This window comes from Clostridioides sp. ES-S-0001-03, assembly GCF_020676075.1.
GTDB lineage: Bacteria > Bacillota > Clostridia > Peptostreptococcales > Peptostreptococcaceae > Clostridioides.
Genome location: NZ_JACVWJ010000012.1, coordinates 1 through 57,671 on the forward strand (window position 1 = coordinate 1; position 57,671 = coordinate 57,671).

The following is a 57,671-nucleotide window of genomic DNA, read 5'->3' on the forward strand; positions in this document are numbered from 1 at the left end:
CTGGAGGTCGTGAGTTCGACTCTCATTATCCACCCCAACTAATATGGTCTATTAGCTCAGTCGGTAGAGCACCTGACTTTTAATCAGGGTGTCCCGCGTTCGAGTCGCGGATAGATCACCAAAAAGGTGGCGACATAGCCAAGTGGTAAGGCAGTGGACTGCAACTCCTTGATCCCCAGTTCGAATCTGGGTGTCGCCTCCAATAAAATGCGCTCATAGCTCAACTGGATAGAGTGTCTGACTACGAATCAGAAGGTTAGGGGTTCGAGTCCCTTTGGGCGCACCATATAAACATCAAGGGATTATAGCTCAGCTGGGAGAGCACCTGCCTTACAAGCAGGGGGTCACAGGTTCGAGCCCTGTTAATCCCACCAGTGCAAACCTCTAGTAATTTTACTAGAGGTTTTATTTTTGATTAAAAAAGATTTATATTTAGGAGGTAAAAAGTTTGTATATAATTATAGGAAATGAAATAGTTGATAGTGAAGAACTTAAAATAATAATAGATAAGAATAGTAAATTCAAAGTTGAAAAGGATTTGAGTAAAAGCACAAAAAGAGAGGACGTAATAGCTTATCAGTTAAGTATAAATATGGATTATTTAGATACTATTATAAGTGAGCAAGATGAATATATGACTTTATCTGATGAGGAAAAATTTGATGAATATATGACTTTATCTGATGAACTTGCACTAGGTTTAGAAGAACTTATGCCAAAGTACACAATAATAAATGCTAGAGCATATAAATTAGATGAGGTAGAAGGAGTAGTAAAAATAATACTAGTTATAGCATATGCAGATTTAGGTCATCTAAAACTTTCTGATGTAATAAAACGTTTGTTAAGACAGATAGATTAAGATATGAACTATATTGAGAAAAGTATGTGAAATATTACGTAAAGATGAAAATAATTATGTAAACAGAGAAAAAAATATTATAAAATAAGGTCAATTGTAGAAATTTTCACACAAATTTGTCTGAAATCCCATAAAAAACCCCTTAATTTTAGTGAGGTAAATTGAGTTTATACAGTCTAAAAATTATATATATTTATAAATTTATCTTATTAATTAAGGAACTTGCTTAAACATCTTCAAAAATAAAGTATTTTAGTCTATAATCTTTAATATTACACAAACAATAAAGGAGAAGAATAGAGTATGCTTAAAAAGTTTAATAAAATACTAGTAGCTAATAGAGGCGAAATAGCTATAAGAATATTTAGAGCCTGTTCAGAATTGGGGATAAAAAGTGTTGGTATATATAGTAAAGAAGATAAATATGGATTATTTAGAACAAAAGCAGATGAATCATATTTAATAGGGGAAGGCAAAGGTCCAATAGATGCATACTTAGATATGGATGGAATAATAGACTTAGCAAAGAGAAAAAAAGTTGACGCTATACATCCAGGATATGGTTTTCTAGCAGAAAATGCAGAATTTGCTCGTAAATGTGAAGAAAATGGAATTACTTTTATAGGTCCATCATCTAAAGTAATGAATATGATGGGCGATAAGATAAATTCTAAAAAGATTGCAAAAGAAGTTAATGTTCAAACTATACCAGGGGTGGAAAAAGCAATAAGAAGTACTGAAGAAGCAAAAGAAGTTGCAAATAAAATAGGTTATCCTGTTATGATAAAAGCATCTAATGGTGGTGGCGGTAGAGGTATGAGAATCGTACATCATGAAAAAGATTTAGAGCTTGAATATGAAACTGCTTGTAGTGAATCAAGAAAAGCTTTTGGTGAAGATATTATATTCATAGAAAAATATATAGCTGACCCAAAACATATAGAAGTTCAAATATTAGGGGATAACTATGGAAATATAGTTCATTTATACGAAAGAGATTGTTCTGTTCAAAGAAGACATCAAAAGATAATAGAATATGCACCAGCATTTTCATTAGATGAAAAAGTAAGAAAAGAAATATGTGATGATGCAGTCAAGTTATCAAAATATGTAGGCTATTCTAATGCAGGGACACTAGAATTCTTAGTAGATGCAAATGGTGGTCATTATTTTATAGAAATGAATACAAGAGTACAAGTTGAGCATACTGTAACAGAAATGGTTACAGGAATAGATATAGTTCAAAGTCAAATATTAATAGCTCAAGGATACAGCCTAGATAGTGAAGAAATAAATATAAAATCACAAGATGATGTTGAAATAAGAGGGTATTCTATCCAATGTAGAATAACTACAGAAGACCCTAAAAATAGATTTATGCCAGACACAGGTAAAATTCAAGTTTATAGAACTGGTTCAGGATTTGGTATAAGACTAGATGGTGGAAATGGATTTACAGGAGCAAACATAAGTCCTCACTATGATAGTTTACTGGTTAAGACAATATCTTGGGATAGAACATTCCAAGGAGCAATAAACAAAACTATAAGATCTATAAAAGAACTTAGAGTTAGAGGTGTTAAGACTAATGTAGGATTCTTAGTTAATGTCTTAAATAATCCTATATTCTCAAATGGTAAATGTAGTACTAAATTTATAGATGAAAATCCAGATTTATTTGAAATAACAGAAAGTAAAGATAGAGGAACAAAATTACTTCAATTTATAGGTGATGTAATTGTAAATGATAACGCTTGTCAAGAAAAACCATTATTTGATGCGTTACATGAACCAAGAATGAATAAAGATGGTTCAAAGGCAGAAGGAAGTAAGATACTTTTTGATAAGTTAGGTAAATCTGCATATATAGAAAAAATAAAAAATGATAAAAGACTATTATTAACAGATACAACAATGAGAGATGCACATCAATCATTATTGGCAACAAGATTAAGAACATATGATTTATTAAAAGCTGCTAAACCAACAGAAAAATATCAAAAAGATTTATTCTCACTTGAAATGTGGGGTGGAGCTACTTATGATGTTGCATATAGATTCTTAAAAGAGTCACCTTGGCGTAGATTACAAAAACTAAGAGAAGAAATACCAAGTATAATGTTCCAAATGTTGCTTAGAGCATCAAATGGAGTTGGATATAAAAACTATCCAGATAATGTAATAGAAGAATTTACAAAAGAGTCTGCTAAACAAGGAATAGATGTATTTAGAATATTTGACTCATTAAACTGGGTTGAAAATATGAAACCATCTATTAATACAGCTCTAGAAACTGGAAAAATAGTTGAAGCAACTATGTGTTATACAGGTGATATATTAGATAAGACTAAAACTAAATATGACTTAGAATATTATATTAAGATGGCAAAAGAGTTAGAAAGTTTAGGAGCAGACATAATAGCAATAAAAGATATGTCAGGACTTCTTAAACCATATTCTGCTTATACATTAGTTAAAGAACTAAAGAAAAATGTAAAAGCACCAATACATTTACACACTCATGATACAAGTGGAAATGGTGTGGCAACTTGTTTGATGGCATCAGAAGCTGGTGTAGATATAATTGATGCTGCATTAGAATCTATGGCAGGACTTACAAGTCAACCATCACTTAATGCAATAGTAGAAGCTCTTAAAAATACAGAAAGAGATACAGGTATAGATTTATTTGGATATGATGAGTTAGGAAAATACTATAAAGATTTAAGAAAAGTCTATAATAAATTTGAAAGTGACTTAACTAACTCTTGTGCAGAAATATACAATTTTGAAATACCAGGAGGTCAATATACAAACTTAAAACCTCAAGCTGATAGTTTAGGATTAGTTAATAGATTTGATGAAGTTAAAGAAAAATATAAAGAAGCTAATGAAGTTGTAGGAGATATAATAAAAGTAACACCATCTTCAAAAGTTGTAGGAGATTTAGCTATCTTTATGACTAAAAATAAATTAGATAAAAACAATATAATAGAAGAAGGTAAGAACTTATCATTCCCAGATTCTGTTGTAGACTACTGTAAAGGTATGATTGGTCAACCAGAAGGTGGAGTCCCAAAAGATTTACAAGAAGTAGTTTTAAAAGGCGAAGAAGCTATTACAGTAAGACCTGGTTCACTATTACCAGCAGAAGATTTTGATGACATAGCAAAATATCTAAATGAAAAATATGATATAAATGCAAATATAAGAAATGTTATAAGTTATGCTTTATATCCAAAAGTTTATGAAGACTATATTAAACATTTACAACATTATAATGATATATCTAAACTTGAAAGTGATGTATTCTTCTATGGATTAAATAAAAATGAAGAATGTGAAGTAGAAATAGAAGAAGGTAAAGTATTAACAATAAGATTAGTTGAAATTGGTGAAGTTAAAGAAGATGGATTTAGAACTATAGGCTTTGAATTAAATGGAATGGTTAGAGAAGTGGAAATAAAAGATAGAAACTTCTCTGGAAAAGTTACTAATGTTGAGAAAGCTGATATGAATGATCCACTTCAAATCGGAGCAAGTATACCAGGAAAAGTTATAAAAATAATGGTTAAAGAAGAAGATGAAGTAAAAGCAAATCAACCATTAATAGTTATAGAAGCAATGAAAATGGAAACTATAATAGTTGCTAAAACTGATGGAGTAATTAAATCAATTAAAGTAAAAGAAGATGATATGGTTGAAGATAAACAACTATTAATGATAATGAAATAATTGAATTGAAACAACTTATAAAACACTCTAAAATATTTTTATTAAATATTTAGAGTGTTTTTATTTGTTTAAATTAAATATTTGTTAAAAAAAAGAGGAAAATTATATCCCTATGTAGAAATAAAGCTAGTAAGGAAAATGTTATCTAAAAATTCTAAAAATAATAAACATTTTCTAGACTATTTCTTAGGAAATAACAGCTAAGAGAAAATACATAAATTTAAAAGGTGGGTGCTTATATGAAGGTTTATGATAGTAATATGTTGAGAAATGTAGCAGTATTAGGACATAGCGGATGTGGTAAAACAAATCTAATCGAAACTATAGCTTACACAGCAAACACTAATAAGATACCTAAATTAACTGACAAGGTAAATATGACTTATAGTATGGGATTAATACCTATAGAATATAATGACTATAAGTTTAACTTATTGGATACACCAGGATATTTTGACTTTAGCGGAGACGTTGTATCATCTCTTAGAGCAAGTGATGCAGCAATAATAGTAATAGATGCAACAGCACCTATTCAAGTTGGTACAGAGAAATCATTAGAACTAACTGAGAGTATTCCTAAGATAATGTTTATAAATAAAATAGATAATGAAAAAGCAAGATATAAAGATGCAATAGCAATGTTAAGAGAAAAATACAATAATAAGATAGTTCCAATGATAAGTCCTATATACAAAGATAAAAACTTTGTCAAGTTACATAATGTATTTGAAAATATAGATGATTTAGAAGGTGAATTTAAAGAACAAGCTATGAGTGTAAAAGAAGCTTTAATGGAACTTATAGCAGAAACAGATGACCAAATATTAGATAAGTATTTTAATGGAGAAGAGTTAACTACAGAAGAAATCCAAAAAGGTATTGTTATAGGTATACAAAGAGGAGATATTATACCTGTAATATGTGGTTCAACTATAAATAATATAGGAACAAAAGAAATATTAGATACAATATCAAATTATCTAGAACCTATATTTACAGAAGAGAGTAAGCCATTTAAAGGATTAGTATTTAAAACTATGGTTGACCCATTTGTAGGAAAAATGTCATATATAAAAATTACTCAAGGTGCAATTTCTAAAGATAAAGAAGTTTTTAATATAAACAAAAACATAAAAGAAAAAATAGCTAACATATATACATTGAGAAATAGTGAGTTAGTTGAAATAGACAAAGCTAAGGCTGGTGATGTAGTAGTTGTAACTAAAGTTAATTCTCTAAAGACAGGAGATACTATATCTGTAGATAAAGATGCAGAAGCTTTAGATAAGATAGACTTCCCTAAACCACAAATATATTATGCTGTTAATCCTAAGAATAAGGGTGATGAAGAAAAGGTAGCTGCTGTATTAAACAAACTTGTAGAGGAAGACCCTACATTACATTGGTATAGAAATACAGAGACAAAACAAGCTCTTTTAGGAGGACAAGGGGAGCTTCATATAAAAACAATTAAAAATAAAATGAAAGATAAGTTCGGGGTAGATGTTGAATTAAATGACCTTAAAGTTCCTTATAGAGAAACTATAAAGGAAACAGCTGATGTACAAGGTAAGCATAAGAAACAATCAGGTGGCCATGGTCAATATGGAGATGTAAAGATAAGATTTGAAAGATGTGAATCTGATTTTGAATTTACAGAAGAAATATTTGGTGGGTCTGTACCAAAACAATATATACCAGCAGTAGAAAAAGGTTTAAAAGATTCTATGCAAAAAGGAGTATTGGCTGGTTTCCCTGTTACAAATATAAAGGCTACACTTTATGATGGTTCATACCATGATGTAGACTCTTCTGAAATGGCTTTTAAGATGGCAGCAAGTGCAGCATTTAAAAAAGGTATGGAGGAAGCTCATCCAATATTATTAGAGCCTATTATGAAACTTAAGATAACTGTTCCAGAAGAATATATGGGAGATGTTATGGGAGATATAAACAAGAGAAGAGGTAAAATATTTGGTATGGAGCCAGATAATAAAGGAAAACAAATAATATTTGCAGAGGCTCCACAAGCAGAAACATTTAAATATGCAATAGATTTAAGAGCAATGACACAAGGTAGAGGGTATTTTGAAATGGAATTAGAAAGATATGGAGAGGTTCCATCACAATTTGCAGAAAAAATAATTGGACTAGCTACTGCAAAGTAATAAAGAAGATAGAACATTAAATAATTAATATCCATCTATTATGTAAAATAATTTTGTAATTAAAACTAGGTATATACTTATTTTAAAGAAGTGTATATCTAGTTTTTATGTGTTTTTATAAAAAACAAGAAAAAACCAAATTAAAGTAATAAAAAATGTGAAGAATAAAAGATACTTTCTTAAACTGTTTTAATAAAAGAAAGTATCTTTTTATATTATTATTTTTAGAAATGTTTAATAATAATGATATGAAGGTATATTTACAAATACAAGGTATAGATACATTAAAAATCAATTAATAACCAATAATTTTAAGACTTAATTGTTATAAATGTAAGAAGTAGAAGATTATACTTAACAAAAGATGGACACCTCATTTAAATTATTATGAAAAAAATAAATTTACACAATTTAGGGCTTTAAAAATTTAAATAATAGGTGTAAAATAGTAGTCAAAGAAAGTCAAAATAAAAAGGTGTGTGGTGATATAAATGGCAACTATGACAGATATAATTGAAAAATTTATTAAAGATTTGATGGAAGAGGATAATAGTATACAGATTCAAAGAAATGAACTAGCAAACTTGTTTAGTTGTGCACCATCACAAATAAATTATGTTTTAACAACAAGGTTTACCATAGATAAAGGTTATTATATAGAAAGCAAAAAAGGTGGCGGAGGATATGTTCAGATAGAAAAAATACGAAGAAGCAAAGATGGACATATTAGAGAAATACTAAACGAAAGAATAGGAAGCCAAATATCCTATAAGAAAGCAAAAGAGTTGGTGGAAAGTTTGAGAGAATCAGACTTAATTAGTGAAAGAGAATTAAAACTAATATTATATGCAATAGATGATAAATCATTATGTATGCCAGTATATGAATTAAAAGAGAAGGTAAGGTCTAATGTTTTAAAGAATATAATAATAGGAGTATTTAGTATAGAGGAGTGATAATTTATGCTATGTCAAAAATGCAATAAAAATAAAGCATCTGTATATTATAATAAAATAGTCAATGGAGAAAAGACAGAAATGTATCTGTGTAGTGAATGTGCTAAAGAAAATACAGAGATGAATTTTAATTTAGATATGCCTTTTTCAATGATGGATATATTTTCTAACCTAGGATTTCAACCTAAAAAAGAGCTTGAAGAAAAGTTAGTTTGCCAAAAATGTAATATGACATATAGTGAATTTAAGAATAATGGAAGATTTGGATGCAGTGAATGTTACAATGCATTTAGTAGTCAAGTAAATCCAATGCTTCAAAATATACATGGTCATATAGAACATATAGGTAAGGCACCTAAAAAATCTTTTTATAAAATAAGTGTAGAAAATGAGATTAGAGAATTAAAAGAAGATTTGGATAGAGCTATAAAAAATGAAGAGTATGAATTAGCTGCTCAATTTAGAGATAAGATTAAGTATTTGAAAGGCTCTATTGACTAAGATTGGAGTGATATTATGAAAGAGAATATAGTCATGAAATCAAGAGTTAGGCTGGCTAGGAACTTGAGCAATTATCCTTTTCCAAATAGGTTAGATAAAGAGTGTGCTATGGAAATAATAGAAAAGGTAAAAAATGCATTTATGAATTCTAGTTTAGAACATAAAGAAGAGTTTGATTTCTATAAGATTGAAGATTTAGATCAATCTAAAAAGATGCTCATGGTTGAAGAGCATATGATAAGTCCAGACTTAGCAGAAAATGATAAAAGTGCTGTTATAGTAAAAAAAGATAAAACTGTAAGTATAATGATAAATGAAGAAGACCATATAAGAATACAAACTATGTGTGATGATTTAAATTTAGAAAATGCTTATAACATAGCAAATGAGATAGATGATTTATTAGAATCAAATTTAGAGTATGCATTTAGCACAAAGTTGGGTTATCTAACATCTTGCCCAACTAACACGGGAACTGGAATGAGAGCTTCTGTAATGATGCACTTGCCTGCATTGAGTCAATTAGGCTATATGGATGAACTTTATAAGATTTCATCACAAATAGGTATAGCAATAAGAGGTATATATGGAGAGCGAACAGAAGCATTGGGAAATATATACCAAATATCTAATCAGCTTACGCTTGGAAGAACAGAGTCTAATATTATAGAGAATGTAAGTGGTCTTACAAAGGATGCAATTTCAAAAGAAGTGAAAGCCAGAGAAATATTACAAAAAAGATTGGGTATAAAATTAGAAGATAAAATATTTAGGTCAATAGGAACACTTGAAAATTCAAGGGTAATGAGTAGTTCAGAGGCAATGAGCCATCTATCAAATATAAAAATGGGAATAGAAATGAACTATATAAAAAAACTAGATTTAAAAGCTATAGAACAACTTATGATAGGTATACAACCAGCACATCAGTCAATAATGTATAAGAGTGATGATGTTGAAAATAGAGATATAAATAGAGCAACATACATTAGAGAAACTTTGGAAAAATTAAGAGGAGGGATAAATTATGAACTTCAATAGATTTACACAAAGAGCTAAAAAAGCAATTGATTTAGCGTTTGAGTCTGCTAAAAACTTAGGGCATAATATTGTTGGAAGCGAGCATATACTTTTAGGGCTTTTAAAAGAAGAAGAAGGAATAGCCGCCAAAGTTCTAAGTAAAGTTGGATTTACAGAGGCTTATTTAGAAGGCAAAATAATTGATATGGAAGGTAAGGGCGAAGGAATTCCAGAAGACATAGTATTAAGCCCAAGAAGTAAACAAATATTGGAACTATCAGGAATGTTTGCAAATAAATTAAAAACAAATTATATAGGAACTGAGCATATATTATTAGCTATTATTCAAGAAGGAGAAGGAATAGCTAATAAAGTTTTGAACTATGCAGGTGTAAATGACAGAACTCTAGCCCAATTAACAATTGATATGATGGGTATGAGTGATAATAATCAATATAAATCAGAAAATAGTTACACGGGCAACCAAAATCAAACAGAGTCCAAGATTCTCGATAAATATGGAAGAAATCTTACACTATATGCAAAACAAAATAAAATAGACCCTGTTATAGGAAGAGAAAAAGAAATACAAAGAGTTATACAAATATTAAGTAGAAGAACTAAAAACAACCCTGTACTAATAGGAGATCCAGGAGTAGGTAAAACAGCTATAGCTGAAGGTTTAGCAACAAATATAGCATTAGGAAATGTTCCAGAAACACTAAAAAGTAAAACTTTGTATTCTTTAGAGATGGGTTCATTATTAGCTGGTGCTAAATATAGAGGAGAATTTGAAGAAAGAATTAAAGAAGTTGTAGATGAAGTTGTTAAAAATGGAAATATAATTTTATTTATAGATGAGATGCATACAATAATAGGAGCTGGGTCTACAGGAGAAGGATCTATAGATGCGTCAAATATATTAAAACCTGCATTAGCTAGAGGAGAAATACAAGTTATAGGTGCAACAACAATAGATGAGTATAGAAAGCATGTTGAAAAAGACTCTGCACTAGAAAGAAGATTCCAACCAGTTATGGTGGATGAACCAAGTAAAGAAGATTCAATAAAAATATTAGAAGGATTGAGAGATAAATATGAAGCTCATCACAAAGTTAAAATAACTGATGATGCTATAAAAACAGCTGTAGAATTATCAACTAGATATATATCAGATAGATATCTACCAGATAAAGCTATAGATTTGATTGATGAAGCAGCATCAAAAGTGAGGCTAAAGGAAAATACTCCTCCAGCCGAAATAAAAAAATTAGAATTAGAAATAGAAAATATAGATAAAGAAAAAGAAGAGGCAGTAAGATGCCAAGATTTTGAGAAAGCAGCAAAAATAAGAGATGAACAAGGTATACTTAAAAAACAATTAGAAGATGTTAGAGAAAAATGGAATAAGTCATCTAAACATTCTGATTTAGTTGATGGAGAAGTCATTGCTGAAGTAGTAGGTTTATGGACAGGAATACCTGTTAATAAAATTCTTGAGGAAGAAGCTGATAGACTCTTAAAACTTGAAGAAATCTTACACAATAGAGTTATAGGTCAAGAGCAAGCAGTAAAATCTATTTCCAAGGCAATAAGAAGGTCGAGAGCAGGTCTTAAGGACCCTAATAGACCAATCGGCTCATTCTTATTTTTAGGACCTACAGGAGTAGGGAAAACAGAGTTATCTAAGGCATTAGCAGAAGTGCAATTTGGAGATGAAAATCAAATAATAAGAATTGATATGTCTGAATATATGGAAAAACATGCTGTATCAAGAATGATAGGTTCACCTCCTGGTTATATAGGTCATGATGAAGGAGGTCAATTAACTGAAAAAGTAAGAAGAAACCCATATTCAGTTATTTTATTTGATGAGATAGAGAAAGCTCATCCAGATGTGTTTAATATTCTATTACAAATTCTAGATGATGGTAGATTAACAGATTCAAAAGGAAGAACTGTTGACTTTAAGAATACTATTGTGATAATGACATCAAATGTTGGTGCATCTACAATTGGTAGACAAAAAACTTTAGGGTTTAGTATAGCTAAAGGAGATGAAGAAGAAAAGTCTCAATATGAAAAAATGAAAGAAAACATAATGGGTGAATTAAAGCAAAGATTCAGACCAGAGTTTTTAAATAGAATAGATGATATAATAGTTTTCCATTCATTAAATACAGAGCATATATCTAAAATAGTAATTTTAATGGTAGATAAATTACAAGAAAGACTAAAAGATATGGATATAAAACTAGAAATGAGTGATGAAGCTATAAAATTAATTTCTAAATCTGGATTTGATTTGGAATATGGAGCAAGACCTCTTAAAAGAGCCTTACAAAAAGAACTAGAAGATGAGTTATCTGAAGCGATTTTAAGAGGCGATGTAAAAAAAGGAAGTAATATAATAGCAAAAGTTAAAGATGAAAAAATAGTTTTTGAAACTAAATAATTCAATAGAGTTGCATTTTAAAATCTTATAGATATAAGCTTTAGGGTTTAAAGAAAATTTTAAGGGCAATGAATCTAAAATAATTCATTGCCCTTAATTATTTTTTTTAATCTTTACCTATTATCTTTCACATATGCTAAAATTATAGTATATAATAATAAATTAAGGATGATTAAAATATGGCAAAAATAAAAACTAAATATGTATGTCAATCTTGTGGATATGAAACAGCTAAGTGGCTTGGAAAATGTCCAGAGTGTACAAAATGGAATACATTTGTAGAAGAAGTAGATCAAAAAAGCACAAAAAAAGAGGTCTTTATAATAGATAAATCTTCATCTAAACCAGTTAGTATAACTTCAATAGAGAGTAAAGAAGAAGAAAGGTTTACAACAGATATAAAAGAATTAGATAGAGTGCTTGGTGGAGGGATAGTTAAAGGTTCTCTAGTACTTGTTGGTGGAGACCCTGGTATAGGTAAATCCACACTTTTAATTCAAGTCTCTAGTAATGTAGCTAATTTAGGAAAGACTGTTTTATATATAACTGGAGAAGAATCAGAATCACAGATAAAAATGAGAGCAAAAAGATTAGGTATTAATTCAGAAAATTTATATATATTTGCTGAAAATAATTTGAGTATAATTGAATCTTATTTAGAAAGTGTAAATCCACAATTAATAATTCTAGACTCAATTCAAACTGTCTTTAGTCCAGAAATATCTTCAGCACCAGGAACTGTCAGCCAAATTAAAGAAGGTACTTCAAAATTCATGAAGATTTCTAAAAAAATGGGAATTTCAACATTCATAGTTGGTCATGTAACCAAAGAAGGTTCACTAGCAGGTCCAAAATTATTAGAGCATATGGTTGATACTGTTTTATATTTTGAAGGTGAAAGATATAATACATATAGATTAGTAAGGGCTGTTAAAAATAGATTTGGTTCAACAAATGAGCTTGGAGTATTTGAAATGAGGGATTTGGGATTAGTAGAGCTTGATAACCCGTCTAAGATTTTGATATCTGAAAAACCAAAAGATGTAGCAGGTTCAGTCATAATATCCACTGTAGAAGGTACAAGACCAATGCTACTTGAATTACAAGCATTAGTTTCACCAACAAGTTTTGGTATAGCAAGAAGAACATCTACAGGAGTAGATTATAATAGAGTTGGTATGTTATTAGCAGTCTTAGAAAAACGTGTTGGTCTGCAAATACAAAACCAAGATGTATATATAAATATAGTTGGAGGTATAAAGATAAATGAACCTTCGATTGACTTAGGAATAGCTATTTCTGTAGCATCTAGCTTTAGAAATATACCTATAGATGAAGATATAGCTGTTACAGGAGAGGTAGGACTTACAGGAGAAGTTAGATCAGTAAGTTTTATAGAAAAAAGAATTGCTGAGTGCAAAAAACTTGGCTTTAAAAAGATAGTAGTTCCTAGAAGTAATTATGATGTTGTAAAAGATACTAAAGGTATAGAAATATGGCCAGTAGACAACTTAAGACAAGCTATAAATATAGTACTTGGGAGGAATCAATAAATATGGAGAATTTTTTGGATAACAAAAATATGCTATATGCATTAAAAATGATATCTCCTGGAACCCCTCTTAGATTAGGCCTAAACAATGTGCTAAGAGCTAAGACTGGCGGTTTAATTGTAATTGCAACAAATGAAGATGTAATGAAAATAGTAGATGGAGGATTTGCTATAAATGCAGAGTATTCACCATCATATCTATATGAATTAGCCAAAATGGATGGAGCGATAGTTTTAAGTGGTGATGTAAAGAAAATATTATTTGCTAATGCACAACTTATACCAGATTACTTTATAGAAACATCAGAAACTGGAACTAGACATAGAACGGCGGAAAGAGTAGCAAAACAAACTGGTGCTATAGTCATAGGAATTTCACAAAGAAGAAATGTTATAACAGTTTATAGAGGAAATGAGAAGTATGTGGTCGAAGATATATCTAAGATATTTACTAAGGCAAATCAAGCAATACAAACTTTAGAAAAATATAAAACAGTATTAGACCAAGCTATAACTAATTTAAATGCTTTAGAGTTTAATGATTTGGTAACTATTTATGATGTAGCGTTAGTCATGCAGAAAATGGAAATGGTAATGAGAGTTACAAGTATAATTGAAAAATATGTGATAGAATTGGGGGATGAAGGAACTTTAGTAAGCATGCAATTAGAGGAATTAATGGGTACAACTAGAATAGATCAGAAATTAATATTCAAAGATTATAACAAAGAAAATACTGAAATAAAAGAACTTATGAAAAAAGTTAAAAATTTAAATTCAGAAGAACTAATAGAATTATTTAATATGGCAAAACTATTAGGGTATAGTGGATTTTCAGAAAGTATGGATATGCCTATAAAAACAAGAGGCTATAGAATTCTTAGCAAAATACATAGACTACCAACAGCAATAATAGAAAACTTAGTAAATTATTTTGAAAACTTTCAAGAAATATTGGATGCGTCTATTGAAGAGTTAGATGAAGTTGAAGGAATAGGTGAAATAAGAGCAACATATATAAAAAATGGACTTATAAAAATGAAACAATTAGTATTATTAGATAGACACATATAATGAATTTTAAGTGAATTTTACTACTTTTTTCTTGAATATAATATACACTTTGGTCTATAATAGATAAGTATAACTAGGGGGTGAAGCATTGATAAGGAAAGTAACAAGGATATTGTTTATTTTACTTGGATTTACGATAGGTATAACGACCTATTTAACATTGATGAGAGATTTTGAAATATTAACATTTGGAAAAGAAACTTATGGTTATATAGCAGCTGTAGTAGCAGGTATAGTAATAGCTATTTTAGGATATCTTATAGAGCCATGGGTTGTGAATAGAACAAAAGAAATTGCTAAAGTTGTGGATAAAGAACTATCAAAATATCCTCAAACAGATATATTATTAGGGTCTATGGGTCTTATAGTAGGATTTGTAATTGCATATTTATTAAGTGGGCTAGTAAATAGAATACCAATAGTAGGTGGAATATTATCATTACTATTATATTTATTCCTAGGATATCTTGGAATGAAAGTTGCGCTTAAAAGTAAAAATGATTTATTTAATATTGGAAAATTAGGAAGATTGGCAAATCCTATTAAAGATAAGGATAAGGATAAAGATAATAAAAAAGAAGTAAAGGCGATACCTCCAAAAGTATTAGATACAAGTGTAATAATTGATGGAAGGATAGCTGATATTTGTAAAACAGGATTTATAGAAGGAAAACTTATTATTCCTGCTTTTGTTTTGGAAGAATTAAGACATATTGCAGATTCTTCAGATGATTTGAAAAGAGTAAGAGGTAGAAGAGGTCTGGATATATTAAATATAATTCAGAAAGAATTAAATATAGAGGTTGAAATAAGTGAAAGGGACTTTGATGATATAGCAGAAGTTGATAGTAAATTATTAAAGCTTGCCCAAGTATTAAATGGAAAAGTTGTTACTAATGATTATAACTTAAATAAGGTTGCTCAATTTCAAGGTGTTGAAGTATTAAATATAAATGAGTTGGCTAATGCTATAAAACCAGTTGCAATACCAGGTGAAGATATGGTTGTCCAAGTGGTTAAAGAAGGAAAAGAAGCTCAACAGGGTGTTGCATATCTAGATGATGGAACTATGATAGTTGTTGATGGAGGAAGAAAACATATGAATGAGACTATAAAAGTTTTAGTAACTTCTGTTCTTCAAACTCCTGCTGGTAGAATGATATTTGCAAAACCTAAAAATTGATATATTCAAATAAACCTAAAATTTGGGCTGTTTATTATAAATAGATGGTCCAAATTTATTTGTTTATAACGACAATGTTTAATGTATTCTTAAGTGTGAGGATTTAAATCAGAAAGCAGGGAGAATTTATGAGAAAAAAGATTATATCTTTCTTAGCAACGTTTATCATAATATTAACATCGATGAGCCAGTATAGCTTTGCAGATGATATACCAACGCATGGAAAAGTAATATTTATAGATATGAATAGAACTAGTATGAACAATATGTTAAGAATAAAATCATTGAGAGAAGAGCTAGAAGATAGAGGATATATTGGCTTGATGAACATAAGAGGCGATAAAGGTAGTGATGATAGAAGGTCATATGCCAGTATGGGTGCTGGTGGAAGAGCCAATGTAGCTAATGAAGAAGATATTAATTTTGAAAGCTCAAGCAAAGATAGAAATATAGTTTTTGAATCAGCTACAGGTAAGAAAGCAAAAGGTATAAATGATTTGACTATAAATATGTCAATAAATGAGAATCTAAACTTTGGAGAATATGGTTCTACATTAGGTTCATTAGGTCAAAGTTTATCTGAAAATAAATTAAAAACATCTGTATTAGGAAATGCAGATATAGTTGAAAATGGTAAACTTGTAAAAAATAGAAACTTATGCCTAACAGCTATGGATGAGTATGGTAGAATTTCTTACGGAAATGTAGATAATATCAATAAAAAAGATTTATCTATGCCTTATGGAATATCAACTGATTACACTAAGCTTGTTGCTGAAACTAAAGAAGCTTATAAAAATAGTGATGTAGTTTTTGTAGAACTTGGAGATACATATAGGTTAGATTTATATAAATCTAACTTGAATGAAAAAACATATAAAAACATGAAAGACAAGATAGAAAAAAACATAGATGAATATTTAAAAAATATATTTTCTATGGTTGGAGAAAATGATACTGTTTACATAGCTAGTGCATTTCCAAGTGATTTAGATTATAAAAATAAAAGAAGGCTTTCTCCAATAATAAAATTAAATGGCAATGGAAAAGGGATGTTATCATCTTCAACTACTAGAAGAGAAGGTATTGTTACTAATCTAGATGTTGGAGCTGAGATATTAAATAACTTTGATATAAAAAATCAAAATATGGTTGGAAAGAAGTATGAACTTATTAACAGAGATGATAATAAAGAGTATCTGATGGATGAATACCAAAAGATAGTATCTGTTTCAAGCATAAGGTCTACAATACTTAATGGATTTGTAAGTATTGTATTTTTGTCATGGATAGTTGCTATGATTCTAATTCTATTTAGAAAGCATATATCGAAAAATCACAAAGAAACAATATTTTTTATATTAAAAGAATTTCTAAAAATAGGAATAGTAATGCCATTATCATTTATGATAACTCCAATAATGAATTTTAAAACACCAGTAGCAATATCTTTAGGAATAATTATAATAACACTTACTATATACTTAATAAGCAAAGTTCTGATAAAGAATGATTTAAAAAATATGTTATTCTTTACAGGTTTAACTATATTGATTATGGTTATTGATTCTGCATTTGGTTCATATTTAATGAAAAGTAATGTAATGAGTTATGATTGTATAATTGGGGCTAGATACTACGGAGTAGGAAATGAATATCAAGGAGTGGCAATAGGTAGTGCAATATTTACATTTGCGATTTTGCTTACATATAAAAAGATACCAAAGTGGTCTGTAATAGTATTTTCTTTAGTTATCTTAATTACGAGTGCATCTCCAGCTATGGGTGCAAATGTTGGAACTGCTATTTCTGAATGTGTTGCATTTTTACTATTTATACTATTGATATATAATGTAAAAATAGACTTTAAAAAAGTTGTATTATTAGGTGTAGCAGTATTGCTTGTTTTAGGCGCCTTTGTAGCTATAGATATGATTTCAGGAAGTAACTCACATTTAGGTATGTTTGTAAAAGAAGTTTACTTTAATGGACCAGGAGAAATAATACAAACATTTGGCAGAAAGATAGAGATGAACTTGAAGCTAGCTCAAACCAGTGCATGGGTAAATATACTACTAACTGGAATCGGAGTAATTTTAGTTCTTATGATTAATCAGATTAGATACTTTAAACAATTAATTGATGAATACCCAGTCGTATTTAAAGGATTTATAGCGTCAATAGCAGGATGCTTTGTAACTCTTTTAGTAAATGATTCTGGAATTGTGTCATCAGCTACAGCTTTTATTTATGTAATTGTAGCTATGATTATATTAAGTATAAATCTGATAGTATTAAAAGAATAAGTTACATATAGTCTCTATATAAATATTGATGATATGTTAATTTGAATTTATTTTGACGAAATAACTTTAAAGAAAAAATTTTACAAAAATTAATTATTACACAAAAATCCCAAGTTTATTTTAACTTGGGATTTTTATATAATAATTTAAACTTTATCTTGTTTTAATGTAATTTGAAATGATGTACCTTTTCTCCGTGTTTGTTCCAACACCATTGTCAGTAGTATTAATGTAAATGTTCTAAATCTGTATGAAATCCAAATATCTGCTTTTCAGATTTTGGATTATTGGCAACATTGGCAATAAGGTTTTGAAGAAAGGCAATCATTTCAAATTGTGTATGTTTAAGCTGTATTTTTCCAGAAAAATCTATAAAAAATGTCAGACTTAAATTGTCTATTAACTTTTCATTATATACTCACTTTTTATATATATTATCTAAAAATATTATACTTTCTTCTTCACTAAAGCGGTAGTTTTTATTAAGCATTAGATATGAATATCCTGTGATATATGATAATAGTGTTTTCAAATCCTGTGATATATCAGCAAGTCAATGAGTTTTTGAAACTTCAAGTTATTCTCGTTCAATCTCAGTTTCTTAAAGTTTATTGCTTAATGCCTTTATATTTATAATAATTTCTTTATACATAAAATAGTACAATTTTAGTTTACCATCTTTAGTAAAATCTTTTTTGGCGATTGTATAATTTCCTTTAGACAAAATACTTATTGAGCAAATTATCAGGTAAAGCAGTCAAACAAGAAATAAAAAAAGTATTCCTTAATTTAATGTAATAACTTATTTTTAATTATACAAAAAAAACAGTTGACTTTTTATACGAACCCCTTCTATAATGTTATTGAAATTAAGTAAAATCATTGAACAAATGTAAAAATAATTGAAAAATCTTGATTTTGGAGGAAGGAAAATGAAAAAAATTGGAGACTTAAGGTTAATGATGAAGTGTTGTTCACTTTATTATGAAGATAATTTGAATCAACAAGAAATAGCGAATCAATTGGGAATATCAAGACCAACAATATCAAGAATATTAAAAGAAGCTTTTGAGCAAGGAATAGTAAAAATACAAATAGTTGATGTTTTAAAAAATGACTATCAAAAAATAGAAAGAAGTTTAGAAAGAAAATATAAATTGAAAGAAGTAATAGTGGTAGATGATAAACAAGACTCATTAACACAAAAACAAGAATTAGCAAGAGCTGTGTCTGAATATCTTACCAGAGTAGTAAAAGAAAATGATATAATTGGGGTTTCCATAGGAACAACTCTAAAAGAAATTCCTAGATATGTAGAAAAAAGCAACTGTAAAAATGTTACGTTCATACCTTTACTAGGAGGAATTGGAGATAATGAAATAGATATACACGCAAATCAAATAGCTGTAAGTTTAGCAAGAGCTTTTGGAGGAGATTTTAAGTTATTACATGCTCCTGCTGTGATGTCTGATTTATCTACAAAAGAAAAGCTTTGTAAGGATGAAAAAATTAAAGAAGTACTAGACTTAATAGATAAAACAACTATTGCAATTGTAGGTATAGGAAATCCTATGAGTTTAAACTCAACAATAATGGCTTCTGGATATATGCATGAAGAAGATATAGAGGATTTAAAAAAGTATAACTCAATAGGCGCAATTTGTTTGCAAGCTTTTGATAAGGAAGGAAAAACTTCTATACTTGAATTTAATCAAAGGGTACTAGGGGTAAAACTAAATGATTTAAAAAAGATAAAAAGAACAATAGGTGTTGCTTCAGGAGATGAAAAGATAGAAGCAATAAAAGCATCATTAAAAGCCAAATTTATAAATAGCTTAGCAATTAATCACAGTTTAGCACTTGAATTATTAGAAGATTGTGACTAATAGAAATATAGATAAAAATTAATAGGAGGGAATTGATATGACATTATCAAAAGAAACATTACTTGAAATGTATAAGAGAATGAATCAAGCTAGAAAGTTTGAAGAGAAAGTTAGTTGGTTTTTTGCAAGAGGTATGGTACATGGAACAACTCATTTATCAGTAGGTCAAGAAGCTTCAAGTGTAGCCGCAGTAATGGCATTAGAAAAAGGAGATTTGGTTTCATTAACTCATAGAGGTCATAGCCAATTTATAGGAATGGGAATAGATTTAAATAAAATGATGGCTGAGCTTATGGGAAAAGAAACTGGATTTTGTAAAGGAAAAGGAGGCTCAATGCATATAGCAGATATTGAGTCAGGTAACTTAGGAGCAAATGGAGTCGTAGGTGGAGGTCTTACTATAGCTCCTGGCGCTGCACTTACACAACAATATAAAAAGACAGGAAAAATAGTTTTATGTAGTTTTGGTGATGGTGCATCAAATGAAGGTACATTTCATGAAGGAATAAACTTGTCATCAATATGGAAATTACCAATAATATTTTATTGTGAAAACAACCTATATGGCATGTCAACAAGTATAAAACGTCACATGAATATAGATAGTGTTGCAACAAGAGCAGCATCTTATGGTATAGAAGGAATATCAATAGATGGATATAATCCAATAGAAGTATATGAAACAGTACAAAAAGCTGCTGAAAAATGTAGAAGAGGGGAAGGGCCTGTATTAATTGAAAGTAGGACTTATAGATGGCTAGGTCATTCAAAATCAGATGCAAATGTATATAGAACGAAAGAAGAGATAGAATCGTGGAAGGCAAAAGACCCTATAAAATTTTTAAGAAATTATCTTATAGAAAATAATATGGCAAATGAAAATGAATTAGATATAATTGAAGATTTTGCTAAAAAATCAATAGAAGATGCAGTAGAATTTGCTCAAAATAGCCCAAATCCAAAAATAGAATCTTTATTAGATGATGTATATGCAGACTAAAAATAGTAAAGGAGGAAAATAAAAATGAGTACAAGAGAATTAACATATGCACAAGCAATAAAAGAAGCAATGTCAGAAGAAATGAGAAGAGATGAAAATGTAATATTTATGGGAGAAGATATAGGGATATATGGAGGAGCATTTGGCGTATCAGTGGGAATGATAGATGAATTTGGCCCAGAAAGAGTAAGAGATACTCCTATATCAGAAGCAGCTATAGCAGGAGCAGCAGCAGGTGCAGCGGCAACTGGGTTAAGACCAATTATGGAAGTAATGTTTATGGATTTTGTTACAATATCTATGGACGCGATTGTAAATCAAGCAGCAAAAATGAGATATATGTTTGGTGGGAAGGCTCAGGTTCCAATGGTTGTTAGATGTCCTGGAGGTTCTGGAACTGGTTCAGCAGAACAACATTCACAAAGTTTGGAAGCATGGTTTTGTCATGTACCAGGAGTAAAAGTGGTTGCACCTTCAACACCAGCAGATGCTAAGGGATTATTAAAAGCAGCTATAAGAGACAATAATCCAGTAATATTTGTTGAAAACAAATTGTTATATAGAAAAAAAGGAATTGTCCCAGAGGGAGATTATGTAATTGATATTGGAAAGGCAGATATTAAAAAAGAAGGTTCTGATGTTACAGTAATCACTTATGGAAGGATGTTACAAAGTGTTGAAGAAGCTGCAGAAAACCTATCAAAAGAAAATATAGATGTAGAAATTATAGATTTAAGAACTTTATATCCATTAGATAAAGAAACAATCATAAAGAGTGTATGTAAAACTGGTAGAGTTTTAATTTGCCATGAAGCAGCTAAGACTGGTGGTCTAGGTGGAGAAATATCAGCATTAATAACAGAAAGTGAATCATTTGATTATTTAGATGCACCAGTAAAAAGAATATGTGGAAAAGATGTGCCAATACCATATAATCCAGAGCTAGAAAAAGCAGTAGTCCCAAGAATTGATGAAATAGAAGATGCAATAAAATCTTTAATTGTTAGATAAGGGGGGATAGAAATGGTGGCAAATAAAGTAAAAGCCACACCAGCAGCCAAAAACCAAGCAAGAAAAGACAATATAGAGTTAGATAGGCTGATTGGAAGTGGAGAAAATGGAAGAATACATCTAGTGGATGTGTTAAATTATCTAGAAAATAATAAAGTAAAAGCAACTCCTTTAGCAAAAAGAATAGCAGAGGATTTAAATATAGATTTAGAAAATGTTGTAGGTACTGGATACAATAGAAAAATAAAAAAAGCAGATATAGAAAAGGCACATACACAAGAGACTATCGTATCAACTGATGTATCTAAATCTAATGAAACAAAAGAAATAGAATCAAAACATGAGAATTTAAGTACGTTTAATACTGTAGAAGGAGAGTTCGAAAAGCCAAATCCAATGAGAGCAACTGTAGCAAAACGAATGTCAGAAAGCTACTTCAGTGCTCCTGTATTTACATTCAATATAGAGGTAGATGCTACAGAACTTAAAGAACTTAGAGCAAAATTAATAGATACAGTAAAAGAATCAACTGGAGTAAAATTAACAATGACAGATTTAATAGTAATGGCTGTATCTAGAGTACTTCCAAAGCATCAAGCATTAAATTCAGCATGGACAGATAATGGAATATTTAGATATAAAGATATAAATATAGCTATTGCTGTTGGACTAGATGAAGGTTTATATGTCCCAGTAGTAAAAAATGTAAATGAAAAATCGCTAAAAGAAATAGCTAAAGAAAGCAAAGAACTTGCTGAAAAAGTAAAAACAGGAAAGCTTCTACCAGCAGACCAAGAAGGTAATACATTTACTATAAGCAATGTTGGAATGTATGGTATAACGACATTTACACCTATAATAAATATGCCTTCAAGTGCGATACTTGGGGTAGGAGCAACTCAAGATAAGTTTGTGCCAGTAAATGGAGAGGCTAAAATAAAACCTATAATGAATTTATCATTAACATCAGACCATAGAATAATAGATGGTACAGTAGCAGCAAAATTCTTAAAAGATTTAAAAGAATTATTAGAAAATCCATTAGCAATGCTCGTATAGGTTTTGATATTTTACTCTTTATGTAAATAGATTGAATAGACCACATAAAAAGATGTATTTAATTTTACTAGATTTAAAATTATTGTATGTAAAAGATATCTGTATGAATATAAGATGATTAACTAAAATATATAAAAAATAAATAGGAGGATAGCCTATGTCAGTAGAAGTCATAATGCCAAAAGCTGGAGTAGCTATGGAAGAAGGTACTATAGTATCTTGGCTAAAACAAGAAGGCGAAGAAGTAAAAATTGGAGAACCTATACTAGAGATAACAACAGATAAAGTCAACATGGAAATAGAATCAGAAGGAGAAGGTATACTTGCTGCAATTATACATAAAGAAGAAGGAGAAGTATTACCAGTATTTACAGTAATAGGTGTAATAGCAGAAAAGGGAGAAAAGCAAGAAGAAATAAAGGCTAAATACTTATCTGGAAACGTATCAAAAGAAGATTTAATTGTTGAAACAGAAAAAATAGAAATAAAAGAAGAAAAGACAATTAAAAAAGAGAGTAATCATGATTATGATGTGGTAGTAGTAGGTGGAGGACCTGGAGGGTATTTATCAGCACTAAAATCAGCTATATTAGGAGGCAAAGTTGCATTAGTAGAAGAGGACACATTAGGAGGAACTTGCCTAAATAGAGGTTGCATTCCTACAAAAACTTATGTAAAAACAGTAGAAATATTAGAAGAAATTGAACAATTATCAAAAAGAGGTGTAAAAGTATCTGTTGATAAGGAACAAGATATAAAAAAGGCTATAAAGTATAAAAATAGAGTAGTAAAAAAACTTACAGCTGGTGTTGGTGGATTGTTAAAAAGCAGAGGTGTAGATGTCTTTAATCTTAAAGCTACTGTTAAAGAAGCCCATAAAGTAATATTATCAGATGGAAAAGTTTTAGATACAGAAAATACAATAATTGCCACTGGTTCTAAGGTGAGAATCTTACCAATAAAAGGAATAGAATCAAAATTAATAATAACTAGTACAGAAGCTTTAGATTTAGACATAGTACCAGAAGAGTTAGTAATAATTGGTGGTGGAGTAATAGGTTGTGAATTTGCAGAGATATTCAACTCAAGAGGTTCTAAAGTAACTATAATAGAAATGGAAGACAGAATAATTCCAAGAATGGACAAAGAATTGAGCCAGTCTTTAAGAGATTCACTTAAGAAAAAGGGAATAACTATATTAACTGAAAAGAAAGTTTCTGAATTTAAAGAAGAAGGAAATAAAATAATAGTATGTATTGAAGGAGAAGAACCAATAAAGGCAGATTTAGGTCTATATGCTATAGGAAGACAAGCTAATCTATCTGGTGTAGAAGACTTAGATATTAAAATAGATAGAGGTTCAATAGTTGTAAATAGCAAAATGGAAACAAGTGTACCAAGTATATATGCAGTAGGTGATGTTACTGGAGGTATAATGCTAGCTCATGCAGCTTTTAAAATGGGAGAAGTAGCAGCTTCAAATGCTTTAGGTATGGATGAAGAAGCAGATTTAAGTGCATTACCTAGTTGTGTTTATACAGTTCCAGAGGTTGCATCAGTTGGACTTACAGAAGAAGATGCTAAACAAAAATATAATATAAAAATTGGTAAATTTAACTTTGCTGGAAATGGAAGAGCTTTAGCTTCTGGACAAGAGCAAGGATATGTAAAAGTAATATCAGATGCTAAGTATGGGGAAATTTTAGGTGTGCATATGTTTGGATATGGTGTAGCAGAACTTATAAATCATGCAGCATCATTTAAAGCATTAGAAATACCTGCTGATGAAGCTAGTGACTTGATTTTTGGTCACCCATGTACTTCAGAAGCTCTGATGGAAGCTTTAGCAGATGTAAGTGGTGAATGCTTACATTTACCAAAAAAATAAGCTATTAACCTAAGTTTATATAATATATAAAATCTTTAAAAACTCACTTAGCCATACCCCTTTTGTATAAATGTATTTATTTATACAAAAGGGGTTTCTTTTTGGAAAAATATATCATAAGGTTATTTGTAGTTTTTGTTGTACAAAAAAGATAGTAATATAGAATAAGGGTGTCATTTTAGATTTATTACAGAAAAATTTAAGAGAAAAGATTTTTTTGTTTTTTACGAAAGTATTATTTGTGAAAAATAAAAAAAATTTTCTTAATATTTAAATAAAAGAATAGCTTAATTTAAACGTTATAAGTTTATGAAGTAAAAAATGGCACAAAAAAAACACTATGTGGCATGTAAGTTGCTTATATAAATAGTAAGGAGGGACAATTAGAAATGAGGCAAAGAATAAAAAACTTAATTGAAAATGAAGATAAGAAAAATCCTTTAACAGATGAAGCAATTTCAAGTATGTTAAATATTCGAAGAGAAGATGTTACCTTTTTAAGAAATGAATTAAAAATAGAAGATTCTAGACAAAGAAGAAAAGTTGTTTTGATTAAAGCTATAAAAGATATTGTAAAAGAAGAAAAAAATATAAATAAAAATGATATAACAAGAAGATTAAATAGTATTGGATTTACTGTATCAAGATTTACAGTTATACAGTATTTAAAAGAAATCCAAGATTCTGGTGATTTAAAACATGATAAAGAAAATGATGATGAAAAAGAGGAACTAAATGCTAAAGAAGAAAAAATAGATGTGTCCTTTGATAAATTAATAGGAAGTACTGGAAGTTTAAGTACAATCGTCAAATTAGCTAAGGCAGCTATACTTTATCCTCCCCATGGGTTGCATACTATTATTATGGGTCCAACTGGTGTTGGAAAAAGCGAGTTAGCAGAGTGCATGTATAACTTTGCAGTAGAATCATCTAGATTTCCTAAAAATGCACCATTTATAGTTTTCAATGCAGCAGACTACTCAGAAAATCCACAACTTTTGTTATCTCAATTATTTGGTCATGTTAAGGGTGCTTTTACAGGAGCTGACGAAACTAAAGAAGGATTAGTATCAAAAGCAGATGGGGGTATATTGTTTATAGATGAAATACATAGATTGCCTTATGAAGGTCAAGAAATACTCTTTCAATTGATTGATAAAGGAATGGTTAGAAAATTAGGAGAAACAAAGCTTACAAATAAAATAAATGTAATGATTATTTCTGCAACTTCTGAGCCAATAGATTCTCATTTACTTAATACCTTTAAAAGACGTATACCTGTGACAATTGAAATCCCAGAATTAGTTGCAAGACCATTAAACGAAAGATTTGACATTATAAACAATTTTTTCTTGATAGAAGCCCAACGAATGGGAGCAAACATACACATAAAATCAGATGTCTTAAAAGCTCTTATGCTTTATGATTGTATAGGAAATGTAGGTCAGCTTAGAAGTGATATTCAAGTAGCTTGTGCTAGAGGACTATTAAATCAACTTACAAATAAACAAAAAGAAGTAACTATAAATATATCAGATGTACCTGGGTATGTGAAACAAGGTCTAATAAGGATAAGAAATTGTAGAGGAAAGATAGAAAATTATGTAGATGGAGATTTAATTATAGATTCAGACCTTCAAGTTGAGATAGAAAAGAAAAATGAAGATATATATACTTTCCCAGATGAAATATACAAGCTTACTGAAAGGAGACACATTGATTTATTAGAACAAGGTTTAGACTTTGATGTTATTAACAGGATTGTTGGAGGAGAATTAGAAAGCTGTATTCAGAAGTACATAAAACAAGTTAAGAAAGTTTCTATCACTGAGAATTTACCTGATATAAGTCCGATTGTTGGAAAATACATTGTAGAGTTAACTTGTGAAGTAATCAAAATAGCATCACAGTATCTTAATTCATTAGAACCAAATCTACACTTATGTCTAGCAATTCATTTAAAAGCAGCTTTTGAAAGATTAAAAGAAGGAAAAGTAATATCAAATGCTCATTTAAAAGAGATAATAGGAAACTATCCATTAGAGTATTCTGTAGCAGAAAAGGTAGCACAACATTTAAAGGAAAGATACAATATAAATTTGCCAAAAGAAGAAATAGGTATAATAGCAATATATTTTAAAATGAGTAGTAGAGGAGAAATTTCTGAACAAAAAAAGATAGGTGTACTTCTAATGGCTCATGGAAGAGTTGCGTCATCTGTATGTGAGGTTACCAATAAGTTATTAGGTATTAATCATGCAAGGTATTTGGATATGCCATTTGAGAAAAAGCCAGAAGAAATGATTGAAGAAGCTACTACTGTAATAAAAGATATTGATGAAGGAAGAGGAGTAATTATATTAGTTGATATGGGTTCCCTTTCGTACTTTGGAGATATTATCTCTGGAAAAACAGGGATTGATATAAGAACAATATCTAGATTTGATACATTACTCTGTATAGAAGTCATACGAAGAGCAGTTCTACCAGATTTAACAATAGATGAGATAGTTGATGAAGTTAAAAATATAGAGCCATTAGTAAAAGATAAAGTTAGCAAAGAGAACAACTCAAAAGTAGACAATAGAAAGCCTATAATTGTAACATTATGTATTACTGGATTAGGAGGAGCTTGCAAGATAAAGCAAAGTTTAGAGGAAAGCATTAAAGGGATAAATGAAAAGGTTGATATAGAGACTATTGGTATGATTGAATATCCAAGTCTTGATTTAGAGATAAAACAAATAAGTAATGAAAAAAATGTAATCGCAATAGTTGGAACAATTGACCCTCAGATACCAAACATCCCATTTTTTAGCCTAGTAGACATTAATGATAAAACAAAATTAAATCAAATAAATAACTTAATTGATACAAATCAAATTGCTAAAACAAATAAAAAATATGAATTATCTGATTTAATCCAAAAAGAAGACATATTTGTAGATTTAGAAATTAAATCAAAAGAAGAAGTACTTAAATACATGAGCAAAAAACTTAGAGAAAAAGGCTATGTATCAAAAAATTTCTATAAAAAAGTAGTGGAAAGAGATAATTTATTTCCAACTGAGTTGTCAGACGGAATAGCAATACCTCATACAGATGGAATTGATGTAATCAGACCAGCAATAAGCATAGCTATCTTAAAAAATCCTATTGTATGGAGTAAAAACAAAGTAAAAATAATACTTCTACTAGCTGTAGACCAGAAATGTTTTAATCCATTGAATACTCTACTTACATTTATAGAAACAGATGAATTTAAAAAAATTAAAAACATTAAAGATAGAGATTTTATTAGGGAGATGATATTAGATGGAGTCAATGCAAATAATCAGTAGTAATTTAATTTTTAAAGATATTGAGGTATCAAGTAATGAAGATGCTTTGAAGTTTTTAGGACAACGTTTGTTTGACGAACAATATGTAAAAGAAAGTTATATAGAAGCAGTTATAGCAAGAGAGAAAAAATATGCTACAGGACTGCCAACAGGAATCTATGGAGTAGCAATACCGCATACAGATATAGTCCATGTAAATGAACCAGGGATAGCTATTGGCATATTAAATAAACCTGTAAAATTCATAATGATGGGTACAGATGACACTGAAATTGATGTAAAGGTTATATTTATGCTGGCAGTTAAAGAGCCACAAGAGCAATTACAACTATTAGAAAGACTTATGACCATATTCCAAGATGAAAATATGTTAAATAATATTATTGATTTAAGAGAAGAAAGTTTAAGTAATTTATTAAATTATAAGTTGAATAATTAAACATACAAAAATAGTATTAAAAATATAAAAAGTTATCAAAGATTTCTAATTACAGATATCTTTAAAAATAAAATAATTTTAATGGGGGTGAATAATGTGGCTAAAAAAATATTAGTTGCATGTGGAACAGGAGTATGTACTTCAACAATTGCTATAAACAAGTTAAAGAAGGCATTAGAAGAAGCTGGTAAATTAGATAGGGTTAGTATTACACAATGTAAAGTAGTAGAGGTAGCTTCAAAAGCACCAGATTATGATTTAATAATCTGTACTACACAAATATCTAGTAGTATAAAAACACCTGTAATAAATGGTCTGCCTTTTTTAACTGGAGTAGGAATGGATAAATTAATCAAAGAAGTGCTTGAAAAATTAGAATTATAATTTGAATTTTTAAATGAAATAGTCTCTAAAATCTTGCGGTTTTAGAGACTGAAAATTAAATGAAGGAGGAAATTTAGATGGCGATATTAAATTTCATTGTTGGTTTGGGTGCACAAGTAATGATGCCAATAATAATATGTATTTTTGGCTTGATATTAGGTACAAAGCTTGGAAAATCTTTAAGAGCTGGTTTAACAGTAGGGGTTGGATTTATAGGTCTTAATACTATTATAGCTTTGTTAACAGATAACTTAGGTCCAGCTACACAACAAATGGTTAAGAACTTAGGATTAAGCCTATCCATAATAGATGTTGGATGGCCAGCAGCATCAGCTATAGCTTTTGCATCAACAGTGGGTGCTTTAATTATTCCAATAGGACTTGTAGTAAATATAGTTATGTTAATTACTAATACAACTCAAACTGTCGATGTAGATATATGGGATTACTGGCATTTTGCATTTACAGGAGCTTTGGTGGCAGGGGCTACGCAAAGTGTTATGTGGGGAGTATTTGCAGCAGTAGCAAATATGGTAATTGTTTTAGTAATGGCAGACTTAACAGCCCCAGGGATAGAAGAATACTTAGGGATGCCAGGTATATCTCTTCCTCATGGATTTACACAAGCATTTGTTCCAATTGCTATAGTTGTAAATAAAGTATTAGATTTGATTCCAGGGATAAATAAAATTGAAATAAATGCTGATACATTACAAAAAAAATTTGGCCTATTTGGAGAACCTTTAATAATGGGGTCTTTAATAGGGATAATAATTGGTATTGCAGCCAAGTATGACATAAAAGGTATATTGCAGTTAGGGATAACTATGGGAGCTGTTTTAATACTAATTCCCAAAATGGCGGCTTTATTAATGGAAGGTTTGTTGCCAGTATCAGAGGCAGCACAAGAATTTATTGAAAAGAGATTTAAAAATAGAGGTAAAATATACATCGGTTTAGATTCTGCAGTAGGAATAGGACACCCTGTTACATTGTCAGTTGCATTAGTACTAGTGCCTCTAACTATAGTTATAGCAGCTATATTACCAGGTAATAAAGTTTTACCATTTGCAGATTTAGCTGTAATACCATTTGCACTTGTTTTAATCGTTCCAATTACAAAAGGAAATGTATTTAGAACTTTAATAATAGGAATAGTTATTATTACTTCTGGGCTATTAATAGCAACTAATTTAGCACCACTATTTACTCAAATGGCTTTAAATGCAAGCTTTAAAATGCCTGAAGGAGCAACTATGATTTCAAGTATTTGTGATGGAGCAAATCCATTAAGCTGGGTATTTGTAAAAATTATGAATTACAAATTAATTGGAGGAATAATTTTGGCAGTTATAGCTTTAGGGATGGCTATCTATAATAGAAGTAGAATAATAAAGGAAAATAAAGTATTATCTACACAAGATGAAGCTTAAATGTAATTTTATTAAGGAGTGTATAAATTATGAAAAAATATATATATGATTCTAAAAGATATATAGTTAGTGTAACAATACCAGGGATTTTTATGATTTTAATATTGATTTATGCACTATTTAATAATTATATAAATCCTAGTATTAATATATATAGCTTGATGATAGTTATTTGTACTTATGGAATATTTAATACTTTTGTATCCTCAAGTAATCCTAACATGATTACTATGGACAATAAATATATATATTTTAGTTCATTTAATTCTATACATGAGTATGAAATTAAAGATATAAAAAAAATAAGAATAAGAGAATTTCATGACAAAAAAATGTATCTAAAAATTAATGATGGTAGTTTTATTAAGGGGAGATATTGGATAAAAACAAACATGTTTAATGACAATACAGAACTATATAATTATTTTATTGAATTAGAAGAATGTTTGCATCCAGAATCATTAAAATTTAGAAATAAAAGATTAAAGAGTAATGAACTATAAAAAATGAAAATTTCAAATTAAAATTGGCTTATGTTTAGTATAAAGAGATAAGTTTAAATATTATAAAGATTTTTTAGGATTTTCAATCAAAATAGCGGAAATAAAATCTTATTGTGTAAGATATATAACAGGAACATATAGAACTATGTTTCTAATAAATGGGAGGATTTAGCTAATGTTATTAGAAAATTTGAGAAAAGAGGTATTACAAGCGTCTTTAGACCTTCTAAACTATAATTTAGTTACATTGACAGGAGGAAATGTAAGTGGAAGAGATGAAGAAACTGGATATATAGCAATCACACCAAGTGGAATGGATTATAGAAATCTTACACCAAGTGATATTGTTTTAATAGACATAGATGGAAATACTGTAGATGGTAAATGGAAGGCATCAGTAGATTCACCAGACCACTTATATATATATAAACATAGAGATGATATAAATAGTATAATACATACACACTCTACATATTCAAGTTGCTTTGCAATTTTAAATGAGTCTATAGAGTGTGCAAGTACAACTCTTGCAAATGAGGTAGGAGGTTCAGTTCCAGTTGCAAAATTTTCACCACCAACATCTAATCAGATGGGAAAATGTGTTATTGATGTAATAGGTGATAGGAGAGCATGTCTTTTGGCAAATCATGGAGTGATTGCAGTTGGTCCATCTGTAAAGCATGCACTTACCGCAGCTGTAATGTTAGAAGATGCAGCAAAAGTATATTATTTAGCAAAATCAATTGGGACACCAGTATTATTACCAGATGAAGAAGTTCAAAGGGCTAGAAATGTATTTTTTAATGTGTATGGTCAGGATAAGTAAATTTAACAAAACTCTCAGAATAATAAAAAACACAGATGTTCAGTAATAGTAAGGAGTTGTATTATGTTATAATAGGTTTAATGATTTAGAAAGAAGAATTTAAAGTTAAATACTATATAAACTTATTTTAATTTAAAATAAATAGTAAGATAAAATATAAAAGGAGTCTGAATTTTTATGTATTACTTATTAAACAAAAACACCAATCCTTACTTTAATTTAGCTCTAGAAGAGTATCTATTTTTAAATGAGAAATATAATGATGATATCATAATCATATGGAGAAATGAAGAATCTATTTTTATAGGAAAAAATCAAAATCCATATCAGGAGATACATTATGATGTTATTGAAAATGGTGAAATTCCCATTTTAAGAAGAATATCTGGTGGAGGTACTGTGTATCATGACTTAGGAAATATCAATATGTCATTTATACAAAAAAATAGGAATCTTCATGAAATCGATTTTTTAGAACATACTAAATTTATGCAAAGTATGCTTTTATCATTGGGATTAAATGTATCTATAACAGAAAGAAAAGATTTATTTTTAAATGGTAAAAAAATTTCTGGTTCTGCACAATCTATAAAAAGGCAAAATTCTCTTTATCATGGAACTCTTCTTTATGATTCAGATTTAAATAAATTAACTAAGTATTTAAATTCAGATAAATCAACAGAATCAAAGGCAACTAAGTCTGTTTCAAGTAAAGTTACAAATATTAATTTTCTACTCAAAAAAGATATAAACTATTTTTTAGATTATTGTGTTGATTATATAAAAAATAATATAAAAAATATAAAAGAAATTGAATTAGACGATGATGATATCAAAAGTGTATGCAATCTGGTAGAAGATAAATATAAAAAAACAGAATGGATATATAATAAAACGCCTAAGTTTCAAATAGTTTTACCAATTGACAATAGAAGGAAAATCAATTTACATGTTAATAAATGGAAAATATCAAAATGTTTTATTTCTTGTATAGATGGTATAGTAAATATGGATAAATTGATAGAAGTAGATTTTGATAAACAAGAAATAAAAAACAATATTTTAGAAAATTATCCGAATTACATAGATTTAATTAATTTAATATTCTAATACAAAACCTCTAGATTGATAAACTTGTTTTATATCAATCTAGAGGTTTAAACATTTTTTATAGATATACAAACTGTTACAAAGTTGTAAAATAAAAAGATGAAGTTATTGAAAAATCAATATAATTTGCAACAGATGCACATATTTTAGGTTAGAAAATGGATATTACCTATTTATACAACTGAAAATTTAATATATAATTAATCAGATGGTTAAAATATAAAAACATTAAAAGTTTTAATAAATGATAGGTAAAAATAAAATACGAGGTGATACCATGTATAGTGTTATAATTGTTGCGGCAGGAAGTGGAAGGAGAATGAACTTAGACGTAAATAAGCAATTCATAAAATTAAGAGAAAAAGAAATCATAGCGCATACAATTCAAGTTTTTTACGAAAATATAAATATAGATGAAATTGTGGTATGTATAAAAAAAGAAGAGGAAGATTTTTTTAAGGAAAATATAATAAATAAATATAACTTTAAAAATATAAAAATAGCATATGGCGGAAAAGAAAGACAAGACTCAATATATAATGGATTAAAAAAACTAGATAAAAATTGTGATATAGTACTTATTCATGATGGAGCGAGACCTTTTGTAGACCACAGAATAATAAATGAATCTATAAAAATGGCTAAAGAAAAAAAGGCCGTAGTTGTAGGTGTACCAGTAAGTGATACTATAAAAATAGTATCTGATGGTACAGTACAAGAAACTCCAGAAAGAAGACTATTGTGGGCGGCACAAACCCCTCAAACTTTTGAATATAATCTTATAATAAATGCTTACGAACAAGCGTATAAGACTAACTATTATGGAACAGATGACTCAATGCTAGTAGAAAATATAGGGCAAAGTGTTACGATGGTAATGGGTTCTTATGAAAATATAAAAATAACGAGTCCAGAAGATTTAAATATAGCAGAACAAATATTAAACATGGAAAAAAGAGATGAAGTGAATAGTAGAAGGAGAATTATATGAGAATAGGATTGGGATATGATGTACACAAATTGGCAGAAGAAAGAAAACTTATAATTGGTGGAGTAGAGATACCACATGATAAGGGCTTACTAGGTCATTCTGATGCTGATGTATTGATACATGCAATAATGGATTCTATTTTGGGGGCACTAGCTTTAGGCGATATAGGTAAGCATTTCCCAGATACAGATAAAAAATATAAGGGAATAGATAGTATGAAATTACTAGAACATGTATATAATCTAATAACAAGCAAAGGGTATAAAATTGGAAATATAGATAGTACTATAATTGCTCAAAGTCCTAAGATGGCTCCCCACATTGAGAATATGAGAAAAAATATAGCAAAAGTTTTAAATACAGATATTGAAAACATAAATATAAAAGCAACTACAGAAGAAGGTCTTGGTTTTACAGGTGCAAAACAAGGAATAGCTTCACAAAGTATTTGTTTATTATTATTGACAAGTCAGAATAATTAATATATTATTAGTAATAAGTTTAATGGATATCAAATAATAGGCCTATATAGAATATCTATAATATGTGAATTTAAGTAAAATTAATATAAATATAAAATTAGCTATGATAAAGAAATAGTAAAATGATGAAATCTTCACAGAGAGAAAACAGAGGTGAGAGTTTTCAAGAGGAAGTCTTTGAACCTGTCTTTTAGCTTAAAGGTATAAAAATCTTTACGGTAGGAACCGTTACATTCCATAAAGAGAGCTATTTATATAGCTAACTAGAGTGGTACCGCGGAAATCAAACCTTTCGTCTCTATACTTGTATAGAGATGAGAGGTTTTTTATATTTTCAGGAAAACAATATTCAGGAGGAATTTATTAATGAAAATGTCTAAAATGTTTATGCCAACATTGAAGGAGATTCCAGCAGATGCTGAAATTACAAGCCATCAATTAATGGTAAGGTCAGGAATGATAAAAAAAATGACTTCAGGGGTTTATAATCAATTGCCAATGGGGTTAAGGGTATTTAAAAAAATTGAGCAAATAATTAGAGAAGAATTAAATAAAAAAGATTGTCAAGAAATACTATGTGCGGCTTTACTTCCATCAGAATTGTGGAAAGAATCTGGAAGATGGACTGCTATGGGTGCAGAAATGTTTAGGTTAAAAGATAGAACAGAAAGAGAGTACTGCCTTGGGCCAACACATGAAGAAGCTTTTACTGACATAATAAGACAAGAGATTACTTCATATAAACAATTACCACTTAATTTGTATCAAATACAAGTTAAGTATAGAGATGAGAGAAGACCAAGATTTGGTGTTATGAGAACTAAGACTTTTACAATGAAGGATGCATACAGTTTTGATGTAGATGAAGCAGGATTAGATAAATCATATCAAGATATGTTTGATGCATATGTAAGTATATTTGATAGATGTGGATTAGATAACAGTCCAGTTCAAGCAGATTCAGGAGCTATAGGAGGTTCTACATCAGCTGAATTTATGGTTAAATCAGAAGTTGGAGAAGATGAAGTTGTATTCTGTAGTGGATGTGATTATGCAGCTAATGTAGAAAGAGCAGAGTCTTGTAATGCAGTATCAGAAAAAGAAGAAATGAAGGAATTAGAAGAAGTTCATACACCAGGAGCAGCTACAATAAAAGAATTAGAAGAATTCCTAAATGCTTCTCCAGATAAATTTGCTAAGACTTTAGTATATGAAGCAGATGGGAAAACAGTTGTAGTTGTTGTAAGAGGAGATAGAGAGGTTAATGAAGTTAAAGTATCTAATGCAATAGGTTCTGTTATAGAATTTGCACTTGCTACAGACGACGTTGTAAGAAAAGTAACTAATGCAGAGGTTGGGTTTGCTGGACCAATAGGAGTAAATGCTGATTATGTCTTTATAGATAAAGAAATTGTTGAGCAAAGAAATATAGTTGTTGGAGCTAATAAGACTGAGTATCATATAAGAAATGCTAACTATGGAAGAGATTTTGAGGGTATAGTTGGAGACTTTAGAAATGTTCAAGAAGGTGACAAATGTATAGTATGTGGTAAACCTCTTGAAATAGCTAGAGGTGTTGAAGTAGGACATATATTTAAGTTAGGAACTAAATACTCAGAAGCTATGAATGCAAACTTTATTGATAGAGATGGTAAATCAAAACCTATAATAATGGGATGCTATGGTATAGGTGTAGAAAGAACAGCAGCAGCTATAATTGAGCAACATAATGATGAAAAAGGTATAATTTGGCCTTTATCAGTAGCTCCATATCATGTTGTGATAGTTCCAGCAAATATGAAAAATGAGGAACAAATGTCATTAGCTGAAAAGATATATAATGATTTACAAGATATGGGTGTAGAAGTCTTGTTAGACGATAGAGATGAAAGAATTGGTGTTAAATTCAATGATTCAGAATTAATAGGAATACCTATGAGAATTACAGTAGGTAAAAATATTGATGAAGGTAAAGTAGAATTTAAACTTAGATATGAAGAAGATAAAGAATTAATTAAAATAGAAGAAATAAGTGAAAAAGTAAAAGCAGAATTTATCAAAAACAATGTTAAGTTAGGATAATAATTTAAAGAAAGCTACTGTATAGATAATCAGAGTTGTACTTTATAAATGCCCTTTTATCTATATAAAAAGATAAAAGGGTGTTTTTGTATAAAAACATAATAAATGAGGAGGTAATTAAGATGGCAAAAAATGAAAAACAATTTGTTGAAGAAATAACAAAGATGGAAGATGATTTTCCACAATGGTATACAGATGTTATAACTAAGACTGATTTAGTTGATTATGCACCAGTAAAAGGATTTATGGTTGTAAAACCATATGGATATGCTTTATGGGAAAAAATGCAAGAATTTATGGATAAAAAATTCAAAGAAACTGGACATAAAAACTGTTATTTTCCATTATTGATACCAGAAAGTTTATTAAACAAAGAAGCAGAGCATGTTGAGGGGTTTGCTCCAGAAGTTGCATGGGTAACACATGGAGGAAATAAAAAACTAGAAGAAAGACTATGTGTAAGACCTACTTCAGAAACTATAATATGTACAATGTATGCTAAATGGCTAAAATCATATAGAGAGTTGCCATATCTTTATAATCAATGGTGTTCAGTTGTTAGATGGGAAAAATCAACTAGACCTTTCTTAAGAACATCTGAATTCTTATGGCAAGAAGGTCATACATTACATGAAACAGCAGAAGAAGCACAACAAGAAACAATACAACAATTAGAAATATATAAAGCTTTATGTGAAGAATTACTTGCAATGCCAGTTGTATCTGGTCAAAAAAGTGAAAGTGAAAAATTTGCAGGTGGTGAGAGAACATATACTATAGAAGCTATGATGCATGATGGGAAAGCATTACAATCAGGTACAAGTCACTTCTTAGGACAACACTTTACAAAAGCGTTTGATATTACTTTTGCAGATAGAGAAGGCAACTTAGCTAATCCATATCATACATCTTGGGGAGCATCTACAAGACTTATAGGTGGGCTTATAATGACTCATAGTGATAATAGAGGATTAGTATTACCACCAAGAGTAGCTCCAATACAAGTTGTTATAGTTCCTATAGCTGCTAAAAAAGGCAATGTAATGGAAACTGTTGATAAAATATATGCAGATTTAAAAGCTAAAGGAGTAACAGTAGAGGTTGATGATAGAGATAACTATACAACTGGATGGAAATTTAATGAGTGGGAAATGAAAGGTGTACCAATAAGAATTGAAATTGGACCAAAAGATATAGAAAATAATCAAGCTATGATATTTAGAAGAGATACTCTAGAAAAGAGTGCTATGCCTCTAGAAGGATTAGCTGATGCTGTATATGATTTATTTGATATTATACACAATGATATGTTTGAAAGAGCAAGAAAACATAGAGAAGATAACACATCTGTAGTTGAAAATATGGATGAATTTAGAACAGCTTTGGAAGAAAAACCAGGATTCATAAAAACTATGTGGTGTGGAGATGCTGAATGTGAGGCAAAGATTAAGGAAGAAACAGGAGCAACTATAAGATGCTTACCTTTTGAACAAGAAAACTTAGGTCACAAGTGTGTATATTGTGGAAAAGAAGCAGAGCATATGGTAGTAATGGCAAAAGCATACTAGAATCATATATTTAAATAAATGTAAAAACAAAAAACTGGGATGTAAAGTATTTAATACTTTACATCCCAGTTTTTTGTTTTTTACTATTCGGTTAAGATTAATAATAATTTTAATAGGTGATAATAATATGAATGAGAAGATTAAAAATTTTAAAAGTAAAACTTTATCTTTAAATGATGTTAAAGACGATTCTAATCGCAAGAAACATATACAAGAAGCATTTATGAATAGTTATAAATAATACCTTTAATTTTTGGAAAAATAAATGGATTAAAAGAAAGATTTATGAAATTAAATCTAGTATTTTCTGATATAATAAATATGTGTATTTTTGAATAAAAAGGATATTATTATTAAGTTTGATTAAAAATAAACTTGCAAAACAATGTACTAGTTTAATATTATAGTTATATTGAATAAAATATCAGGAGGAAGTAAAAATGAATATAAGAGTAAGGTTTGCACCAAGTCCAACAGGATTTGTACATATAGGTAGTTTAAGGACTGCTTTATATAACTATTTATTTGCAAAGAAAATGGGCGGAGAATATATATTAAGAGTAGAAGATACAGACCAAAGTAGATTGGTAGAAGGTGCTATAGAAAATATGCTTAATGCTATGAAATGGGCTGGCGTCAATCATGATGAGGGAGTTATATTAGATGATAATGAAAAAGTAATACAAAAAGGAGAATATGGACCATATATTCAATCTCAAAGATTAGATATATATCAAGAATATATAAAACAACTTTTAGATAGTGGAAAAGCTTATTATTGTTTCTGTACAAAGGAAAGATTGGATGAAGTAAGAGATGCTCAAAAGGCAGCAGGAGAAACTGCTAAATATGATGGTCACTGCAAAAACTTATCTAAAGAAGAGGTAGAAGCTAATATAAAAGCAGGAGTACCATATGTTATAAGATTAAAATTACCAGAAAATCATATAATTAAATTTACTGATTTAGTTAGAGGAGACATGGAATTCAATACTAATGATTTAGATGACCAAGTTTTGATGAAAACAGATGGATTCCCAACTTATCATTTTGCAGTAGTGGTAGATGATTATCTAATGAAAATTACACATGTTATAAGAGGAGAAGAGTGGGTATCATCTACTCCAAAACATGTTTATTTATATGAAGCATTTGGATGGGAAGCGCCAGTATTTGTACATTTACCAAATATACTTAATAAAGAAAAGAAAAAATTAAGTAAGAGACAAGGTGATGTAGCAGTTGAAGATTTTAAGAAAAAAGGATATTTACCAGAAGGATTAGTAAACTATGTAGCATTAGTTGGTTGGTCTCCAGAAGATAATCAAGAGTTATTTACAATGGAAGAGTTAGAAAAAGCTTTCTCTGTTGAAAGAGTATCTAAAAGTGGAGGGGTATTCGATACTGAAAAGTTAAACTGGGTTAATCAACATTATATAAAAGACGGTGATGATGCTTACCTAACAGATTTAGCTATACCATTTTTAATAGAAGATGGGTTTATAACAGAAGCAGAAGCTACTAGTAAGTATGAATTTTTAAAGAGTATGATATCAGTGCTTAAAGAAAAATTACAATATGTAAAAGAAGTTACTGAGCATGCGAGTATATTCTTTGGAGATAATGTAGAGATAGAAACTGAAGAAGGAAGTGACTTCCTAAAATTAGAACATATACCTACTTTAATAGATGCCTTACAAGAAAAAATAGAAAAAGCAGAAATATTAAATGCTGAATTTGGTCAAACAATGCTTAAAGAGATACAAAAAGAGTATAAAATAAAAGGGAAAAATTTATTTATGGGGTCAAGAATAATTTTGACAGGACAAATGCATGGCCCAGATTTACCAAAAGTAATGGAAGTTTTAGGAAAAGAAACTTGCTTAAATAGAATAGCTTATGTAAAAAATCATATATTATAGTCATAAAAGTCCGCTAATTTAGATGCGGACTTTTTTTGTGTTAGTATTTGGTGAAAAGATATGGCTAACAAAATGAAGGTATTTAGGTCAATAAATTTAATATATAAAAAGCAAAGCAAAAATATAAATAAAATATGAATAATAAACTAATAAAAATATTAAGCATAGAAGAAGGTAATCTATTATTTTAGTTTGATTTAATTATTAAGGGGGTAATTACTATGTATAGTAATATTGATGATGTTAAAAAGGAATTAAAGGAGCTATGCTTAGAATATGTTACAATTTTAGAAAAGTTAAAAGACGAAAAAATGATTACAGAAGAGACTTTTGAAAAATGTTCTTCTCAAAAAAAGATATTTTTAGAGGAACAATAGAAAATAGTGATAGTATTATTATGTAATTTGAAGGATAGTATGAAAAATGATAGTAGTACTATTATTTATTGCAATTTTCAACTATAATATAATATATGATGTTAAGAAAATAATTTATAAAAATACAGTGAGGTGATGAGTGTGAAAGTTTATAATACATTAACTAGAGCAAAAGAAGAATTTGTTCCATTAGAAGAAGGAAAGGTAAAAATGTATGTGTGTGGTCCAACAGTTTATAACTATATCCACATAGGTAATGCAAGACCATTTATAATATTTGATACTCTAAGAAGGTATTTAGAGTATAGAGGATATGACGTAACTTATGTACAAAACTTTACAGATGTTGATGACAAGATTATAAATAGAAGCCACGAAGAAGGAATATCTCCAGAAGAAGTTGCTACTAAATACATAAAAGAGTATTTTGTAGATTGTGATGGATTAGGAATTAAGAGAGCTACTGTTCATCCTCAAGTTACAGATAATATACAACAAATTATAGATTTTATAAAAGAATTAGAAGATAAAGGATATGCATATGCAGTAAATGGCGATGTATATTTTGATACAAATAAATTTGAAGGATATGGAAAACTTTCAGGCCAAAAACAAGAAGACTTAGAGGCTGGAGCTAGAATTGAAGTTAATGACCAAAAAAGACATCCTATGGATTTTGTTCTTTGGAAAGCAAAAAAAGAAGGAGAACCAGGATGGGAGAGTCCTTGGGGAGAAGGTAGACCAGGGTGGCATATAGAATGTTCTGTTATGTCTAAGAGATACTTAGGTGAGACAATTGATATACATGCAGGTGGTCAAGATTTAACATTCCCACACCATGAAAACGAAATAGCACAAAGTGAAGCTAGAAGTGGAAAAACATTCTCAAAATATTGGATGCATAATGGATATATAAATATAAATGATGAAAAAATGAGTAAATCAAAAGGGAATTTCTTTACAGTAAGAGATATATCAAAGCTATATGATTTAGAAATAGTGAGATTTTTCATGTTATCAGCACATTATAGAAATCCAGTAAACTTTAGTGATGAAATGTTAAATCAAGCTAAAGCTGGTCTTGAAAGATTGTATAATACCAAAGAAAAATTAGAGTTTACATTAAGTAATTTAAAAGAATCATCTCTAACAGAAAAAGAAGTAGAGCTTGTTAAAGAATTAGATAACTTTAGACAAAGATTTATAGATGCTATGGATGATGATGTTAATACAGCAGATGCAGTAAGTATTATATTTGAATTGGCTAAGTTGATAAATTCTAATGTAGACGAAAATTCTTCTTTAGAGTTAGCTAAGAAGTGTTTAGATGAATTTAATGAGCTTACAGGAGTATTGAATATTGTAAATAAGAAAAAGGATACTGTGCTAGATAAAGACATTGAAGAATTAATACAAAAGAGAACTGACGCAAAGAAAAATAAAGAATTCCAATTAGCGGATGATATAAGACAACAATTATTAGATATGGGAATTGTACTAGAAGACACAAGACAAGGTGTTAAGTGGAAAAGGGTATAAAAATGGAAAAAACTGAATTAGTTACTATGTCACCACTAGTTTTAGCATATTTAGGTGATACAGTGTATGAGACATATATAAGAGAACACTTGATTAGACAAAATACACAGCGAAAAGTTAATGATTTGCATAAGTTAGCCATAAAGTATGTAAAGGCTAAAGCTCAAGCATCAATAATTCATGAAATCGAAAGTGAATTAACAGAGGAAGAGAGTAAAATTTATAAAAGGGGAAGAAATCAAAAATCAAACACTTCTCCTAAAAATGCAGATATTATAGACTATAAACATGCAACTGGATTTGAAGCATTAATTGGATATTTGTATTTGAATAATGAAATAGAGAGACTTCAATATATTATCAATAAAGGAATTAAAATTATTGAAAGAGATATGTAAATATTAAAGAGTGTTGTCTTAATAATAATTAATAAGGCAACACTTTTTTTATAACTAATGTATAATAAATATATAGAAATTAGTAATAAGAAAGGACAAAAATTTATGAAAGTAAAATTAATATCACATACACCTGAACCCGAAAAAGTAATAGCTATGGCAGCTAAGTTATGTTATTCACCAGTTGGGACAGACGAAATAGAAAAAGACTTAACAGAAGAAAGTATAGAAAAATTTTTAAATATGTTATTAAATATAGGGCATGGTTCAATATTAGAACATGCATCTTTTACGTTTTCAATAGAAGGTATTTCAAGAGCTTGTTCGCATCAAATTGTTAGACATCGTATAGCTAGTTTTTCACAACAAAGTCAAAGGTATGTTAAATTAGACCAATTTGAGTACATAATTCCTCCTGAAATAGAAAAAATAGAAAAAGCAAAAGAGTTATTTGTTAACTCAATGAAAAAGGACCAAGAAGATTATGACAAATTAGTGGAGATATTATTTGATAAGCATTATGATGAACTAATAAAAGAAGGAAAAAATGAGAAAACAGCAAAGAGACAAGCTGAGAAAAAAGCAATAGAGGATGCTAGATATGTATTTCCAAATGCATGTGAAACAAAAATGGTATTTACTATAAACGCTAGAAGTTTATTTAATTTCTTTGAACATAGATGCTGTGAAAGAGCACAATGGGAAATAAGAAACTTAGCTGTAGAAATGTTAAGAGAAGTTAAAAAAGTTGCTCCTATATTATTTAAAAAGACTGGTCCAAGCTGTGTAAATGGAAGTTGTCCAGAAGGAACTATGACTTGTGGTGATATAGTTCAAGTTAGAGAAAAATTTAAATCCTTGTAGGTGGTGAATAGTTTGGCAAGTATTGAAGGAAGAAATCCTGTAATAGAAGCTATAAAGAGTGATAGAGAAATAGACAAAATATTAATTGCAAACTCAGCTAAAGAAGGTTCAATTAAGAAAATAATAGGAATGGCCAAAGAGAAGAATATAATTATACAATATGTTGATAAACATAAGTTAGATGAAGTAAGCACAAGTCATTCGCATCAAGGTGTAATAGCTTATGCAAGTGAATATAAGTATTATGAATTAGATGAGTTAATAGACTCAGTAAAAGGTAAAAATGAAGACCCATTTTTTATTATACTAGATGAAATAACAGACCCACATAACTTAGGTTCAATAATAAGGACAGCAGATGCAGTAGGAGCACATGGAGTTATTATCCCAAAAAGAAGGTCTGTGCACATAACTCCTGTAGTTACAAAAGCTTCTGCTGGAGCTGTAGAGTATATGCCAGTTTGTAAGGTAACCAATATAGTCAATACAATAAAAAGACTGAAAGATGAAGGGCTGTGGATTGCAGCTGCTGATATGGATGGAGAAACTTTTTATAAACAAAATCTTACAGGACCTCTAGGTGTAGTAATTGGAAGTGAAGGTTTTGGAATATCTAGATTGGTTAAACAAAACTGTGACTTTATAGTAAAAATGCCCATGATAGGTAATGTTACATCTTTAAATGCATCTGTAGCAGGTGGTATACTTTTATATGAAATATTCAGACAAAGACTGGATAAAAAGTAAATAAGCATGAGAAGAAACATAAATCACTACTTAATAATAGATGGCTATAATATTATAAATGCGTGGGATAATTTAAAAGAACTGGCGAAAGAGGATTTAGAGGATTCTCGAGAAAAACTTATTGATGATATTATAGAATTTTCTGAGTTCATGGGATATAAGACTATAATAGTTTTTGATGCTTATAATGTTAAGAATTCCCGAGAAAAAGTTGAAAAAAGAAAACACATAACAATAGTTTATACAAGAGAGCACCAAACAGCGGATAGTTATATAGAAAAATTTATAACTTCTCTATCAAAATATGATGATGTAAAAGTAGCTACTAATGACTATGCAGAGCAACAAATGATTTTAGGAAAAGGTGCTATGAGAATGTCTGCTAGAGAATTAAAGTTAGAATTAGATCGTTCCAAGAATAAAATGAAGGAAAAAAATAGCGGTTTAAGGAAAAAAATTCAGCGAAATTGGTTGGAGGAAAGGTTAGATGAAGAAACATTGTCGAAACTTGAGAACATTCGTAGAAAGCGTTGAAATTACTAGGTTCTTTAGACTATAATATACCTATAAATTTGTTTTATATATGGGGGAGATTTACATGTTGGTAGCAAAAGAAAAAAGTTATGAGTTAATAGACAATTGTCAGCAAGATGAGTATAACATTGTATTAAGAGCAAGTGAAGGGGATAAGATAGCACTAGAGTATATTATTACCAAATACAGAAATTTTGTAAAGGCAAAAGCAAAGTCATATTTTTTAATTGGAGCAGATAAAGAAGATATAATACAAGAAGGAATGATAGGCCTTTATAAGGCAGTTAGAGATTTTGATGGAAGTAAGACAAATTCATTTAAATGTTTTGCAGAGATATGTATAACAAGACAAATAATAACTGCTATAAAAACTGCAACAAGACAAAAACATATACCTTTAAATTCATATGTTTCTTTGAATAAACCAATATATGATGAAGAGTCAGACAGAACACTTTTAGATATAATAGCTACAAGTATAGTAACAGATCCAGAAGAACTTATAATTAGTAAAGAAAAATTAAAAAATATAGAATCAAAGATGAACGAATTATTAAGCGACTTGGAATTGGAAGTCCTAGAATTGTATTTGAATGGAAAGTCATACCAGTTCATAGCGGACAAACTTAAAAGAGATGTAAAGTCAATAGATAACGCTTTACAAAGGGTTAAGAGAAAATTAGAAAAACATCTTGAAAACAGAAATGATTAATAGTAAAATACTTACCATAAGCTTATTGTGAGCAAAATTAATTTATATCGAAAGATAAGGGAGGAAATTCAAAATGGCTAAAGCTAAATACGAAAGAACAAAACCTCATGTTAATATAGGGACAATAGGACACGTTGACCACGGTAAAACTACATTAACAGCAGCGATAACAAAAACATTATATGACAGATACCAATTAGGAGAAGCAGTAGATTTCGCAAACATAGATAAAGCTCCAGAAGAAAGAGAAAGAGGAATCACAATATCAACAGCACACGTTGAGTATGAAACTCCAAACAGACACTACGCACACGTTGACTGCCCAGGACATGCTGACTACGTTAAGAATATGATAACAGGAGCAGCACAAATGGACGGAGCAATATTAGTTTGTTCAGCAACAGATGGACCAATGCCACAAACAAGAGAGCATATACTATTATCAAGACAAGTTGGAGTACCATATATAGTAGTATTCTTAAACAAATGTGATATGGTAGATGACGAAGAGTTATTAGAACTAGTAGAAATGGAAGTAAGAGATTTATTAACAGAATATGATTTCCCAGGAGATGATACTCCAATAATAAGAGGATCAGCATTAATGGCATTAGAAGATCCAAAGAGCGACTGGGGAAATAAAATAGTAGAATTATTCGAGCAAATAGATGAATATATACCAGCACCAGAAAGAGATACTGACAAACCATTCTTAATGCCAGTAGAAGACGTATTCTCAATCACAGGAAGAGGAACAGTTGCAACAGGAAGAGTGGAAAGAGGAGTATTAAAAGTACAAGACGAAGTAGAATTAGTAGGATTAACAGAAGCACCAAGAAAAGTAGTAGTAACAGGAGTAGAAATGTTCAGAAAATTATTAGACCAAGCACAAGCAGGGGATAATATAGGAGCATTATTAAGAGGAGTACAAAGAAACGAAATAGAAAGAGGACAAATACTAGCAAAGACTGGATCAGTAAAGGCACACACAAAATTTACTGCAGAAGTATATGTACTTAAAAAAGAAGAAGGTGGAAGACATACACCATTCTTTGATGGATATAGACCACAATTCTATTTCAGAACAACAGACGTAACAGGAGCTTGTAAGTTACCAGATGGAATAGAAATGGTAATGCCTGGAGATAACGTAACAATGGAAGTAGACTTAATAAATTCAATAGTTGTAGAAGAAGGATTAAGATTCTCAATAAGAGAAGGTGGAAGAACAGTAGCTTCAGGCGTTGTTGCTACAATAATAGAGTAATTCTTATTATTAAACTGATGGATTAAAGAATAATAAAAAGAGGGGTTATGCTCCTCTTTTTTTAACATAGAAATACAAAAACATTGACACAGCATAGGATTTTGTGATACCTTATACAAGGTAATGATTATAGGAAGTTAATAATATCTTAAATACTGTAGATTTTTAATAAATACATATTTTAAAGATATTATATTCACATATATTAACAATATATATTATTGTATTACAAAGTTGGAGGTGTATCAGATGAGAGTTAAAGTAACTTTAGCATGTACAGAGTGTAAGCAAAGAAACTACAACACTACTAAGAATAAGAAAAATAATCCAGACAGAATAGAATTACAAAAATATTGTAGATTCTGTAAAAAGCATACAACTCATAAAGAAACAAAATAGTTTTATAAGGATGTGAGTATGGAATGGCTGCCCAAACAAATGACGGTGCAAAAACTAAAAAGAGATTCAGTTTATTTGGTTATTTAAAAGAAACTAAACAAGAATTGAAAAGAGTTACATGGCCGACAAAAAAAGAATTGTTTAAAAACACAGGTATAGTTTTAACTGTAGTTATTTCATGCACTATATTAGTATGGGGTATAGACACTATATTATCTGGTGCACTAGCGTTATTACTAAAATAGACGAAAAGAGGTAAGTTAAATGTCAGAATTACAAGAAGCAAGTTGGTATGTAGTTCATACTTATTCGGGACATGAAAATAAAGTTAAAGCTACAATAGAAAAAGCAGTTAAAACAAGAAGTATGGAAGACTGCATAAGACAAGTAGTTGTTCCAACAGAAGAAGTAGTGGAAACTACTAAAACTGGAAAAGAAAAAACTAGACAACGTAAAGTTTATCCAAGTTATGTTTTGGTTAAAATGATAATAACTGATGAATCTTGGTATGTAGTAAGAAATACTAAGGGAGTTACAGGTTTCGTTGGACCTGGTTCAAAACCAGTACCATTAAGTGAAGAAGAAGTTAAAGCTATGGGTATAGATACAACTGAACCTAAAGTAGTAAATAGTGATATTGACTTTGAAATAGGAGATACAGTAAAGGTATCTCAAGGACCATTTAGTGGACAAGTAGGAAACATAGAAGAAATTGACTTAGAAAACAGAGAAGTTAAAGTATGCATAAATGCATTTGGTAAAAGGACTCTATTTGTAATAGAGCTTGAAGGTATAGAAAAAATCTAATACTATTATTATAGAAAAATCTGAGGAGGTGCGCTCAAAATGGCTAAAAAAGTTATAGGTCAAATAAAATTACAAATACCTGCAGGAAAGGCTACTCCAGCGCCACCAGTTGGACCAGCATTAGGACAACATGGTGTTAATATAATGGGATTCACAAAAGAATTTAATGCTAAAACTGCAGATCAAGCTGGAATGATAATACCAGTTGTTATAACTGTATATCAAGATAGATCATTCAGTTTTATAACAAAAACTCCACCAGCTGCAGTTTTAATTAAAAAAGCATTAAACTTAAAATCAGGTTCTGGAGAACCAAACAAAAAGAAAGTTGCTAAAATAACTTCAGCTCAAGTAAGAGAAATAGCTGAATTAAAAATGCCTGACTTAAATGCTGCATCATTAGAAGCTGCTATGAGTATGATAGCTGGTACTGCTAGAAGCATGGGTGTTGTAGTAGAAGACTAATTAAAAGATACACTTTTTTTATAAAGTGGGAGGCGAAAAGCCGAGATTAACCACAAGGAGGAAAATAAAATGGCTAAAAAAGGTAAAAGATATGCAGGTGCATTACAAAAAGTAGATAGAACTAAGTTCTATGATGCATCAGAAGCATTAACATTAGTTTCAGATATAGCTGGAGCTAAATTTGACGAAACAGTAGAAGCACACATTAAATTAGGTGTTGACTCAAGACATGCTGATCAACAAGTAAGAGGTGCAGTTGTATTACCTCACGGAACAGGTAAAACTAAAAGAGTTTTAGTTTTTGCTAAAGGTGAAAAAGCTAAGGAAGCTGAACAAGCTGGTGCTGATTTTGTAGGAGCTGAAGAATTAGTTCAAAAAATACAAGGTGAAAACTGGTTTGATTTTGATATAGTAGTTGCTACTCCAGACATGATGGGTGTAGTAGGTAGATTAGGTAGAGTATTAGGACCAAAAGGTTTAATGCCAAACCCTAAATCAGGAACAGTTACATTTGATGTAGCTAAAGCTATAGATGAAATAAAAGCTGGTAAAGTTGAATACAGATTAGACAAAACTAACATAATACACGTTCCAGTAGGAAAAGTATCATTTGGTGGAGAAAAATTATCTGAAAACTTTGCTGCATTAATGGATGCTATAATAAAAGCTAAACCAGCTGCTGCTAAAGGACAATATTTAAGAAGTATAACTGTAGCTTCTTCAATGGGACCTGGAGTTAAAATAAACCCAGCAAGAACAGCTGAATAATAAAACTGTTGACACAGGTTGACAAAAATGTTATCATATCATTTGTCAATGTAAAAAAGAATAGATTTGCCGTAGATAGTGGGTGCGAAAGCTTAATATCCCACCGAGGTTTTAGATAAATTGAGATTACTAAAGCTTTTGATGTCTACTTTTGGCAACAAAAGCTTTTTATAATGTTGCGGTAAATACTAAGCCTATTTGGTGAAGGAGGTGCACATCTAGATGAGAAAAGCTATAGAAATTAAATCAGAAGTTGTTTCTGAAATAGTTGAAAAGTTACAAAAATCTTCTGCTGCCGTTGTTGTTGATTACAAAGGGTTAACAGTTGAAGAAGTAACTGAGTTAAGAAAACAAATGAGAGAAGCTGGTGTAGATTACAAAGTATATAAAAATACTTTAGTTAGAAGAGCAGCTAAAGAAGTTGGTATAGAGCAATTCAATGAAGAATTATTAATTGGTACTAATGCTATAGCATTTGGATATGATGATCCAGTTGCTCCAGCTAGAATATTAAAAGGATTCATGGATTCTCATCCAAAGATGAAATTAAAGATGGGTGTTATAGAAGGTGTATTCTATGACGAAGCTAAGATTGTTGAAATGGCTAACATACCATCAAGAGAAGTTCTTATCGCTAAATTACTTGGTAGCTTAAAAGCTCCAATATCAAACTTTGCATACTTAATAGATGCAATAGCGAAAAAGGCAGAAGGTCAAGAAGAAGCTTAATTGCTTAACTAAAAAATTATAAATATTAATTTGAAAAGAAAATTCGGAGGTGCTAAAAATGACAATAGAACAAATATTAGAAGCTATAGAAAATATGAAAGTTTTAGAATTAAATGAATTAGTTAAAGCTGCTGAAGAAAAATTCGGCGTATCAGCTTCAGCTCCAGTAATGGTAGCTGGTGCAGCTGCTGGTGGACCAGCTGCTGAAGAAAAAACTGAGTTTGATGTAGTATTAGCTGAGGTTGGTTCTTCAAAAGTTGGAGTTATAAAAGCAGTTAGAGAAATAACAGGATTAGGATTAAAAGAAGCTAAAGAAGTAGTTGACAATGCTCCTAAGACAGTTAAAGAAGGAGCTTCTAAAGAAGAAGCTGATCAAATAAAAGAAAAATTAGAAGCTGCTGGAGCTAAAGTAGAAGTTAAGTAGTTTCTTTAAAAAGATACCCATTTGGGTATCTTTTTTTATTTATAAAAAATTGTGAATAGAATATTTCTATAAAATAAAAAAAATTTATATAATAGTATTAAATTAAGGGTATCATATAGTTTGTAATGAGATTTTAATTTAATACTATTAAAGAATATGTTTTTACTATGTTAAATACAGATGTTAAATTAAAATATAAACAATTATTGTAATGTGCATATATAAGGTGATATAATAAAAGATAAATTATATAAAACTACATATTGTTTTAAAAATTTACAAAAATACTTTAAAAATAAAATGTAATAAATAATTAATTAACAAATACAAATTTAAAATGAGTGAAATACTTCTAAAAATCGAAATATGTAGATTTCAAGAAATGCATTTAAGGAGGAGTTAATAATGGAAAAATTACAAGGTAAAGTTGCAGTGGTTACTGCAGCAACTAAAGGTATTGGATTAGCATCAGCTGAAATATTGGCACAAAATGGAGCAGTTGTATATTTAGCAGCTCGTTCAGAAGAATTGGCTAATGAAGTTATAGACAGAATAAGTGCAGAAGGCGGGTGTGCTAAGTTTGTTTATTTTAATGCTCGTGAAGAAGAAACGTTTACTTCAATGATAGAAGATGTAGTTAAAAAAGAAGGTAAGATAGATATACTTGTAAATAATTTTGGTTCGACAAATCCCTCACTTGATAAAGACCTTTTAACTGGAGATACAGATAATTTCTTTGATACAGTAAATACTAATTTAAAAAGTGTATATTTACCATGTAAAGCTGCTATTCCTCATATGATAAAGAATGGCAAGGGAAGTATAATAAATATATCTAGTATAGGTTCAGTATTGCCTGACCTATCTAGAATAGCTTATTGTGTATCAAAATCAGCAATCAACTCATTAACTCAAAATATAGCAACACAATATGCAAAAGACAATGTTAGATGTAATGCTGTACTTCCAGGCCTTATTGCAACCAAAGCTGCTTTAGATAATATGTCTCCAGAATTCATAAAGGAGTTCCTAAAGCATGTTCCTTTAAATCGTATAGGGAAACCAGAAGACATAGCAAAAGCTGTTTTATTCTATGCTAGTGATGATTCATCCTTTATAACAGGAGACTTACTTGAAGTAGCTGGAGGATTTGGTTTACCTACGCCACAGTTTGCAGATAATATATTAGGATAATTATATTACTAATATAATAGTAAAAATAAAAAACTTAATTATAGTAGAAATTCTATTTTTATAAAGACTGTAGATATAATTTATGATGGAAATAGTTTAAGATTTAAAACTCCAGATTAAATTCATTTATGGTCTTTATTTTGTATATTTAACAGCTTTTGTATAAATATAATTATTTACTAGTACTTATTTATGAAATTATAATTAAATATGGGTATGGTATTAGAATGTAACTTTTTCTAGAAAATTAAACCGATAAATGAAAAAATTGGATTTTATATTGGAGAATTGTACATAATACATAATATATGCTTAAAATAATTTACAAAAAATCAAAAATAATGCATAGTTTACATATAAGATAAAAAATATATTGAAAAATACTTGACATTATGCTAAAATTATTAGATGCGTTAGAATGAACTATTGTTTTATTTTTAATTATTGAGAGGTGAAAAGTGAATGCCACATCCTGTCACGATAGGTAAAAGAACTAGAATGAGCTTTTCTAAAATTAAGGAAATAGCTGATGTGCCAAATCTTATAGAAATTCAAGTAGATTCCTATGAGTGGTTTTTAAAAGAAGGTTTAAAAGAAGTGTTTGATGATATTTCACCAATAGAAGATTATACTGGTAATCTTATATTGGAATTTGTTGACTACTCTTTAGACGATAAACCAAAGTACGATATAGAAGAGTGTAAAGAGAGAGATGCTACATATTGTGCACCTCTAAAAGTTAAGGTAAGACTTATAAATAAAGAAACAGGCGAAATAAAAGAACAAGAAGTATTTATGGGTGACTTCCCTTTAATGACAGAAAGAGGAACTTTCGTTATAAATGGGGCAGAAAGAGTTATCGTAAGTCAATTAGTTAGATCTCCTGGTGTTTACTATGCGGAAGAGAGAGATAAAACAGGTAAGAGATTAATTTCATCTACTGTAATTCCTAATAGAGGAGCATGGTTAGAATATGAAACAGATTCTAACGATGTAATATCTGTAAGAGTTGATAGAACAAGAAAACAACCAGTTACAGTTTTACTTAGAGCTTTAGGAATAGGGACAGATGCAGAAATAATTGACCTTTTAGGAGAAGACGAAAGATTATCTGCTACATTAGAAAAAGATAATACTAAAACAGTAGAGGAAGGTCTTGTTGAGATATATAAAAAATTAAGACCAGGTGAACCACCTACTGTAGAAAGTGCATCATCTTTACTAAATGCTTTATTCTTTGATCCAAAGAGATATGATTTAGCAAAAGTTGGTAGATACAAATTTAACAAAAAACTTGCTTTATGCTATAGAATTATGAATAGAATTTCAGCAGAAGACATAATAAATCCTGAAACAGGAGAAGTATTTGTAAAAGCTGGAGAAAAAATAAGCTATGAGTTAGCTAAAGATATACAAAATGCAGGTATAAATGTAGTAAATCTATTAATGGATGATGATAAGAAAGTTAGAGTTATAGGAAATAATTTTGTAGACATTAAGTCTCATATTGATTTTGACATAGATGATTTAAACATAAAAGAAAAAGTGCATTATCCAACATTAAAAGAAATTTTAGATGGATATAGTGACGAAGAAGAAATAAAAGAAGCTATAAAATCAAGAATTAAAGAACTTATACCAAAACATATATTATTAGACGATATAATAGCTTCAATAAGTTATGAATTCAATATCTTCTATAATATAGGAAATATTGATGATATAGACCATTTAGGAAATAGAAGAATAAGATCTGTAGGAGAATTATTACAAAACCAAGTTAGAATTGGTCTTTCAAGAATGGAAAGAGTCATAAAAGAAAGAATGACAGTTCAAGATATGGAAGCTATAACGCCTCAAGCGTTAGTTAACATAAGACCAGTTTCAGCTGCAATAAAAGAATTCTTCGGTAGTTCTCAGTTATCTCAGTTCATGGACCAAACAAATCCTTTATCTGAGTTAACACATAAAAGAAGACTATCAGCTCTTGGACCTGGAGGTCTTTCAAGAGAAAGAGCTGGATTCGAAGTGCGTGACGTTCACCATTCACACTACGGTAGAATGTGTCCGATAGAGACTCCAGAAGGGCCAAATATCGGTCTTATAAACTCTCTTGGAACTTATGCAAAAATAAATGAGTTTGGATTTATAGAATCACCATATAGAAAATTTGATAAAGTAACATCAACAGTTACTGATGAGATACATTATTTAACTGCTGATGAAGAAGATTTATTCGTAAGAGCTCAGGCAAATGAGCCATTAACAGACGATGGTAAATTCGTAAACCATAGAGTTGTTTGTAGAACTGTAAATGGTGCTGTTGAAATGGTTCCTGAAAGCAGAGTAGACTATATGGATATATCTCCTAAGCAGGTTGTATCTGTTGCCACTGCTATGATACCTTTCTTAGAAAATGATGACGCCAACCGTGCCCTTATGGGAGCGAACATGCAACGTCAGGCAGTGCCTCTAGTTAGAAGAGAAGCACCAATTATAGGAACTGGTATAGAATATAGAGCTGCAAAAGACTCTGGAGCAGTTGTTGTTGCTAGAAATTCTGGTATAGCAGAAAGAGTAACAGCGGATGAGATAATTATAAAAAGAGAAGATGGAAACAGAGATAGATATAATCTACTTAAGTTTAAACGTTCAAACTCAGGTACTTGTATAAATCAAACACCTATAATAACTAAAGGTGAGCAAATAGTGCAAGGAGATGTTATAGCAGACGGTCCAGCAACTGATTTAGGAGAAGTAGCACTTGGAAGAAACTGTCTTATAGCATTCATGACTTGGGAAGGTTATAACTACGAAGATGCCATATTAATAAATGAAAGATTAGTTAAAGAAGATAGATTATCAACAATTCATATAGAAGAATATGAATGTGAAGCTAGAGATACAAAACTAGGGCCAGAGGAAATAACTAGAGATATACCTAATGTTGGAGATAGTGCAATTAAGAACTTAGATGACAGAGGTATAATAAGAATAGGTGCAGAAGTAGATTCAGGAGATATACTAGTTGGTAAAGTAACTCCAAAAGGAGAAACTGAACTTACTGCTGAGGAAAGATTACTTCGTGCAATATTTGGTGAAAAGGCTAGAGAAGTTAGAGACACTTCACTTAAAGTACCTCATGGTGAATCTGGTATAATAGTTGATGTAAAAGTATTTACTAGAGAAAATGGAGATGATTTATCTCCAGGAGTAAATGAATTAGTAAGATGTTATATAGCTAAAAAGAGAAAAATAAAAGTTGGAGATAAAATGGCTGGTCGTCATGGTAATAAAGGGGTTATCTCTAGAATATTACCAGAAGAAGATATGCCATTCATGGAAAATGGAACTCCACTAGATATAATACTTAACCCACAAGGTATACCATCACGTATGAACATCGGTCAGGTTTTAGAGGTTCATTTAGGACTTGCTGCTAAGACTTTAGGATGGTATGTTGCAACATCAGTATTTGATGGTGCCAATGAGTATGATATAATGGATGCTCTTGAAGAAGCTGGATATTCTAGAGATGGTAAATTAACTTTATATGATGGTAGAACAGGTGAAACTTTTGATAATAGAATAACTGTTGGATATATGTACTACTTAAAACTACATCATTTAGTTGATGAAAAACTACATGCAAGAAGTACTGGACCATACTCATTAGTTACTCAACAGCCACTAGGTGGTAAAGCACAATTTGGTGGACAAAGATTTGGAGAGATGGAGGTTTGGGCTCTGGAAGCATATGGAGCTGCTCATATACTTCAAGAAATACTTACTGTCAAGTCTGATGATGTTGTAGGTCGTGTTAGAACTTACGAAGCCATAGTTAAAGGTGAAAACATACCTGAGCCAGGAATCCCAGAATCATTTAAGGTTCTTATAAAAGAACTTCAAAGTTTATGCTTAGATGTAAAAGTATTAACAGATGAAGATCAAGAAATAGAAGTAAGAGAATCTGTAGATGAAGATGACACAATAGGTGAATTTGAACTAGATGTTGTAAATAACATGGGAGAAGTTGAAGAAAGTAATATAATAGAAGAAATTGAAGATGATTTTACGGAAACCGTAGAAGATGAGGATATAGAGAATTTAGAAGAATTTGCTGAAGAAGATTTATTTGAAGAAGAAATAGACTTTGTTGGTGATGACTTTGATGTGTAAATTTAATTAATGTAAATCTCAAATAGAAGGGAGAGAACTCCTTGTTTGAATTAAACAATTTCGAGTCGATAAAAATAGCATTGGCTTCTCCAGAAAAAATAAGACAATGGTCTAGAGGAGAAGTTAAAAAGCCAGAAACTATAAATTACCGTACTTTAAAACCAGAAAAAGATGGTCTTTTCTGTGAAAGAATATTTGGACCACAAAAAGACTGGGAGTGCCATTGTGGTAAATATAGAAGAGTTAGATACAAAGGTGTAGTTTGTGATAGATGTGGAGTAGAAGTAACTAAATCGAAAGTAAGAAGAGAAAGAATGGGACATATAGAGCTAGCAGCTCCTATGTCTCACATCTGGTACTTTAAAGGTATACCAAGTAGAATGGGACTTTTACTTGATATGTCACCAAGATCATTGGAAAAAATACTATACTTTGCTTCATATGTAGTAGTTGATCCAGGAGAAACTGGATTGAATGAGAAGCAGTTATTGACAGAAAAAGAGTATAGAACTGCTCTTGAAAAATATGGATATACTTTTACTGTAGGTATGGGTGCTGAAGCTGTAAAGATATTGTTACAAAACATAGACTTAGAGCAACAAAGCAAAGACCTAAGAGCGGAATTAAAAGACAGTACAGGACAAAAGAAAGTTAGAACAATAAGAAGATTAGAAGTTGTAGAAGCATTTAAAAAATCTGGGAATAAACCAGAATGGATGATTTTAGATGCGATACCAGTAATACCACCAGATTTAAGACCAATGGTACAACTTGATGGTGGAAGATTTGCAACTTCAGACTTAAATGATTTATATAGAAGAGTTATAAACAGAAATAATAGACTTAAGAGATTATTAGAGCTTGGAGCTCCAGATATAATTGTAAGAAATGAAAAGAGAATGCTTCAAGAAGCAGTTGATGCATTAATAGATAATGGTAGAAGAGGTAGACCTGTAACAGGGCCTGGAAATAGACCACTTAAGTCTTTATCAGATATGTTAAAGGGTAAACAAGGTCGTTTCCGTCAAAACTTACTTGGTAAGCGTGTTGACTACTCAGGACGTTCTGTTATAGTTGTTGGACCAGAACTTAAATTCTATCAATGTGGTCTTCCAAAGAAAATGGCACTAGAACTATTTAAGCCATTTGTTATGGATAAACTAGTTAAAGAAGGATATGCACATAATATAAAAAGTGCAAAATCTATAGTAGAAAAAGTTAAGCCAGAAGTTTGGGATGTTTTAGAAGATGTTATAAAAAGCCATCCAGTTCTTCTTAACCGTGCGCCGACTCTGCATAGATTAGGTATACAAGCATTTGAACCAATCTTGGTTGAAGGTAAAGCTATAAAGCTACATCCACTTGTGTGTACAGCTTACAATGCAGACTTCGATGGTGACCAAATGGCAGTCCATGTACCTTTATCAGTAGAAGCACAAGCAGAAGCAAGATTCTTAATGCTTTCTGTAAACAACATTCTTGCTCCTAAAGATGGTTCTCCTATAACTACTCCATCTCAGGATATGGTTTTAGGTTGTTATTATCTAACAATAGAAGCACAAGATGATGCTAAAGGAACAGGAATGGTATTTAAAGACTTTAATGAGCTATTACTTGCTTATTACAATAAATCAGTTCATCTACATGCGTTAGTAAAACTAAAGGTGACTCTTGAAGATGGAAGAAGTTCATTAGTTGAAAGTACAGTTGGTAGATTTATATTTAATGAAAGCATACCTCAAGATTTAGGATTTGTAGATAGAAATGAAAACCCATTTGCTCTAGAAGTTGACTTCTTAGCAGATAAAAAATCTCTGGGTAAAATAATAGATAAGTGCTTTAGAAAACATGGAAATACAGAAACAGCGGAATTACTAGATTATATAAAATCTCTAGGATTTAAATATTCTACATTAGGTGGTATAACAGTTGCTGTTGCTGATATGAGTGTTCCAGAAGAAAAGAAAGTATTTATAGCTGAGGCAGAAGAAAAAGTTGATAAATATGAAAAAGCATACAGAAGAGGTTTAATATCTAATGAAGAAAGATATGAAAAAGTTATAGAGACATGGACAGAAACAACTGATAAGGTTACTGATGCTCTTATGGGTGGACTAGATAGATTAAACAATATATATATAATGGCACATTCAGGAGCCAGAGGTTCTAAAAACCAAATTAGACAGCTAGCAGGTATGCGTGGTCTTATGGCCAATGCATCTGGTAAAACAGTTGAGATACCAGTTAAATCTAATTTCCGTGAAGGTTTATCAGTACTTGAATACTTTACATCTTCACATGGTGCCAGAAAAGGTCTTGCCGATACAGCTATACGTACGGCTGAATCTGGATACTTAACAAGAAGACTTGTTGATGTAAGTCAGGATGTTATTGTAAGAGAAGTAGATTGCGGAACAGAAGATACTACAGAAATTTATGCTATAAAAGAAGGAAATGAAGTTATAGAAGAAATATATGATAGAATTGTAGGAAGATATACTATAGACCCTATATTAAATCCTGAAACTGGT

General features: G+C 30.0%; 46 protein-coding genes, 4 tRNA genes and 2 other annotated features (1 of these 52 running past the window's edge). All 50 genes read left to right on the plus strand.

The window, feature by feature from the left end:
- The first annotated feature begins 45 nt into the window (after positions 1-45).
- A tRNA-Lys gene (locus IC174_RS18175) sits at positions 46-121 on the plus strand.
- A 7-nt stretch (positions 122-128) separates the two neighbouring features.
- Positions 129-202 (plus strand) — tRNA-Cys (locus tag IC174_RS18180).
- Between the two features lie 7 nt (positions 203-209).
- A tRNA-Arg gene (locus IC174_RS18185) sits at positions 210-286 on the plus strand.
- Between the two features lie 12 nt (positions 287-298).
- Positions 299-374, plus strand: a tRNA-Val gene (locus IC174_RS18190).
- Positions 375-448: 74 nt separating this feature from the next.
- Positions 449-862, plus strand: coding sequence for a hypothetical protein (locus IC174_RS18195; RefSeq protein WP_227483616.1), 414 nt, complete (start codon positions 449-451; stop codon positions 860-862).
- 303 nt (positions 863-1,165) lie between these two features.
- On the plus strand, positions 1,166-4,597 hold the full coding sequence (locus tag IC174_RS18200; protein ID WP_227483617.1) for a pyruvate carboxylase: 3,432 nt from the start codon (positions 1,166-1,168) through the stop codon (positions 4,595-4,597).
- A 239-nt stretch (positions 4,598-4,836) separates the two neighbouring features.
- Positions 4,837-6,765 carry an elongation factor G gene (locus IC174_RS18205; RefSeq protein WP_227437116.1) on the plus strand — a complete coding sequence of 643 codons (1,929 nt, stop codon included), beginning with the start codon at positions 4,837-4,839 and terminating at the stop codon, positions 6,763-6,765.
- A 491-nt stretch (positions 6,766-7,256) separates the two neighbouring features.
- Positions 7,257-7,721 (plus strand): CtsR family transcriptional regulator, encoded by a 465-nt coding sequence (locus IC174_RS18210; RefSeq protein ID WP_227437114.1) that lies wholly within the window; start codon positions 7,257-7,259, stop codon positions 7,719-7,721.
- Positions 7,722-7,727: 6 nt separating this feature from the next.
- Positions 7,728-8,222, plus strand: coding sequence for a UvrB/UvrC motif-containing protein (locus IC174_RS18215; protein WP_227437113.1), 495 nt, complete (start codon positions 7,728-7,730; stop codon positions 8,220-8,222).
- A 15-nt stretch (positions 8,223-8,237) separates the two neighbouring features.
- Positions 8,238-9,263, plus strand: coding sequence for a protein arginine kinase (locus IC174_RS18220; protein ID WP_227483618.1), 1,026 nt, complete (start codon positions 8,238-8,240; stop codon positions 9,261-9,263).
- Positions 9,250-11,697, plus strand: a complete 2,448-nt coding sequence (locus tag IC174_RS18225) for an ATP-dependent Clp protease ATP-binding subunit (protein ID WP_227437109.1) — start codon at positions 9,250-9,252, stop codon at positions 11,695-11,697. The genes IC174_RS18220 and IC174_RS18225 overlap by 14 nt, the downstream gene beginning before the upstream one ends.
- 179 nt (positions 11,698-11,876) lie before the next feature.
- Positions 11,877-13,250 carry a DNA repair protein RadA gene (radA, locus tag IC174_RS18230; protein ID WP_227437108.1) on the plus strand — a complete coding sequence of 458 codons (1,374 nt, stop codon included), beginning with the start codon at positions 11,877-11,879 and terminating at the stop codon, positions 13,248-13,250.
- Between the two features lie 2 nt (positions 13,251-13,252).
- On the plus strand, positions 13,253-14,323 hold the full coding sequence (disA, locus tag IC174_RS18235) for a DNA integrity scanning diadenylate cyclase DisA (RefSeq protein ID WP_227437106.1): 1,071 nt from the start codon (positions 13,253-13,255) through the stop codon (positions 14,321-14,323).
- An 88-nt stretch (positions 14,324-14,411) separates the two neighbouring features.
- Complete coding sequence (locus IC174_RS18240) at positions 14,412-15,506, plus strand: PIN/TRAM domain-containing protein (RefSeq protein WP_227437104.1); 1,095 nt, start codon at positions 14,412-14,414, stop codon at positions 15,504-15,506.
- A 128-nt stretch (positions 15,507-15,634) separates the two neighbouring features.
- Positions 15,635-17,812, plus strand: a complete 2,178-nt coding sequence (locus IC174_RS18245) for a hypothetical protein (protein ID WP_227483619.1) — start codon at positions 15,635-15,637, stop codon at positions 17,810-17,812.
- 932 nt (positions 17,813-18,744) lie between these two features.
- Positions 18,745-19,698, plus strand: coding sequence for a sugar-binding transcriptional regulator (locus IC174_RS18250; protein ID WP_227483620.1), 954 nt, complete (start codon positions 18,745-18,747; stop codon positions 19,696-19,698).
- A gap of 37 nt (positions 19,699-19,735) precedes the next feature.
- Entirely contained in the window at positions 19,736-20,698 is a 963-nt protein-coding gene (locus tag IC174_RS18255) for a thiamine pyrophosphate-dependent dehydrogenase E1 component subunit alpha (protein WP_227437098.1), read from the plus strand.
- Positions 20,699-20,722: 24 nt separating this feature from the next.
- Complete coding sequence (locus IC174_RS18260; RefSeq protein WP_227483621.1) at positions 20,723-21,709, plus strand: alpha-ketoacid dehydrogenase subunit beta; 987 nt, start codon at positions 20,723-20,725, stop codon at positions 21,707-21,709.
- A 12-nt stretch (positions 21,710-21,721) separates the two neighbouring features.
- The gene (locus IC174_RS18265) at positions 21,722-22,768 is read left to right on the plus strand and encodes a 2-oxo acid dehydrogenase subunit E2 (RefSeq protein WP_227483622.1); all 1,047 of its coding nucleotides are present in this window, start codon (positions 21,722-21,724) and stop codon (positions 22,766-22,768) included.
- A gap of 157 nt (positions 22,769-22,925) precedes the next feature.
- Entirely contained in the window at positions 22,926-24,656 is a 1,731-nt protein-coding gene (lpdA, locus tag IC174_RS18270) for a dihydrolipoyl dehydrogenase (protein WP_227483623.1), read from the plus strand.
- 389 nt (positions 24,657-25,045) lie between these two features.
- Positions 25,046-27,997 (plus strand): sigma 54-interacting transcriptional regulator, encoded by a 2,952-nt coding sequence (locus tag IC174_RS18275; RefSeq protein ID WP_227483624.1) that lies wholly within the window; start codon positions 25,046-25,048, stop codon positions 27,995-27,997.
- Positions 27,972-28,436: a PTS sugar transporter subunit IIA gene (locus IC174_RS18280; protein WP_227483625.1), complete on the plus strand. Its 465-nt coding sequence runs from the start codon at positions 27,972-27,974 to the stop codon at positions 28,434-28,436. Before IC174_RS18275 ends, IC174_RS18280 begins: the two co-directional genes overlap by 26 nt.
- 81 nt (positions 28,437-28,517) lie before the next feature.
- Positions 28,518-28,820: a PTS sugar transporter subunit IIB gene (locus tag IC174_RS18285; RefSeq protein WP_227437087.1), complete on the plus strand. Its 303-nt coding sequence runs from the start codon at positions 28,518-28,520 to the stop codon at positions 28,818-28,820.
- A gap of 77 nt (positions 28,821-28,897) precedes the next feature.
- Positions 28,898-30,253, plus strand: coding sequence for a PTS transporter subunit IIC (locus IC174_RS18290; protein ID WP_227483626.1), 1,356 nt, complete (start codon positions 28,898-28,900; stop codon positions 30,251-30,253).
- A gap of 29 nt (positions 30,254-30,282) precedes the next feature.
- Positions 30,283-30,756 (plus strand): hypothetical protein, encoded by a 474-nt coding sequence (locus tag IC174_RS18295; RefSeq protein WP_227437083.1) that lies wholly within the window; start codon positions 30,283-30,285, stop codon positions 30,754-30,756.
- A 175-nt stretch (positions 30,757-30,931) separates the two neighbouring features.
- A complete protein-coding gene (locus tag IC174_RS18300; protein WP_227483627.1) occupies positions 30,932-31,582 on the plus strand; it encodes a class II aldolase/adducin family protein in 651 nt (216 codons plus the stop codon).
- Between the two features lie 177 nt (positions 31,583-31,759).
- On the plus strand, positions 31,760-32,692 hold the full coding sequence (locus IC174_RS18305; protein ID WP_227483628.1) for a lipoate--protein ligase: 933 nt from the start codon (positions 31,760-31,762) through the stop codon (positions 32,690-32,692).
- A 277-nt stretch (positions 32,693-32,969) separates the two neighbouring features.
- Positions 32,970-33,683, plus strand: coding sequence for a 2-C-methyl-D-erythritol 4-phosphate cytidylyltransferase (gene ispD, locus IC174_RS18310; RefSeq protein ID WP_227437077.1), 714 nt, complete (start codon positions 32,970-32,972; stop codon positions 33,681-33,683).
- Positions 33,680-34,165, plus strand: coding sequence for a 2-C-methyl-D-erythritol 2,4-cyclodiphosphate synthase (gene ispF, locus IC174_RS18315; protein WP_227437075.1), 486 nt, complete (start codon positions 33,680-33,682; stop codon positions 34,163-34,165). The genes ispD and ispF overlap by 4 nt, the downstream gene beginning before the upstream one ends.
- A gap of 94 nt (positions 34,166-34,259) precedes the next feature.
- Positions 34,260-34,468 (plus strand) — a binding site (T-box leader).
- 63 nt (positions 34,469-34,531) lie between these two features.
- Positions 34,532-36,247, plus strand: coding sequence for a proline--tRNA ligase (locus tag IC174_RS18320; protein ID WP_227437074.1), 1,716 nt, complete (start codon positions 34,532-34,534; stop codon positions 36,245-36,247).
- Positions 36,248-36,369: 122 nt separating this feature from the next.
- Positions 36,370-37,815, plus strand: a complete 1,446-nt coding sequence (gene proS / locus IC174_RS18325) for a proline--tRNA ligase (protein WP_227437072.1) — start codon at positions 36,370-36,372, stop codon at positions 37,813-37,815.
- Positions 37,816-38,255: 440 nt separating this feature from the next.
- The gene (gene gltX, locus IC174_RS18330; protein ID WP_227437069.1) at positions 38,256-39,737 is read left to right on the plus strand and encodes a glutamate--tRNA ligase; all 1,482 of its coding nucleotides are present in this window, start codon (positions 38,256-38,258) and stop codon (positions 39,735-39,737) included.
- A 221-nt stretch (positions 39,738-39,958) separates the two neighbouring features.
- Entirely contained in the window at positions 39,959-40,114 is a 156-nt protein-coding gene (locus IC174_RS18335) for a hypothetical protein (RefSeq protein WP_003421202.1), read from the plus strand.
- 141 nt (positions 40,115-40,255) lie between these two features.
- Positions 40,256-41,653 (plus strand): cysteine--tRNA ligase, encoded by a 1,398-nt coding sequence (cysS, locus tag IC174_RS18340; RefSeq protein ID WP_227483629.1) that lies wholly within the window; start codon positions 40,256-40,258, stop codon positions 41,651-41,653.
- Between the two features lie 2 nt (positions 41,654-41,655).
- Positions 41,656-42,051: a Mini-ribonuclease 3 gene (locus IC174_RS18345; RefSeq protein WP_227437065.1), complete on the plus strand. Its 396-nt coding sequence runs from the start codon at positions 41,656-41,658 to the stop codon at positions 42,049-42,051.
- A 105-nt stretch (positions 42,052-42,156) separates the two neighbouring features.
- Positions 42,157-42,915 carry an FAD-dependent thymidylate synthase gene (gene thyX / locus IC174_RS18350; RefSeq protein WP_227483630.1) on the plus strand — a complete coding sequence of 253 codons (759 nt, stop codon included), beginning with the start codon at positions 42,157-42,159 and terminating at the stop codon, positions 42,913-42,915.
- Positions 42,916-42,927: 12 nt separating this feature from the next.
- Entirely contained in the window at positions 42,928-43,662 is a 735-nt protein-coding gene (gene rlmB / locus IC174_RS18355; protein ID WP_227437061.1) for a 23S rRNA (guanosine(2251)-2'-O)-methyltransferase RlmB, read from the plus strand.
- A 6-nt stretch (positions 43,663-43,668) separates the two neighbouring features.
- Complete coding sequence (locus IC174_RS18360; RefSeq protein WP_227437059.1) at positions 43,669-44,196, plus strand: NYN domain-containing protein; 528 nt, start codon at positions 43,669-43,671, stop codon at positions 44,194-44,196.
- 64 nt (positions 44,197-44,260) lie between these two features.
- Positions 44,261-44,908, plus strand: coding sequence for an RNA polymerase sporulation sigma factor SigH (gene sigH / locus IC174_RS18365; protein WP_227483631.1), 648 nt, complete (start codon positions 44,261-44,263; stop codon positions 44,906-44,908).
- A 73-nt stretch (positions 44,909-44,981) separates the two neighbouring features.
- Positions 44,982-46,175 carry an elongation factor Tu gene (gene tuf, locus IC174_RS18370; protein WP_227483632.1) on the plus strand — a complete coding sequence of 398 codons (1,194 nt, stop codon included), beginning with the start codon at positions 44,982-44,984 and terminating at the stop codon, positions 46,173-46,175.
- 249 nt (positions 46,176-46,424) lie between these two features.
- Positions 46,425-46,574 (plus strand): 50S ribosomal protein L33, encoded by a 150-nt coding sequence (rpmG, locus tag IC174_RS18375; RefSeq protein ID WP_003421192.1) that lies wholly within the window; start codon positions 46,425-46,427, stop codon positions 46,572-46,574.
- A 23-nt stretch (positions 46,575-46,597) separates the two neighbouring features.
- Complete coding sequence (gene secE / locus IC174_RS18380; protein ID WP_227437053.1) at positions 46,598-46,819, plus strand: preprotein translocase subunit SecE; 222 nt, start codon at positions 46,598-46,600, stop codon at positions 46,817-46,819.
- A 19-nt stretch (positions 46,820-46,838) separates the two neighbouring features.
- The gene (nusG, locus tag IC174_RS18385) at positions 46,839-47,381 is read left to right on the plus strand and encodes a transcription termination/antitermination protein NusG (protein WP_227437051.1); all 543 of its coding nucleotides are present in this window, start codon (positions 46,839-46,841) and stop codon (positions 47,379-47,381) included.
- A 39-nt stretch (positions 47,382-47,420) separates the two neighbouring features.
- Entirely contained in the window at positions 47,421-47,846 is a 426-nt protein-coding gene (rplK, locus tag IC174_RS18390) for a 50S ribosomal protein L11 (protein ID WP_227483633.1), read from the plus strand.
- A gap of 69 nt (positions 47,847-47,915) precedes the next feature.
- On the plus strand, positions 47,916-48,614 hold the full coding sequence (gene rplA / locus IC174_RS18395; RefSeq protein ID WP_227437049.1) for a 50S ribosomal protein L1: 699 nt from the start codon (positions 47,916-47,918) through the stop codon (positions 48,612-48,614).
- A 51-nt stretch (positions 48,615-48,665) separates the two neighbouring features.
- Positions 48,666-48,794, plus strand: a sequence feature (ribosomal protein L10 leader region).
- A gap of 42 nt (positions 48,795-48,836) precedes the next feature.
- Complete coding sequence (gene rplJ, locus IC174_RS18400) at positions 48,837-49,343, plus strand: 50S ribosomal protein L10 (protein ID WP_227483634.1); 507 nt, start codon at positions 48,837-48,839, stop codon at positions 49,341-49,343.
- A 58-nt stretch (positions 49,344-49,401) separates the two neighbouring features.
- Entirely contained in the window at positions 49,402-49,767 is a 366-nt protein-coding gene (gene rplL / locus IC174_RS18405; protein WP_021382505.1) for a 50S ribosomal protein L7/L12, read from the plus strand.
- 405 nt (positions 49,768-50,172) lie between these two features.
- Positions 50,173-50,961, plus strand: a complete 789-nt coding sequence (locus IC174_RS18410) for an SDR family NAD(P)-dependent oxidoreductase (protein WP_227437045.1) — start codon at positions 50,173-50,175, stop codon at positions 50,959-50,961.
- A 462-nt stretch (positions 50,962-51,423) separates the two neighbouring features.
- Positions 51,424-55,140 carry a DNA-directed RNA polymerase subunit beta gene (locus IC174_RS18415; protein WP_227483635.1) on the plus strand — a complete coding sequence of 1,239 codons (3,717 nt, stop codon included), beginning with the start codon at positions 51,424-51,426 and terminating at the stop codon, positions 55,138-55,140.
- A 41-nt stretch (positions 55,141-55,181) separates the two neighbouring features.
- On the plus strand, positions 55,182-57,671 hold the 5' portion of the coding sequence (gene rpoC / locus IC174_RS18420; RefSeq protein WP_227437041.1) for a DNA-directed RNA polymerase subunit beta'. Its footprint extends 996 nt past the window's final position; 2,490 of the gene's 3,486 nt are visible here — the first part of the coding sequence; its start codon is at positions 55,182-55,184; its stop codon lies off the right edge, out of view.

Coding starts and splice junctions, on each gene's coding strand:
- IC174_RS18200 (WP_227483617.1), top strand. CDS start 1,166: ATGCTTAAAAAGTTTAATAAAATACTAGTAGCTAATAGAGGCGAAATA.
- IC174_RS18205 (WP_227437116.1), top strand. CDS start 4,837: ATGAAGGTTTATGATAGTAATATGTTGAGAAATGTAGCAGTATTAGGA.
- IC174_RS18210 (WP_227437114.1), top strand. CDS start 7,257: ATGGCAACTATGACAGATATAATTGAAAAATTTATTAAAGATTTGATG.
- IC174_RS18215 (WP_227437113.1), top strand. CDS start 7,728: ATGCTATGTCAAAAATGCAATAAAAATAAAGCATCTGTATATTATAAT.
- IC174_RS18220 (WP_227483618.1), top strand. CDS start 8,238: ATGAAAGAGAATATAGTCATGAAATCAAGAGTTAGGCTGGCTAGGAAC.
- IC174_RS18225 (WP_227437109.1), top strand. CDS start 9,250: ATGAACTTCAATAGATTTACACAAAGAGCTAAAAAAGCAATTGATTTA.
- radA (WP_227437108.1), top strand. CDS start 11,877: ATGGCAAAAATAAAAACTAAATATGTATGTCAATCTTGTGGATATGAA.
- disA (WP_227437106.1), top strand. CDS start 13,253: ATGGAGAATTTTTTGGATAACAAAAATATGCTATATGCATTAAAAATG.
- IC174_RS18245 (WP_227483619.1), top strand. CDS start 15,635: ATGAGAAAAAAGATTATATCTTTCTTAGCAACGTTTATCATAATATTA.
- IC174_RS18250 (WP_227483620.1), top strand. CDS start 18,745: ATGAAAAAAATTGGAGACTTAAGGTTAATGATGAAGTGTTGTTCACTT.
- IC174_RS18255 (WP_227437098.1), top strand. CDS start 19,736: ATGACATTATCAAAAGAAACATTACTTGAAATGTATAAGAGAATGAAT.
- IC174_RS18260 (WP_227483621.1), top strand. CDS start 20,723: ATGAGTACAAGAGAATTAACATATGCACAAGCAATAAAAGAAGCAATG.
- IC174_RS18265 (WP_227483622.1), top strand. CDS start 21,722: ATGGTGGCAAATAAAGTAAAAGCCACACCAGCAGCCAAAAACCAAGCA.
- lpdA (WP_227483623.1), top strand. CDS start 22,926: ATGTCAGTAGAAGTCATAATGCCAAAAGCTGGAGTAGCTATGGAAGAA.
- IC174_RS18275 (WP_227483624.1), top strand. CDS start 25,046: ATGAGGCAAAGAATAAAAAACTTAATTGAAAATGAAGATAAGAAAAAT.
- IC174_RS18280 (WP_227483625.1), top strand. CDS start 27,972: ATGGAGTCAATGCAAATAATCAGTAGTAATTTAATTTTTAAAGATATT.
- IC174_RS18285 (WP_227437087.1), top strand. CDS start 28,518: ATGGGGGTGAATAATGTGGCTAAAAAAATATTAGTTGCATGTGGAACA.
- IC174_RS18290 (WP_227483626.1), top strand. CDS start 28,898: ATGGCGATATTAAATTTCATTGTTGGTTTGGGTGCACAAGTAATGATG.
- IC174_RS18295 (WP_227437083.1), top strand. CDS start 30,283: ATGAAAAAATATATATATGATTCTAAAAGATATATAGTTAGTGTAACA.
- IC174_RS18300 (WP_227483627.1), top strand. CDS start 30,932: ATGTTATTAGAAAATTTGAGAAAAGAGGTATTACAAGCGTCTTTAGAC.
- IC174_RS18305 (WP_227483628.1), top strand. CDS start 31,760: ATGTATTACTTATTAAACAAAAACACCAATCCTTACTTTAATTTAGCT.
- ispD (WP_227437077.1), top strand. CDS start 32,970: ATGTATAGTGTTATAATTGTTGCGGCAGGAAGTGGAAGGAGAATGAAC.
- ispF (WP_227437075.1), top strand. CDS start 33,680: ATGAGAATAGGATTGGGATATGATGTACACAAATTGGCAGAAGAAAGA.
- IC174_RS18320 (WP_227437074.1), top strand. CDS start 34,532: ATGAAAATGTCTAAAATGTTTATGCCAACATTGAAGGAGATTCCAGCA.
- proS (WP_227437072.1), top strand. CDS start 36,370: ATGGCAAAAAATGAAAAACAATTTGTTGAAGAAATAACAAAGATGGAA.
- gltX (WP_227437069.1), top strand. CDS start 38,256: ATGAATATAAGAGTAAGGTTTGCACCAAGTCCAACAGGATTTGTACAT.
- IC174_RS18335 (WP_003421202.1), top strand. CDS start 39,959: ATGTATAGTAATATTGATGATGTTAAAAAGGAATTAAAGGAGCTATGC.
- IC174_RS18345 (WP_227437065.1), top strand. CDS start 41,656: ATGGAAAAAACTGAATTAGTTACTATGTCACCACTAGTTTTAGCATAT.
- thyX (WP_227483630.1), top strand. CDS start 42,157: ATGAAAGTAAAATTAATATCACATACACCTGAACCCGAAAAAGTAATA.
- IC174_RS18360 (WP_227437059.1), top strand. CDS start 43,669: ATGAGAAGAAACATAAATCACTACTTAATAATAGATGGCTATAATATT.
- sigH (WP_227483631.1), top strand. CDS start 44,261: ATGTTGGTAGCAAAAGAAAAAAGTTATGAGTTAATAGACAATTGTCAG.
- tuf (WP_227483632.1), top strand. CDS start 44,982: ATGGCTAAAGCTAAATACGAAAGAACAAAACCTCATGTTAATATAGGG.
- rpmG (WP_003421192.1), top strand. CDS start 46,425: ATGAGAGTTAAAGTAACTTTAGCATGTACAGAGTGTAAGCAAAGAAAC.
- secE (WP_227437053.1), top strand. CDS start 46,598: ATGGCTGCCCAAACAAATGACGGTGCAAAAACTAAAAAGAGATTCAGT.
- nusG (WP_227437051.1), top strand. CDS start 46,839: ATGTCAGAATTACAAGAAGCAAGTTGGTATGTAGTTCATACTTATTCG.
- rplK (WP_227483633.1), top strand. CDS start 47,421: ATGGCTAAAAAAGTTATAGGTCAAATAAAATTACAAATACCTGCAGGA.
- rplA (WP_227437049.1), top strand. CDS start 47,916: ATGGCTAAAAAAGGTAAAAGATATGCAGGTGCATTACAAAAAGTAGAT.
- rplJ (WP_227483634.1), top strand. CDS start 48,837: ATGAGAAAAGCTATAGAAATTAAATCAGAAGTTGTTTCTGAAATAGTT.
- rplL (WP_021382505.1), top strand. CDS start 49,402: ATGACAATAGAACAAATATTAGAAGCTATAGAAAATATGAAAGTTTTA.
- IC174_RS18410 (WP_227437045.1), top strand. CDS start 50,173: ATGGAAAAATTACAAGGTAAAGTTGCAGTGGTTACTGCAGCAACTAAA.
- IC174_RS18415 (WP_227483635.1), top strand. CDS start 51,424: ATGCCACATCCTGTCACGATAGGTAAAAGAACTAGAATGAGCTTTTCT.